The sequence below is a fragment of the Chryseobacterium sp. W4I1 genome, assembly GCF_030816115.1.
Lineage (GTDB): Bacteria > Bacteroidota > Bacteroidia > Flavobacteriales > Weeksellaceae > Chryseobacterium.
This window is the reverse complement of sequence record NZ_JAUSXQ010000001.1, coordinates 4,148,530-4,206,200: the sequence shown is the minus strand read 5'-3', so window position 1 is coordinate 4,206,200 and position 57,671 is coordinate 4,148,530. Positions and strand designations below refer to the sequence as shown.

The following is a 57,671-nucleotide window of genomic DNA, read 5'->3' as shown; positions in this document are numbered from 1 at the left end:
TAACGGGTTATTGTCTAAAAAAAGTCTACGCAATACTACGCATGAGTAGTAAAGCGTACAGTCGATCAACATTTTATGTGAAAAATAATCAAAATATATGGGCGTATGATTATTGGAATTATTTAGAAAAATAAAAGATAAATAAGAAGACTATCTCTTATAAATGGACTTCCATTTAGCAATAGTATTCCGGCTGGTTTTGAAATGATTGGCTGTTTCCTGGTTGGTCAGCTTATTTTTATTTTGATAATTTAGAATCTCACGGATGGAAGATTCATCATAAGAACGTAATCTTTGGCTCTTAAACTCAACCGCATATTCTGCCTGACCAAAGATCAATCTGTTGAATTTCAGAATATCTATAGCGGTATTTAGGGAATCCAGTTTATTGATTATCAACGGATCGTTTATTTTATCAGGGAATTTCTCAGTGATAATATCAGTATATATTTGTTTGAAATCCGGCATGTCTATACTTTTTTCACCCACTTGTAAAGAGTAGTCTTAGGAATCTTGTACTTTATTATAATTTCTTTTATCGTCATTTCACCAGTCATTATCTTATTCAATATAAATACCTTAACCTCTTCTGTATAAACACTTTTCCTGAATTCAAGGGTAGAATTTCCCACCTTAACTGTTTTATTTATTTTCGTTGGTGGTGCATAAAGAATGAGATGGCCTGTAAATATCCTGAAGAAATCAAAATCCAAAAGTTTGCACCATCTTAGCAACTTATGGGTATCTATACTCTCCTGCAGATACATATCTTCTATTTCAGTTTCGGTACAGTTTAAAAATTTCATGATTCTTTCGGAAGGTATACGGAGCTCTTCTACTTTTGTTTTCACTAAACTTCCGATATGTATCTGTTTTAAATTCATCTTACAGCAAAAATATCAACAACAAAATGAATTAAAAGCCTATCCTTCTACGTAATACTACTCAGTCAAGTAAAAAAATTATATTTTGAGAATAAAACTGTTGATGTTCATTTCAGAAGGAATATCCAGCTTTTTCCTGATTCTGTATTTTTTACTTTCCACTGCTCTGATACTGCTGTTCGTACACTTTGCGATTTTCTTGGTATCAAAGTCAATCTTCATTAATGCACAGAAATAAAGTTCGGAATGAATAAGATTCGGATTTTTTGATAAAACAGCAGGAATAAAATGTGGGAAAAAGATCTGGAATTTATCAAAGAACAGCGGCGAGTTACTTTCTGCCAGGCTACAGATTTCACGGATATTTTCTTCTGTAAGATGATTGATGATCATTTGCTGCTTCAGGAGCCCGGTATTGGTTTTCTGCAAATCTTCTATAGTAGAGTCTTTTATTCTTGTATCTTTCATAAGCCCGAAGATCAGATCATCTTTCTGAGTAATAAAGGAGATATCCAGCAGAAATGAAGCTATGGAAAATAAAATATTAAGCAGTTTTATGGTTTTGAAATCCCCGGCCTCAAAAAAAATGCTTCTAGGAAGAAAATCAAAGTCAAAATATAAGCAGGCAACACAATTGGCACTGATTATAAAGGCAAGGATCAGGATTGAAATAAAGTTTTCCTTATAATTAAAAAAGAAAGGGATAGCAAATAAAAGTGAGAAATAGAAGTACTCTACTCCCGCATTTTTAAAAGTATAGATATGAAAGAAACTGATGATAAAAGCCAACAGGATAAAGACAAAAATGACACTTGTCTTTAATGTTTTTCTATAGCGGTTTGTCTTTCCTTTAACAGCCATTAAAAAAAGCCAGAAAAGTGTAGTGATCGTCAAAAACGTAGAGATAACTGCATCTCCGAAAAAGATAATGATGAATATTGAGTAAAATAAGAACAACAGAAAAAGGAATAGAAGATATTTATTAATGAGATTAAGATAATTACGCTCATCCTCATCATATAATTCCTCAGCTTCTCCACTGATCAATCGAAAGAATTTTTTAAAAATCATTGTGTCCTGTGTTTTTGTGTTATCATAAAGCTCAAGTTGCTTTTTGTACATGACAAACAACTTGAATTCATATTAATACTCATCAAATGCACAAAACAGCAGAACAATGAAATCTATCTGCAGTTTTTTGTTGAATGAAAGATTGTGAAGGTGTTTTTTTATTAATTATTAAGCCCATTACAAGCTTAGTAATTCGTATAATTTTTCAGCATATTTACGTAAAAAAATGGTATCCTACAGATTATAATCAATTAATACGCAAAAAATTAGTATGCTATAAATAAATTTAAATAAAAAAGAAATATTTTTTATTCTCACACCAGAAAAAGCACCGAATAAAATTTGATAAGAATAATATTCCTACAAAAATATTGATTTCAAGAAATATACTCCACAAAATGAGTACTCAATAGTACGCGTGCGTACAAAAACTAAGAAAATAGAATCCTGAAATTAAAACAGGTGAATCAGGTTGGAAATAGTTTAGTAAAATAGGCACAAAAAAAGGAGAAACTTAATTTCCCCTTTATATATATTTTGATGTTATTCTTTATTAATCTTTCATTTTGGCGATCACATCAAGCCCACCTTTGGTAATGTCTCCGATCTTACAAATAATTTCAGTGTCTAAAGGCAGAAAAACGTCCATTCTGGAACCGAATTTAATGAAACCGAACTCATGGCCGGCTTTTGCCTGATCTCCTTCATTACAATAGAAAACGATCCTTCTCGCCACATATCCTGCGATCTGTCTGAATACTACCTGATGATTGGTAGCTGTTTCTATGGCAACTGTAGTTCTTTCGTTCTCTGTAGAAGACTTTTCATGCCATGCAACAAGGTACTTTCCCGGATGATACTTTTTGTAGGTCACTTTTCCGGAAACCGGATATCGGCAGATATGAACATTCAGCGGCGACATGAAAATAGACACCTGAATGGCTTTTCCTTTCAGAAATTCAGTCTCATCCACTTCTTTGATCATTACTACCTTCCCGTCGACAGGAGCAATAACATTTTCCCTGTGTTCCAAAATATCACGTTCCGGAACTCTGAAGAACCAAAATACTAAACTGTAAACAACCAATAACGGCATAATGATCAGTAACGACCACATTTTAAGAAAATAAATAGCCAACACACTTATTATGATAAACAGTATCGTTGCTACGGTAATCGTTCCTTTCGATTCTCTGTGTAGTTTCATGAGATTAAATAAATTTTTCTAAAATAAAGTACAAATATACGACAGGAACGCAAATTAAAAAACTGTCCAGCCTGTCCAGCACTCCTCCATGCCCCGGAATGATGTTTCCGCTGTCTTTCACCCCAAAGTTTCTTTTAAGCTGGCTTTCTACAAGATCGCCTAACGGAGCAAATGCTGCCACCAGAAATCCTACGACCATCCAGTTTCCACGAAGTTCCGGCTGGTAGTGTTCTATAAAGTACGATAAAACCAAGGTTAATACCACTCCCCCGGCATATCCTTCCCACGTTTTCTTTGGAGAGATTTTAGGGGCCATTTTATGCTTTCCGAAAAATTTTCCGGTAAGGTAAGCAAAGGTATCACTGCTCCAGATAAGAATGAACAGAAACAGTACTTCCAGTGAAAACGTACCGTCATAGCTGGAAAATTTAGGCAATCCCAAGGCAAAGCTGAAAGGCAGTGCTACATAGATCACTGTAAAGATCAGCTTTCCGCTGTCGTAATATAATTCATTGGGATATTTGAACAGGGTAACCACTGCAATAGCGACCAGGGAAAGAGCAAGTATCTCATTCAGCCTGAAATCGAAAAAGAAATCGTGGTGGAAATATCGTTTGGAAAATACATAATAAATAAAGATAACCAACGGAAGCACAATCCATTTTTCATATCCTTTCCCAAACTTCATGATCTTGACACATTCCCAGCTCCCTACAAGAAGAAGAAGGGTCATGAGCCCGTGATACAGATATTCCTGTCTGATAAGACCCGGATGCATTTTGTTGATCAGCTGGGCACCCAGCGGTGTTGTGCAAAGAATGATAACGGCCACATAAACAAGTCCGGAAATGGTTCTTTGAATAAGGTTTTTGTCCAAAATGTAAAATTTATAAGTTGATGCTTAATCTTCAAGCAGCAATAAAAACAGTTTTGTATTGGTATGGGAAGAGGAATCTAAACTTGACTGCCCTCCACTGATGGAAGTAAGGTTTTTGATATTACCGTTTCTTTTTATTTTTCCCATCGCATCATTAAGGTTGTTTACAATCTGTGAAACATTGGCCATAATAATAATCTTACCGGGAAGTCTTGAAGAATGGTAATGCAGGATATTGTTATGAGAAAGCATTATTCTTCCGTCATAGGCAATAAGATACTCGCAGGTGATAAAGGCAGCGTCATTGGAATTCTCCATTTCTGAAGTATAAGGTACCTTTACTACATTTAAAAAGCTCTGAAGCTCTTTGTCCCAGCAGAAAAGATTTCCAATGCCTTCTATCTTGACAATTTGGTTCAAAGTCTGTAGAGCCTCCGCTTCATCTGCACAATAATTAAAAAATCCTCCCGAATGCGTAAATAATTGGGCAAACTTATAGTCAAGATCCGCATTTTTCAGCGAATCCCCGAGCTTCTCCAGACTCTGCTTTTCCTCTTCCTCAGGCTGGTTGGTAAGTTTGCTTACAATCCTCTTGAATAAATTCAACTTAATTTATTTTTAATCAACTTTATACAAAAATAGAAAATTATTACAATAGATTCTAAAAATGTGTCTTTAAATATGAAAAAACCTGACAATTCTTTAAGACTGTCAGGTTTTTTTTCAATATATTTTGGAAGTATTTTAAAGTTGAGTCGGGCTGTCGGGAGCCTGAATTTCACTTTCTTCTTCCTTGTCTTTAATTACGATCTGTTCATCGGGTCCTTTTGCTGTGGAAATAATGCTTGTAACAGGTCTTTCTGTCAATTCAGGGTCCCACGCTCTTTTACCGAATATATCTTCAAGATCTTCGCGGAATATCACTTCTTTTTCTAAAAGCTTATTCGCTAAAGCATCCAGTTTATCTTTATTTTCCGTAAGGATACGAACTGCTCTCTCGTATTGGTTTTCAATAATAGATTTGATCTCAACATCAATCTTGTTCGCAGTTTCTTCAGAATATGGTTTTCCGAAATTATATTCAGACTGTCCTGAGCTGTCATAGTATGAAATATTACCAATGGTAGGACTTAAACCATAAACAGTAACCATAGCCTGTGCTCTTTTCGTTACAGATTCCAGGTCAGACAGTGCACCGGTTGAAATATTGTTAAAAATCACCTGCTCTGCTGCTCTACCTCCTAACGTTGCACACAATTCGTCCAACATCTGTTCTGTAGTGGTCAGTTGTCTTTCTTCCGGAAGATACCATGCTGCTCCTAAAGAACGACCTCTCGGAACGATAGTCACTTTTAAAAGTGGCGCCGCATGTTCTACCAACCATGAAATGGTAGCGTGGCCTGCCTCATGATAAGCAACTCTTCTTTTTTCAGAAGGTTTAATGGCCATATTTTTCTTCTCAAGACCTCCGATAATTCTATCTACCGCATCAAGGAAATCCTGTTTAGTTACGGAAGTATGGCTGTTTCTAGCTGCAATTAATGCTGCTTCGTTACAAACATTAGCGATATCTGCTCCACTGAACCCCGGAGTTTGTTTCGCTAAAAAGTCTCTGTCAACCGTATCATCTAATTTGATTTTCAACAAATGAACATCAAAAATCTCTCTTCTTTCATGTAATTCCGGAAGGTCTACATAAATTGAACGGTCGAAACGTCCTGCTCTCATCAAGGCTTTATCAAGGATATCCGCTCTGTTGGTAGCAGCCATTACAATTACGTTAACGTCTGTTCCAAAACCATCCATCTCAGTAAGAAGCTGGTTAAGGGTATTTTCTCTTTCGTCGTTCCCTCCTGAGAAATTATTCTTTCCTCTGGCACGTCCGATAGCATCAATCTCATCGATGAAGATGATTGCCGGAGATTTAGCTTTTGCCTGGGCAAAAAGATCTCTTACTCTCGACGCACCTACTCCAACGAACATTTCTACGAAATCTGAACCTGAAAGGGAGAAGAATGGTACTTTGGCTTCACCTGCAACAGCTTTTGCCAATAATGTTTTACCGGTTCCCGGAGGTCCTACCAAAAGTACCCCTTTAGGGATTTTACCTCCCAGTCTGGTATATTTTTCGGAATTTTTCAAGAAGTCTACCACTTCCTGTACTTCTTCTTTAGCTCCTTCAAGACCTGCAACATCTTTGAATGTCACCTGAATTCTTTCTTTTTCGTCAAAAAGCTTTGCTTTTGATTTCCCGATTGAGAAGATCTGTCCGCCAGGACCTCCGCCACCGCCCATCTTTCTGAAAAGAAGGAAGTAGAAAAGTCCTAATATCGCGATCCATATCAATGCTGAAACCAGAATATCCATGAATGGATTTTTACCAGCTCCATAATCTTTAGTGGTTTTGATATTGGCATCTGCAGCTTTTATCTGATCAAATTTTTGAAGGAAAAGCTGAAGGTCTCCGTATTTTACAGAAAAATCTGCTTTTGGAGCCATTTCGAATGCAGAAAGAGGATTATTATTTGGACTGGCCGTTTTATTGACCATTGCCGTCTTTGCTGCTTTCGTTAGAAAAACATCAGCCTTCTCTGTGTCTTTGTATATGATAACGTTTTGGACCTTTCCTGCCTGCATTTCCCTAAAGAAAGCATCCTCATCAATAGATTTTGCACTGTCGCCCCCTAAAAAATTGGAGCCGAAAAATAACAAAAGAGCCACGATTGCAATTGGAAAAAACCAGTTGAATCCTTTATTGTTCATTTATACTTTTTAAAATTTAAAATTAATTTTCGATTTTGGTGATTGCTGCATCTCCCCAAAGTTCTTCAATATCGTAATATTCACGTATTTCTTTTTGGAAAATATGCACTACCACAGTTACGTAATCTACCAAAACCCACATTGAGTTTTCGGTACCTTCTACATGCCAGGGTCTATCTTTAAGATCATTTCTCACTTTTTTCTCAACACTTCCTGCTAATGCAGAAACCTGTGTATTGGAGTTTCCGCTACAAATTATAAAAGTTTCCGCTACAGAATTTTCAATTTTCGAAAGATCAAAAATCATAATATCTTCACCCTTTACGTCCTGAATGGCTTCAACAATTTTATCTATTAGTGCCTGCTTTTCTGCTGTTTTATTCATTAAAATATCTATAATCTGCAAATTTATTGTTTTTCTTTTACTTTAGCCTTACTTTTAGCCCTTTAAAGTCTTAAAGTTTTCTTAAATGAGTCAATTATTCCACTTAAAAGAATGCTCTTCTACTAATGACGAAGTTTCAAGGTTTTTACTTTATGAAAATTCAGATTTTATAGGACTCTCTACATTCAATCAAACCAAAGGCCGCGGACAATATGGAAATACATGGGCAGCTGCCGCCGGAAAAAACATTGCCTACACGCTTGCTGTGAAGGCGGAAAGCTTTCTGCTCTCAGATTTTATATTCAATTATTATACCGCTGTTGTCATTCGGGATTTACTTGCCAATATGACTGACAATGCAGTGAAAATAAAGTGGCCGAATGATATTATCCTTAAAAATAAAAAAATCGTTGGAATTCTGATTGAAAAGAAAAAAATTAATCAAAATAATTATTTCATCATCGGAGCAGGACTCAATGTTCTTCAGGATAATTTTGACGAGATATCTCATGCAGGATCACTACTGACGCAGACAGGAAAGGTTTTTGATCTTGATGAATTCACCATGAAGCTTCATGAATATTTGACAGAAAGACTGAAAAATATTCCGACTAAAAAAGAGATCATTGAACTTTTTAATCATCATTTATTCCGAAAGGATGAGATATCGGTCTTTGAAATTGAAAAAGAGCGACAAAATGGCATTATCCGCCAGGCTGACGAAAAAGGTGAGCTTTGGATTGAGCTGGAGAAAGACGGATTAAAATCTTTTTATCATAAAGAGGTTAAACTTCTTTACTGATTGGCTCTTTTCAGGTAAAGGTATAGGGTAAGCGGAAGAAAAACCATATTAGGAAGCCACATAGCGACAGCCGGTGACAGGCTTTTATTCTCTGAAACTACTTTCAATGCCTCAAATGAGAACACGAATACAAACGCCAGAGAGATCCCTATTGCAAGATTTACTCCAAGTCCTCCTCTTTTTTTCTGGGAAGCCAGGGAAAGGGCTAAAAACGTTAATATAATAATAGAAACAGGCATTGAGGTTCTCTGGTGAAACTCATTAAGATAAGAATTCAGGTTGCTGTTTCCTCTTTCTTTTTCCCTGTCGATGAATTTGATAAGTTCGGGGGTGGTTTTATTCTGGCCAAGAAGTTCATTCGGGAAGAGTTCTTCGGGGGAATGCCCATAGTTTTTCCTTAGTTCTACACCATTACCCAGTTTTTCAGTATTATCTTTATTAATGGTTTTTTCAAGATAATTGGTAATTGTAAACTGTTTTTTAGCTTTATCCCAGTAGACCTCCGATGCCTTCAGTTCGTAGGTCATCTTCCTGGTTTTATCAAATTTCTGATACACAAATCCTGAACCCCTGTTTTCTCTTTTGTTCCAGGAGTTGACGAAGATGTATTCTGTTTTGCTGAGCTGCGCAGATGCAGGAGCGGTTCCCAAAATCTTTTCTTTGTTTGCCGCATTATAGGTATAAGCCTCCAGTTGATTCTTCTTTATATTAGCCCATGGCAGCACCATATGGTTTACCAGCAGCGATATCATCGCAATCAAAATAGAAGTATATAAATAAGGCTTTGCAAATCTGTGAAAACTGGCCCCACTACTGATAACAGCAACAATTTCCGTATTATTAGCCATTCTGGACGTAAAATAAATCACAGAAATAAATACAAGAATAGAAAGAAAGGTCACTATAAGGTTGATGATCCAGAACGGATAAAAATGGATCAAAAAGTACATCAGATCCAGTTTGGGATCGATTGCTTTTGCGTTTTCTATCCTGGGAATTTTCTGCTGAACATCGATCACAAGTACAACTACAGACAGCAATATCAGCATGAAACTGAATGTTCCAAGGTACTTTTTGATGATATATTTGTCTATAATTTTGATCATGATCTTTCTGTTTTTAAAGTCTCTGTCTCAGAACCGGGACTATAGATTTCTTCCATTCGTAGAAATCGCCTGCAATAATATGTTCTCTTGCTACTTTTACAAGGTCCAAATAAAATGCAAGGTTATGAATTGATGCGATCTGTTTTGCAAGATATTCTTTTGACACAAACAAATGGCGCAAATAGGCTTTTGAATATTCTCTATCTACGAAACTTGTTCCGAATTCGTCTAAAGGTGAAAAATCCTGCTTCCATTTTTCATTTTTAAGATTCATAACACCCTGCCAGGTGAAAAGCATTGCATTTCTTGCATTTCTTGTAGGCATTACACAATCCATCATATCAATTCCTAAACCAATTGACTCAAGAATATTCCAAGGAGTTCCTACACCCATTAGATATCTTGGTTTGTCTTTTGGAAGAATGTCCGTCACTTCATCAGTGATTCTGTATAGTTCTTCTTCAGGCTCACCAACGGAAAGACCTCCGATAGCATTCCCTTCTGCACCGGCTTCAGAAATCACTTCGGCAGAAATTTTTCTTAAATCTGAATAGGTAGATCCCTGAACAATGGGGAAAAACCGTTGTTTATGACCATACAATTCAGGATTTTTTTCATTCCAGTCAATACATCTTTTTAACCAGCGATGCGTCATTTCCATCGAAGCTTTTACCTGATTATATTCGGAAGGATAAGCAACACATTCATCAAAAGCCATGAAAATATCAGCTCCGATCTGTCTTTGGATTTCCATTGATTTTTCAGGAGTAAATAGGTGATAGCTTCCATCGATATGAGATTTAAATTTCACTCCTTCTTCGGACATTTTTCTGCTTTTGGAAAGTGAAAAAACCTGAAAGCCTCCTGAATCGGTCAGAATAGGAAGATCCCAGTTCATGAATTTATGCAGTCCTCCTGCCGCTTCCATGGTTTCCATTCCCGGACGAAGGTACAGGTGGTAAGTATTGCCCAAAATAATCTGGGCTTTAATGTCTTCTTTTAATTCTCTCTGATGAACTGTTTTTACACTTGCTACAGTTCCTACAGGCATAAAGATAGGCGTCTGAATCTTACCATGATCTGTGGTGATCTCTCCTGCTCTTGCTTTTCCTTCAGAGGTTTTTTCTATATTAAAAAATTTCATTCGTATATTTTCTTTGTTTAACCATTATTATTCTGTTTTGTAACAGAATATGGTTTCTGCATCATTATTATCTGTTTAAGAAGGGTAAATTCCCGTTGCTTTTCTGCTTATCCTTGATGTATTTATCTGCTTTTGGGTCTTTCTTCAATATAATTTGTTGAGCCTCTTCTGCAATATCTTTCATTTTGTCTTTGATGACATAATATTTAAAGCTTTCTACAAAATCTTCAGATTTTACTTTATGGGCTTTAAGAACAAATCTTGTTCCTGCTTCCAGATTTTTATTCGGGTAGAGGTTGATAGCCTGATCATTTATAGTAAGATCAGCCAGAATCTCAGCCATCACTTCTTTATCGAGCAGGTTTTTAGGCTTATCGATATAGTCACCGCATGAAAACATGCCAAGCATTACGAAAATGAAGATCAGTTTTTTCATAATCTGTTGATTATAGATTTCCATTTTAAGTTTAGAACACCAAATACGGCTTCATGAATAATACCACCGTTCATTTTACTTTCTCCTAAAATTCTGTTTGTAAATATAATAGGAACTTCTACAATTCTGAAACCTTTTTTAAATGCTCTGAATTTCATTTCGATCTGAAATCCATATCCTTTTAGCTTTACGTTATCCAGTCCTATATCTTCCAGCACTTTTCTTGAGAAGCACACAAATCCTGCCGTAGTATCATGGATAGGAAGTCCGAGAATAAATCTTACATATTTGGAGGCAAAATAGGAAAGAAGAACTCTTCCCATGGGCCAGTTTACCACATTTACTCCTTTTGAATAACGGGAACCTATCGCCATATCAGCATTCAGACAGGCTTCAAAAAGTTTGGGCAAATCATTGGGATTGTGTGAAAAATCGGCATCCATTTCAAAAATATAGTCATATTTATTTTCAAGTGCCCATTTAAATCCGTGGATATAAGCCTTTCCTAAACCGTCTTTTATGTGTCTTACAGACAGGTGAAGATAGTGTGGAAATCTTTTCTGAAGCTCTTTAACGAGTTCTGCTGTTCCATCCGGAGAAGAATCATCTACAACCAAAACATGAAAGTCATCTTCCAACGCAAAAACCGCGGAAATAATATTTTCAATATTTTCCTTTTCGTTATAGGTAGGGATGATGACGAGCTTTTTCATTTCAGTTTGCAAAGATAGTTTATTTAACCTTTTTATTTTATACAAAATAATCTATAATTTTGCAAAAAATATTCCGTTGCCTTTATCACAAAACTTTATAAACCACGTAAGAATACCTGAGAACAATGACTGGGTAATCTTTATACTTATAGGATGTATATTCCTGTATGTTTTCATGATGAACATCATAGAAAGGGATGCCAGCCTGAAAGACTTCCTGCTTCAGAAGTATTTTGATGCAAGCAATAACCTTCCCAGCTGGATTATCACGTCCTGTGTAACAGCACTTACACTTGCTGTTTTGATTTCTCAATACATCCCTATCGTACCGAAATATATTGCCGATCTGCAACTTTTTGGTTATCAACTGAATAAATTCGGTTACACATTTCTGGTCGTTTTATTTTTTTATCTGACAAAATGCGCACTTGGCTTTTTATTTTATCAAAGCATAGGTGATGGCAAAAAATGGACTATTTTTTATTTTACCTCCACAAAATTCTACTTCATTCTTTCATTTTTGCTGATAATTCTGTGTGTAACCCACTATTATTTCCCCGTAGACAGAAATAAAATATTTTCATACTACTTCTACTTCTTTGCATTTGTCGCAGTTTTCAAGATTTCCTTCTATTTGTTTCACAAAAACAATATACTTCCCGAAAAATGGTATTATAAATTTTTGTATATTTGCACCCTCCAAATAGCACCTTTATTGTTGCTTTGGAAGTTGTTATTTTTTTAATAAAAGTCAATGATGAGAATAAAGTCTATATTGGTTTCTCAACCAGCGCCTAGTGAGTCTTCTCCATATCTGGATATAGCAAAGAAGGAAAAAATAAAGATTGATTTCCGTCCTTTCATCCATGTCGAAGGAGTTGACAACAAAGAACTCAGAACACAAAAGATAGATCTGACGCAATATACTGGGATCATTTTTACCAGCAAAAATGCGATAGACCATTACTTCAGACTTGCCGAAGAACTGCGTTTTGCGGTTCCGGATACTATGAGATATATCTGCCAGTCTGAGGCGATTGCCAACTATCTTCAGAAGCACATTGTATACAGAAAGAGAAAGATCAGCTTTGGGGAAAAAAACTTCGCAGATCTCTTGCCTCTGTTCAAAAAATTTCCAACTGAAAAATATCTTCTCCCTTCTTCAGACATGATGAGCCCGGATATTGTGAAAACAATGGAAACAGCTAACGTTGACTGGACAAGAGCGATTATGTACAGAACGGTATGCAGTGATTTGACAGATATCAATGCCAAGGATTATGATATGCTGATCTTTTTCAGTCCGCAAGGAATTAAATCTCTGCAGCAGAATTTCCCAGACTTCAAACAGGAAGAAACGAAGATTGGTGTTTTCGGAAACACGACTTTGGCAGCGGCTGAAGATGCAGGCCTAACAGTAGATCTTATGGCTCCCACAAAGGAAACTCCATCTATGACAATGGCACTTGAAAAGTATATTAAAGCTCTTCATAAATAGTCTTTAATACCAACATAAAAATAGCCGTCTTTTCAATACAGGAAAGATGGTTTTTTTTTAACTAAATTTGAACAAGAATTAATATTGAATGTAACGTTCCCAATAAACTTTCAAAGTGAAAATGTAAAAGAACGTTCCATCCGGCCCAATAAACTTAAAATATTCGGATGAAAGCTCCACAGGCAAAAAAAATAGAAAAAATACTAGAAATACACGGCGACAGAAGAACTGATAATTACTTCTGGCTTAATGAAAGGGAAAATCCCGAAGTCACCCAATACCTTGAAGAAGAAAATGCCTACGCAGAGCTGATGATGAAAGATACAGAAGCTTTTCAGGAAGAGCTCTTTGAAGAAATGAAAGCTCGTTATAAAAAAGACGATGAATCTCTTCCCTATTTCTTTAATGGGTATTGGTACATTGTACGTTATGAAGAAGGAAAAGAATATCCTATTTTCTGCAGAAAGCACAAAAGCCTGGATAATGCAGAAGAGATCCTCATTGACGTTAATATCTTAGCAGAGGGCGAAACTTATTTTGAAGTGGGCAGCGTTGCCGTTTCTCCCAATAATGAGTTGGTTTCTTTTTCGTCAGATAATGTAAGCCGCAGAATTTATACCATCAATTTCAAAAATCTTATCACAGGAGAAGTTTTCTCTGATCAGATATTGAACACAACAGGAAAAGCAGTTTGGGCAAATGACAATGAGCATGTTTTCTATATCAGAAAAGATGACAGCTTGCGTGCTTTTCAGGTTTACAGACATAAACTGGGTACAGATTCTTCTGAAGACATTCTGATCTTTCACGAAGAAGATGATACGTTTGATGTGAATGTTTTCAAGACAAAATCAATGGAATATATTTTCATTGCAAGCTCAAGTACAATTTCTGACGAACACCGATTTATTCCTTCTGACAATGTCTTTGCAGACTGGAAAATTATCCAGCCAAGAATAGAGGATCTGGAATATTCTGTAGAACATTATGAAGATGAATTTTACATCATCACCAATGCAGACGATGCCATCAATTTTAAGATCGTAAAAACTAAAATTGATAATTGCGGTATGGAAAACTGGGTAGATGTAATTCCACACCGTGCCGAAGTATTGCTGGAAGGTTTTGAAATTTTCAGAGATTATCTGGTTCTTGAAGAAAGAGAAGAAGGACTTCTTCAGATCAAAATCATTGATGAGAAAACCCAGGAAGCCTATTATCTTCCTTTCTCTGATCCTACGTATACAGCATATATCGGAATCAACATGGAATTTGACACCGAGGTTCTTCGTTACGGGTACACTTCACTGACTCAACCTAGTTCAACCTACGAGTATAATATGAAGGAGAAAACTACTCAGCTCCTAAAACAGCAGGAAGTTCTGGGTGGAAAATTCATTCCTGAAAATTATATCTCAGAAAGAATCTGGGCAGAATCCAGAGATGGAGAAACGAGAATCCCGATTTCACTGGTTTACCATAAAGACACTAAAAAAACAGCAGATACCCCACTTCTTTTATATGGCTACGGAAGCTACGGACATACTGTGGATGCCAGTTTCTCGAATGTGAGGCTTTCTATTTTAGACAGAGGATTTATTTATGCTATTGCACACATCCGCGGTGGAGAATACCTTGGAAGAGAATGGTATGAAGACGGGAAAATGCTTTATAAGAAAAATACATTTTTCGATTTTATTGATGCAGGAAAGCATTTAATTAAGGAAAATTATACATCATCAAACCACATGTATGCGATGGGTGGAAGCGCCGGCGGACTTCTTGTAGGAGCTGTGGTGAATTACGAACCAAAGCTTTTTAACGGGATTGTAGCACAGGTACCTTTCGTGGACGTGGTTACTACCATGCTGGATGAAACCATTCCTTTGACAACCGGGGAATATGACGAATGGGGAAATCCAAATGACAAAGAATATTATCAGTACATGAAAGAATACTCGCCTTACGATAATGTTGAAGCAAAAGATTATCCTCATATGCTGATTACAACAGGTCTTCATGATTCTCAGGTGCAGTACTGGGAGCCAGCTAAATGGACAGCAAAATTGAGAGAACTGAAGACAGATAATAATCTCTTGCTTTTCAAAACAGATATGAGCTCCGGACATGGTGGTGCAAGCGGAAGATTTGAATCATTGAAAGAAGATGCGTTAGAATTTGCGTTCTTATTAAAATTAGAAAATACAAAAAAATGATTAACGAAGGGGAATATTGGAAAAAGATAGAACAGTTTTTTGAAGATAATTTCGAAACTGAAAAAAATCCACCGATTGAAACACTGTTGTTTCTGATCGGATTGCAGGAGCTTGGAAGTGGCCAGCAAAAATATACAAAAGAAGACAAGGTTAATTTGATCCACATTGCGGTATGCAGATTATTGGAACCTTTCGGGTACTATAAATTCACCCATTATGAAGATGGATGGCCACAATATGACAAACTGGAAGATCTTCCTGAGCTGCGTCCAAATGAACAGTCTCTTCTAATGAAAAAGGCGATTATACAGTATTTTCAAGAAGAAGAACTAATTTAATTTGTTGATGTAAGATCAGAAATTAAAAGAAGGAATATTATAAAATCCAATAGGGACGGGCTTTAGCCCGTCTTTTCTTTAATACATACCCAAAGGCTTTAGCCAAAATATAATAAGAACAATTTTGATATTCAGCAAATGTTCCCATTATTTGAGGACTCCTTCCAGCTGGCTTAGCCCCATTTTAAACCCCTCTTCAAAACCCATTTCCAGCATTTGTTTCATGGTTTCCGTAGATGAAAAATGAATATTTACCGTCACCTTGACACCTTCTTCTGTCCCTGTAAATCCGAACAACCATTTTGATTGGGCAAAATCTTCATTAATATTTCCTTTTTCATCACAGAAAGAATCCGTTCCGTCAAAACTTCGGTGTTTCATAATCTCTCCATATTGCACCTGCGCATACATTTTTTCACCATCAGGACCTACCATGGCATAATGCCAGATTCCGCCTTCATTAAAATCTTGCTTTACCGTTTCACATTTCCAGGGTTTTGGAGCCCACCACTGATCTAATAATTTGGATTGGGTAAAATAATCCCACACTTTTGACACATCAGCATCATAAATTTTCATAACGTAGATACTATGCGATTCAAAATCTTTGTTGAAAACAATATTAGATTTCATAAGTAATTATTTTAAACAAAGCTAGTTATTTTATCTGTTGACAGGACTTTTCATAGGACAAGTAATTTTAAATTCATAAATAAATGTTAAAAAACTCACTTTTAAGAGAAATTAAACAATTATTTGGCTCGTTTTTTGTTTATGAAGTCTTAAAATAATTAATTTTAACATTCATTTTTTCATATACATAAATCAACTAAATGAATAATAAATTCATCCCAATAATTTCGGTGTTTATGACGATCTCACTGATTGTTTTTGTTACGCTTCAATTTTATTGGTTGAAAGGCTATTATGGCGCTCTGGAACAGGAATTTTCAAACAAGGTGTATTCTGCATTAGAAAACACAGCGAAAAATATTGAAGAAATTGAAGCTGATAAATATTTGAATAAAGATTACAGTAATCTAAGAAACAATATTCTTGCCAATAAGGATCAGCCTTCCTTAACGACCATTCAGCAAGTGGAAGACTCCGGTACACAACGCCAAATCATCTATTCCAAAAATATTATCTCAAAAACGGATCTTCCCATCTCTTTAAAAGGAGACTCTTTGAAGATGACCACTTTATATACTGATAATGCTGCTTATAAAGTAAAAAAAGATACAACAAACCGTGAGATCCTTACTTCTGATATTAATAATGATATTGAAAACGGAGATTATGCCGTAAAAGAATTTGTAAAAGTGCTTGGTGCCAATCTTCCTATTGCAAAAAGGGTTGATCCCACTATTCTTGATTCTGTGATCGCCAAAGAGCTGAAAATAAGAGGAATCTCATCAAAATTCGGATTTGGAGTTGTTGACAAAAACAACAAACTTACAAGTGTCGTCAATAAGGCATATAAAGAGAAAAAGGATAGCAATACTTACAGTTATCCTCTGTTCACAGATAAAAACCAGACTTTATACAGTCTGGCTTTAGTATTTCCCAAAAAAGAATATTCACTGGCAATGAATAACTGGCCGATGCTTCTTGGAACTTTCCTTTCATTGCTGACCATTCTGGGAATTTATATTATTTCCATTAATTATATGATGAGGCAGAAAAAGCTGGCAGAAGTGAAGACCGATTTCATCAACAATATGTCTCACGAGTTTAAAACTCCACTCGCAACAATTTCTGTGGCAACAGATTCATTAGCCAATGACAAGATCGCTACAAATCCTGATAAGGTAAAATATTATTCGGAACTGATTAAACAGGAAAACCTGAGAATGAAGAAACAGGTAGAAAATGTTCTGAATATGTCTAAACTTGAGAGAAATGAGGTTGAGCTGTTCTTAAGGGAAGCCAATGTACGGGAACTGATCAAAAGAACGACAGAATCATTCAATCTTATTGTAAAACAGAGAAACGGGACATTGACGCAGGAATTCAACGCTACAAATTATAATTTTAAAATCGACGAATTCCATATTTCAAATATGCTGGTGAATTTATTGGACAATGCCAATAAGTATTCTCCGGAAACTCCTGAAATACTTGTAAGGACAAGAAACGAAGGAAACTGGTACGTTATTGAAATTTCCGATAAAGGAATGGGAATGGAAACCGAAAATAAGACCAAAATTTTCGAAAAATTCTTTAGGGAAGAAACCGGAAACATCCACAATGTAAAAGGACAGGGACTGGGACTTTCTTATGTAAAGAAAATTGTAGAACTGCACAAAGGACAGATCATCGTAGACTCTCATAAAGAAAAAGGAAGCACGTTTACGATAAAACTGCCGATGAGCTAAATCATAAATGATGAAATCATAGATAAGAGTCATTTATAAAAAAATAGAACCAAATAACAAAATATAGAAGATAGAGTGAGAACGTTCATTCTTAATTTTTAATCATTAATTTTAATTATTAAAATCATGAGCAACAGAATATTATTAGTAGAAGACGATCAGAGTTTCGGAGCAGTGCTGAAGGATTATTTAACGATCAATAACTTTGAGGTAACCCTTGCAACAGACGGAGAACAGGGTTTGAAAGAATTTACAGAAAATGAATTTGACATCTGTATTTTTGATGTAATGATGCCTAAAAAAGATGGGTTTTCATTAGCTGAAGACGTAAAAAAAATTGACAAAAACACACCTATCATATTCCTTACGGCAAGAAATATGAGAGAAGATATCCTGAAAGGATATCAGTTGGGTGCAGACGACTATATTACAAAGCCGTTTGATACAGAACTTCTTTTATACAAGATCAAAGCCATCCTGCAGAGAAGCTCTACTTTAGAGAATGAAGAGCAGGAGCAGTTTAAGATCAGCAATATTTTCTTTGATTCTATGCTGAGACAGCTGAAAGTAGGTGATAAAGAATACAAATTGTCTCCAAAAGAAAATGAGCTATTGAAACTTCTTTGTATCCACAGAAATGATTTCATGCCAAGAGATCTTGCCTTGAGAAAGATCTGGAAAAAGGAAAACTACTTTACAGCAAGAAGTATGGACGTATATATCGCCAAGCTTCGTAAGCTGCTCAAAGATGACGAAGGATTGGAAATCATCAACGTTCACGGAGAAGGATTTAGACTTTTAGTTAAAAATTAAGTCTAAAATCACATTATAAATATAAAATTAGCAAAACAATTAAAAATGTTTTGCTAATTTTGTTTCATACCGATTGGATATGAAAAATACATTCTTAGGCATTATCACTATTTCCGTGTTAGCTGTTTCATGCAATAAAGATGAAAGACCTACTTATTTAAAAGAAGAAGCAGGTATTCAGCAACCTAACTTGGCTGTTAATTCAACTTCTAAAACCGCTCTTATGGATCAGGCAGGCGTACAGTCCAATCCAAATCCTGCTCCCATTACAGCAGCACCAGGAATAAAGAATCCTCCACACGGACAGCCGGGTCACCGATGTGATATTCCCGTAGGACAGCCTCTTAATGTAAGCCCTACAGCCATACAGACTGCTCCGGGTCAAAATCCAAACAATGCTATTAAGATCGATGCCACTACAATGTCAGCAGGAAAAGTAGCCGTTGACAATAGCGGGAAACAGGTTAAAACTGCTCCGGGTATGAACCCTCCCCACGGACAGCCAGGCCACCGATGTGATATTCCCGTAGGGCAACCTTTAAACAGTAAACCAGCACCAGCTCCACAACCTGTTCAAAGTTCAGCACAAAATACCCCTGCTCCTGTAGCAGCGCCGGCACCAACCGGTGAAAAACCAAAACTGAATCCCGCTCATGGAGAACCATGGCACAACTGCGCCTTAAAAGTTGGTGATCCTTTGTCATAAATTTTGTATTTTTGCAGAGATGAAGCTGTTTCATATACTTGCAGTTATTTTTTGTCTAGGAGTTTTTTTAGTTCCTAAAGGCAGCTTCTATTCTCAATCCATGCAGGAAACCTGTTGTAAAACCAAGTCGGAAAAGAGTGACTGCTGCAAAAGCCACACTTCAAAAAACGGCAAAGACCACGATACAAAGTCTTCATGTAATGATGACTGCTGTTCAACTTGTGTGGCATGCTATACGTATATAGAGACCCCTTTTTCTAAAAATTTACATTTCGAACTGTCTTATTACAAGGCTAATAAGAATCCTCAGTTCCGATATTCACCACCTCATTTATCAGACCGTTTAAAAGAGATCTGGCAACCGCCTAAACTGGGTTAATTACTGCACAGTGAGTCCGTTAAATATTTTAATGGATCGTTTTAATTAATCTAAACTTTTAAACAAAATGAAATTATATATTTCCAAGTTCATTCTTGGTCTAATGATCCTGTCTGTACAATTTATTTCTGCACAAAACCTTTTAAAAAGCCAGCACAAAGTCAAAGGAAACTGCGAAATGTGCCAATCGAGAATAGAAACCGCCGCCAAAAAGGCAGGTGCTAAAACGGCTGTTTATTCTATTGATCTGCAGACTTTAACCCTGGAAACCGACAATAAGGTTTCCACAGATGAGATTTTAAAGAAAGTAGCCGACGCCGGTCACGACAATGAAAAATTCAAATCACCTGATAATATTTACCAAGGTCTTCCGGGATGCTGTCACTATGAAAGAGATCTTCAGCCGGCTGCAACAGAAGCTCATCAGCATCATGCTAATCAGGATAACGAGTTTTATGTAAAAGGAAACTGCGCTTCCTGTAAAGCAAGAATCGAAAAGGCAGCAAAAGCGGCTGGCGCAGATTCGGCGGAATGGAGTGCAGAAAAACAGACGGTAACTTTAAAGTATGATCCTTCAAAAACCTCATCGGATAAAGTTTTAAAAGCCATTGCGGATGCAGGTCATGACAACGAAAAGTATAAAACATCTGATGCTGTTTATAAAAATTTGCCGGGATGCTGTTTGTACGATAGGGATATTCCTTTCGGGGAAGCTAATCCAAACGTTCATTTTGAGGAGGGAACGAAGCATGAAGACCATGAAACTTCTACCCACACTGAAAATCATGAATCTTCTGAAAAAAACATTGAAGGGGTAATGATTACAGGTTCAAAAGCAGCAACTGCATTAAGTAAAAAGGAAGCAGGTCTTGTCTTTAATATTGATAAAAAGGAATTACTGAAAGCTGCCTGTTGTAATCTGTCAGAAAGTTTTGAAACCAATGCGACAGTAGATGTTTCCTTCAGTAATGCCGTTACAGGAACGAAGCAACTTAAAATGCTGGGGTTAGATCAAAAATATACCAGTTTAACGAAGGAGCTTCTACCGGAGATCAGAGGTCTTGCATCAGCGTACGGACTGAATTTCATTCCCGGAAGATGGATCGAAAGTATTCAGCTGACAAAAGGTGGAAGTACGGTAACAAACGGTTATGAAAGCATTACAGGACAGATCAATACTGAACTTTTAAAGAATGCCAAAGAGCCTGAAACTTCTTTAAATATTTTCGCTGATTTCAATGGAAGAGCGGAAGCCAATATCACGAACGTCTCCCCTATTAACGATAAATGGTCCCAGACTTTTTTGCTACACGGAAACGGAACTTTCGGGGATACGGATATGAATCACGATACTTTCCTAGACAGACCTAAAGGAACCCAAATCAACGCCGCTTATCTCCTTAATTACAATGACCTTGAAAAATCGGGATTTGGATCTCATTTCGGGATTAATTTTATCCGGGATGAGCGAACAGCCGGACAGGTTGGTTTTGATAAGAAACTGGGCCAGGACAAGCAAGGTGCTTATGGTGTGGGAATTGATATTTCAAGATTTCAGGTCTGGAATAAAACAGGATATGTCTTCAAAGGAAAGCCTTACCAAAGCTTAGGATGGATGAATCAATATGTCTATCATCAGCAGGACAGCTTTTTTGGGCTTAGAAATTACGCCGGAAAACAGCACACGTATTATTCAAATTTGATCTTTGAAAGTATTATAGGGAATACGAATCATAAGTATAAGGCCGGGGCCAGCTTTTTGTATGACGGCTATGAAGAAACGTATTTAACGGACGACATGAAAAGAAATGAGATTGTTCCGGGAATTTTCGCAGAATATACATTGACTGGCCTAAAATATACCTTAGTAGCAGGAGCCAGAGCCGATTTTCATAATCTTGCGGGAACCCAGTTTACCCCGAGAATTAATTTTAAATATGATTTCACACCTCAGACGATCTTAAGGCTTTCGGCAGGAAGAGGTTTCAGAACGGCTAATGTTTTTGCGGAAAACCAGCAGTATTTTGCTTCAAACAGAAGTATTCAGATCCTGCAGAACGGTGGAAACATTTACGGATTAAGACCTGAAATCGCATGGAACTACGGAGCAAGCTTACAACAGGAATTCAAACTTTTCGGAAGAAAATCTTCCATTGTCGCTGATTTTTTTAGAACAGATTTCCAGGATCAGGTGCTTGTTGATCTTGACCGTTCTCCACAGCAGCTGACATTCTATAATTTGGAAGGAAAATCTTTTGCAAATTCTTTTCAGACGCAGTGGGATTTTACGCCTTTTAAGAATTTTGATGTAAGGTTAGCTTATAAATATTATGATGTTCAGGCAGATTATATCGATGGCAGAAGGGAGGTTCCTTTTATGGCCAAACACCGGGGTTTTGTGAATCTTGCTTATGCAACGAATAAAAATGATAAAGGCGGCTTCTGGAGTTTTGACACCACCCTGAATTGGGTTGGGAAACAGAGACTTCCTGATACTTCCAGCAATCCATCTGAATTCCAGCTACCAGTATATTCTGATTCTTATGCTGTACTAAATGCACAGATCTCCAGAAATTTCAATAAGAAGATCAGAGCTTATGTAGGCGGTGAAAACCTTACGTCTTACTACCAGAAAAATGCAATTGTTGATTTCAGAAATCCTTTTGGAAATTATTTTGACGGCGGAATGGTGTATGCGCCTATTATGAAGGCTAATTTTTATGTGGGATTGGATGTGACTTTCTAATCATTAAAACGTCTTATACCTCTCAACACAAGGAGGCTGCCTCAAAAACAGCCTCCTTTTTTAATGGTATTGCAGCAATATGCAATGAAAGAGCTTAATCACGGTCACAAAAGCATTTCTATCGATAAACATCTATGATTCATCGACATATATCGATGCTGTTTACAGGGAATTTTATTTTAGAATATTGTTACTTTGTACCAGTAAAATGATCCAAATAAGAGTGGTGATGATTTATTTTAAAATGGAAGTTTTACAAGAGACACAAATGATGAAACAAAATATCGATGTACAAATAACTTCAAGAACTTCTTAAAAAACACAAAAACACAAAGAAATTAAATTGGTTTTATTCGGTTATTTGACACAAAAAAAGAGACTGTTTTTTATAAACAGTCTCTTTTTGTATAGAGAATTATCTTCCGAAGTCGTCCTGTACCCTCACAATATCATCTTCATCAGAAGGATTTGATGCATCTGTATGCTGCCAGATCTCAGCGACTACACCCCAGCCTTCAAGTCCTATCAGTCTGTGTCGTTCGCCCTGCTGAAGTTTGATCTGATCTGTTGGATGGTATTCTTTCAACTCGCCTTCTTCATCGGTATTGCTTGTTTTGATCCCAACTATTCCTTCCACTACCTGCCAGATTTCAGCTCTGCGGTGATGGTACTGCCAGCTTAAACGGGCATGCGGGGCAACAAGAAGGATTTTAGGACTCAGCTTTCCGCCTATTTTAAGGCTTTCTACATTGATTCTGTCAAAATACTGATTGGCAAAATCCTGCGCCTGGTTTTCATCGATCACGAAAAAACCACCCCAAGGTCTTGTGTCATCTTTTGCCGCAATAATAAAACCCTGAGTTTCCAGCATCTTTGCTACCTTATCAAATATTTCTTTTTTTTCTGCACTCATAATGTATTCGTGTTCTATAATTATTTTCAAATATAAAGTTTATTGATCATTCCTTCGACATTGAATAAGGAAAGTCCTTTTCATTCGAGCCCCTTTCTTTATTGGGCTTATTATCCATCTGGAATTCCAAAACGGCGCCATTCATTAGTTCTTTATGACTGAGCCAGTTTTTTGAGTATGACCGAAGGTTTACGTTTAATGATTTAACGTATAGATTTTCAGCACTGTTTTCCGGTGCTTTTATTTCAATTTTCCTGCCATTTTCCAGATGGATCACTGCTTCTTTAAAAAGTGGTGCGCCTAAAACATACTGATCTGTGGCTGGTGTTACGGGGTAAAATCCTAATGCCGAAAATACATACCAGGCAGAAGTCTGTCCGTTATCTTCATCTCCACAATAGCCGTCTGGTGTTGCATAATATAACTTATCCATCACCTGTCTTGCCCAGTACTGCGTTTTGTAGGGCGCTCCGGCATAGTTGTACAAATAGATCATATGCTGGATCGGCTGGTTTCCGTGGGCATACTGTCCCATATTCATGATCTGCATTTCACGGATCTCGTGGATCACACTTCCATAATAACTGTCATCAAAGACTGGTGGGAGCGAAAATACCTCATCCAGTTTAGCTTCAAATTTCTTTTTGCCACCCATCAATTTAGATAAGCCGTCAATATCCTGGAAAACCGACCAGGTGTAATGCCAGCTATTTCCTTCTGTAAAGGCATCGCCCCATTTAAATGGATTGAATGGCGACTGGAATTTCCCGTCTTTATTTTTACCACGCATCAGGCCTGTTTCCGGATCAAAGACGTTTTTATAGTTGTCTGCTCTTTTTTTATAAATATCAATTTCTGAAGCGGGTTTTCCCAATGCTTTTCCTAGCTGGTAAATGGCAAAATCATCGTAAGCATATTCCAAGGTTCTGGCTGCATTTTCATTGATCTTAACATCATAAGGAACGTAGCCTAAAGTATTGTAATATTGAACACCTTTACGGCCGACTGCATCAATCGGGCCCTCGTTATTGGCTCCGTGTTTTACCGCCTGCCAAAGGGTTTCCACATCGTATCCGCGAAGTCCTTTGATGTAAGCATCTGCCACTACGGAAGCTGAATTGTTACCGATCATAATGTCAGAATATCCGGGACTGCTCCACTCCGGAAGAAATCCTCCTTCTTTGAAGGTATTGGCCAGACCTTCCTGCATTTCCACATTAATGCTTGGATAGACGAGATTAAGAAAAGGATACAGGGCACGAAAAGTATCCCAGAAACCTGTTCCTGCAAACATTTTTCCATCCAGAATTTTTCCGTTGTAAGGACTCCAGTGTTTTACTTTGTTTTGGGCATCGATCTCATATAATTTTTGAGGGAAAAACAATGTTCTGTATAAGGAGGAATAAAAAGTTCTCATCTGCTGATCTGTTCCGCCTTTTACTTCAATCCTTCCTAACGTTTTGTTCCAGATATTTTTAGCATCTGTTTTTACCTGTTCAAAATTTCTTCCGCCAATTTCTCTTGTGAGATTTAATTCTGCCTGCTCAAAACTGATGAATGAGGAAGCTGTTCTTGCATAAACGCTTTCTTTATTTTTTAATTTGAATCCAACAATTGCCCCAGCATGATCACTGGTAATCTCCAACTGATTCTTCACAAAAACGCTGTCCTTCCAGGTTGTTGTCAAGTCAAAATCTTTATCAAACTGAATAACAAAATAGTTTTTAAAATTATTATATTTTCCTCTGGAATACTTCGTTGTATAGCCCAGAATTTTTCTTTCTTTGGGAAGGATCTTGATGTAAGAGCCTTTATTTAAAGCATCAATCACAACATAAGCGCTATCTGTTTTAGGAAAATCGAATTTGAAAAAAGCAGCTCTTTCCGTTGGGGTAAGTTCTGTTGTTACATTGATATCTGCGAGATAAACGCTGTAGCTGTAAGGTTTTGCATTCTCTGCTTTATGGCTGAACCAACTGGCTCTTTCTTCTTCCTTAAATTTTAGTTTGCCTACTCCGGGCATAATGGCGAAAGCCCCGTAATCATTCATCCAGGGGGATGGCTGGTGTGTCTGTTTAAAGCCTTTGATCTTGTCTGCATCATAAGTATACGCCCATCCGTCACCCATTTTTCCGGTTTGAGGCGTCCAGAGATTCATTCCCCATGGAAGTCCTATAGCCGGATACGTATTTCCATTGGATAAAGATGGTTTGGACTGGGTTCCCATTAAAGGATTTACGTAATCAGCAGGTGATATTTCCTGGCTAAACGCAAAGATATTAAGTAGAATAAAAAAAGTTGAAAATAAAAACTTCATGATATCATTTTGTTTAATTGATTCGGGCTTTCTTCAGGGCATAGCCAGCAGCGCCGAGAATGGCAGCATCTTCAAAAATAGCGGAAATTTTAATAGGAAGATTGATTTTATGGTCTTGCAGATGTTGATTTAACCTATTTTTAAAGTGAGGGTATACTTTTGCAATATTTCCACCTATAACCAGAACTTCAGGATCATAGTTTCTGACATATTTCAGAATAAATTCGGCAAAGGAATCCGCATAATCATCGAATATTTGGGACTGAATTTCTTCGGGCTTATCTAGTAAGTCTTTGGTTCCTGATATTTCTCCGCCGGTTAAAGTTTTATAATGGTTCACGAACCAGCGGGTTGCCAGGTAGTCTTCACAAATAGAGTCTTTGAAAGGTGAATCCCAAAGGTCTTCATCCGATGCTATTTCCCCATCATAAAAAGCTGTCCCTAATCCTGTTCCCAGGGTAACTCCAAAAATTCTGCTATAATTCTGTACACAGCCTCCAAAAACTTCTCCTTCCAGAAAAGCTCCGGCATCGTTCACAAAATGGATCTGATCGGTTGAAATTGAAAGTCTTTTGGCCAATTCTTCTTTAATATTCACCTGATAGATATCGATAAATTTTCCCTGCTGCATGAGTGAGATCCCGTTTTCATAATCAAAGGGTCCGGGCATAGCAATACCGATCAAAAGATCTTCCTTAACTAAATCCCTGGTCCCTTTTTCAATGGCGGAGATCCAGTCTGAAAAAATGGTTTCTCTGGTTCCAAAGGAATCTACATGTTCTCTTACATAAGTGGAGGTTATGATTTCACGCTTTTCAGGATCAACCTGCGCCATGGTTATATGCGAACCGCCAATATCTATTCCTACTATATTCTGCATTATATTTTTTTTGTTAGATAATAGATTTCGGACATCAGCCATTAGACATCAGAAATATTAATATACTTTATCTAAAATTATACTTTTTTACTGTTAAACAGACAGGCCGGGAAGCTATTCACTTCCCGACTGTCCATATTAAAATCCCCTAATTTATTTTTACTTTTTATATGTCCAGTGAGGATTATTCTTATTCTACAATCACTTTTCCAGATGATTTAATCTGGCTGTCTTTTGAATTTATTTTATAGATATAGCTTCCTGCAGATAAATTCTGGGTGCTGATCACCATATCGTTTTTATCAATTTTTTTACTTAGTATTAATTTTCCTGTCATATCAAACAGTATTATTTCACTGGCAGCACTGTCTTTGATAGAAAAATGAATATTATTTCCTTTTTTAACAGGATTTGGATAGGCAGAATTCATGTTGCCTTTTTCAGAAGAAATATCTTTTGTAGATAATACCGAAGTACAGGCTACATCTGTTTTCCAGTTCGTTGCCGACATATTAATCAGGGTCGCAAAGTGAGTATTTGCGGTAGCATCCAAGGCCCCGTTTCCGCTTCCTTCATCCATTTTCCAGTTGGCTTCCAGACCAGCAGCGTTGGCTGGAACATTACAGTTGTTGGCAAGGATTTCTGTGGCTGTCAATGCTCTTTTCCATACTCTGAATTCGTCTAAAAATCCGTTAAGGGAACGGGAATTGTCATAGTTTCTGCCCAGATACAAAATCCCGTTGGCCGTAAAGTTTCCTGAAGCCGGAGCGCTTGCATCAAGAACTCCATTGATATAGATTTTCATCTCTGAACCGTCATAAGTAGCGGCTACATGGTACCATGTATTTGTGGTAAATGCTGTCGTAGTATTCAGTTTTACCTGAGCAGATCCAAAACTTAAGATAAACTGCAGTTTGTTGTTGGCAAGATTCCCATCGCCAAACCTTAGCATAGCAGAGTTGCTATCTCCCACTTCTATACCCATGACGGATGAAATGTAAGGAAAGCCTGTCTTGAATGCATTTACTTTTACCCATCCTTCAAATGTCATGGCATTTCCGCTAAGGTTAAACTGCCCGGCATTCAGATAGTGGGTGCTTCCATTGAACGAAAGTGATCTTGCACCAGGACTCTGCACAGGAGCAAATCCACTGTTAAAAGCGGTCTCTCCTGAATAGGCACTTGTACTTGTTCCTCCGCATACAGCCTGTACTTTCCATACATAGTTTGTATTTTCCGTTAAAGCCGGTAAAGTGTACGTTGTCGTGGTTATATTTGGAACATCAATCCATGTGGTTGCAGCAGCAGTTTTATACTGTAAATTATATAAAGACGCACTTCCTACCGCATCCCAGGATACTTTGGTTGTTGTTCCAAGGAAAGTTTCAGATTTCATACCTGAGGGAGTTCCGCATCCGGTTCCGGAATTAAATCTCGGAGCAAACAGATAAGTGCTTTTTATGGTTGCTGAGCAGTTGGATTGTATTCTCCAGTCGTATTCGGTATTTAAATTCAAGCTATTAACGATAATATTGCTTCCTGAATAGTTAGTGGCAAGGTTGACCCATGTGGTTGAGCTGGCTGGCTTGTAATCTATGTTATAGGTCTGGGAACCATTGGCTGTCCAGTTTAATTTAGCTGAAGTTCCGGTGATATTTGTTACTTCAAGTCCCAACGGAGGATCGCAGGCCGTTCCCTGAGCCCAGGAATAAAGCTGTCCGCTAAGCACTGTGCTTTCGTTATAGAGAATGTTGGATCCGGTACTCAGGTAGCTTGCATTGTTAGATCCATTAAGATCATACCACATAAACACTCCATACCCGTCATTTTGTGAGCTGTTTGCTAAATTGGTAAGTATAGGAGTGGTTGTATTGCCAATCCAAGTGGCAGCAGCAGAAAGCTTGGTATTGTTAAGTGGCGGTACTACAGGAGCATTATAAGTTCCATAGTATGCATTCCAGCTGTAATTGATATAATTCCCAGCTGCATCTCCATTGTAGCTTTGTCTTGTGGTCGCCGGGCCTATATAATAAAATGTGATCAGTTTATCCGGCATAGCTAATTTGAGCTCCTGTAAAAGCATGACAAAAGAACTATTATTAGGCTGTCCCGTTCCGTTATTTCCGTAGCCTGCATATTCATCATCCAGATCTACTCCATCTAAACCGTAAGTGTATACCGTGTGGGCAACCTGCAACGCAAAATCACGAGCGGCTTCCCGGTTTGGAAAATTAGAAATTCCAGCTCCCTGGTGATTTCCCAAAAGATCGAGTAATACTTTTATTCCTTTCTGCTGTAAAGGTTTAATGTAGGTATTTACATCGTTCAGAACTTTAGTTACATTGTTATTGTTGGAGATATAGGCTCTGTTTTTGGAAACATCATAATTGATATTGGCTGCAAAAATGATGGCAACATCAAAAAGCTGTCGGTTTGTATTTTGAAGCGTGTAAGACCCTACGTTCAGCATATTGTTATTATTCACTTCCACGTAGCATATTCCTAAAGGGTTCAGCTGCTGTGCGCTGAGCACAGATGTTGCCTGGATGACCAGCAAGGTCAGGGCAGTGAGAATAGATTTTTTTTTCATAGATATTAATTTTAGTTTTCCGGTAAAATCACCGGGCCGAAGCCCAATGATTGATTTATTATTTTACAATTAGTTTTTCCGTCTGTTTCAAACCGCCGTCCTGAGATTCAAACTGAATAATATAGTTACCCATCGAAAGTTTCGACAGATTATATGAATGATCTCCGGCTTCTAACATTTTTGTATCTACCAGACCTCCATTGAAATTATAAACCGATAATTTCCCTCTGCTGTATTCTTCAGGAACAGAAACCGTAAGTGCTGAAGATGTGCTTACAGGATTTGGATAGAGTCTAATCTGCTTTTTAGCTGATACCTGTTCTGAACCTGCTATCCTTTGATTTTTTGCATTAGACGAAAGTTTTTGAGTTCCTGCCGGGCAAGGTATATCTGTTCCCCAGTTAGAAGCATCAACGCCTGTCAATGTTAATGACACCCCATTTCCCGAGCTATCCTGAACAGATGAACCGCTTCCTTCGTTAAATTTCCAGTATGCAGCGAGAGACGTAGCCGGAAGTACTGCATTACACATATTCTGACTGATTTCTGTCTGGCTTAAAGCTCTTTTCCAAACTCTAACCTCATCTACCTTACCATTGAAATTTCTGGAGGTGTTATATAAATATCCTACGTTGAAAGCTCCGCTGGAAGCAACAGGTCCGGTTTGGGATCTGCTGGCATCAAGGGTTCCGTTGATATAAAGTTTCATCGTAGAACCGTCATACGTTGCAGCAATATGATACCAGGTATTGGCATTCAACGCTGTATTGGAAGCCAGTTTTTGTTGTACATTATTAATACTTAACACAAACTGAAGCTTATTATTAGCCAGGCTGGCATCTCCCAACCGCAAAAAAGCTGAATTGCTGTCACTGATTTCCGTTCCCATCAAAGACGAAATATAAGGAGATGCTGACTTAAAAGACGACGGCTTGAACCATCCTTCAAAAGATAATGCCGAACCGTTTAAATTTAAACTTCCTGCTGATCCGGATTCACTGGTGCCGTCTAATAAAAGAGCTGCTGATCCTGAAGGAATTGTTCCGCCCACACTTTTGAATCTCGGAGCGAAAATATAAGTACTTTTAACGCTGCAATTGGTTCTGATCCTCCAGTCGTATTCCGTATTGGCTGTTAATCCTGATATGGTAACTGAAGTACTCGCAGTAGCGGTTGCCGCATTCGTCCATGTGGTAGCAGAAGCTGTTTTATAATCTACATCATAGGTATTGGTTCCTACAGCTGACCAGTTAAGTTTTGCACTTGTTCCGGTAAGGTTGCTGGTAAATAATCCGATAGGAGCATCACAATTGGTGCCCTGTGTCCATGACTGTAAAGGTGTGCTTAGTATGGTCTGTTCACCATATAATGTTTGTGTTCCTGCCGAAAGCTGTGATGTTTCATTGGTTCCGTGGAGATCATACCACATAAATACACCGTATCCGCCATTTTTTGTTTGGGTAGCCAAATTGGTAGTGGTAGAATTGGAAGTATTTCCCATCCATATTGCCGCAGGTGAGATCTGAGCATTGGTAAGAGGTGGAACATTGGGCGCAGAAAACGTTCCATAGTTGGCATTCCAGCTGTAGTTCACGTAATCGCCTACCCTAAGCCCATTCCAGGAAAGTCTTGAAGCAGCAGGCCCGTAATAATAAAAAGTGATCATTTTGTTCGGAAGCAAAGCCTTCAATTCCTGTACCAGCATCACAAATGAACTGGTGTTGGGCTGACCTGTCCCGTTCTGTCCATAATCTGAATACTCATCATCAAAATCGATTCCGTCTAAACCGTACGTATTTACTGTATGGGCAAGCTGCTGTGCAAAATCTTTGGCTGCTTCACGGGTAGGAAAATTACAAATACCTGCTCCCTGGTGGTTCCCGAGGATAGTCAAAACCACTTTCATTCCCTTAGCCTGAAGCGGTTTTATGTAGGTATCTGCGTTGGTAAGGACTTTTGTAACGTTATTATTACAGTATAGATAAGGTCTGCTTTTGGCTGTATCATAATTGATGTTAGCCGCAAAAATATTAACCACATTAAACAGATATCTGTCCGTGGTCTGCAGTTTGTACGATCCCGCATTCAGGAGATTGTTGTTATTCACTTCCACATAGCATATTCCCGTAGGATTAAGCTGTTGTGCATTCAACGCAGGTATTGCATGAATGATCATTAAGATCAATGTAGTAATGGCTTTTTTCATAATGTTTTTTGTAAGTTATTTTGATGTATTTATATCTATTCATTTTCTCCGGAATAGAAGAAAATGATCAGCTACGGACCGGGGATTTCACAAGATCTGGTCTTAATAAAATCTCAGTAAAATACGGCAACTAAAAAAACAGGAATAAAGGGCGTGCTGCCACCTGCTGCAAATATCATTTCTAGGTCAATAAATCCTGGTTCTCGTTAAAAGTTTTCCATAACAGTTCTCCGAATAATGTATTGGCCCACGCAAACCATTCCCTGGTAAATTTTTTGTCGTTATCCTTATGGAAAGATTCATGCATAAAGCCTGTTCCTCCATGGGTTTTCTGTAAAGTGTCTATGCACCATTTGATCTCGTTGCGGTCTTTGGTGGTAAGGGCTTTCATAATGATACTCATGGGCCAGATCATATCAAGACCAATGTGCGGCCCGCCGATTCCTTCTGCCAGTTTTCCTTTGAAAAAGAATGGATTATCCTTTGACCAAACATAATTTCTGGTATTCATATAAACAGGATCATCCGCTTTTACGGCTCCAAGATATGGCAGTCCCAAAAGGCTTGGACAGTTCGCGTCATCCATTAAATTATAGCTTCCAAAACCATTTGTTTCAAATGCATAAATCTTTCCGTACTGAGGGTGATTATAGATTCCGTACTTTTTGATGGCTGCATCAACCTCATCGGCAAGGCTGTTTAACTGCTGAGCCAGCGTTTTTTCATTTTTAATCTGTGAAACCATTTCTGCTGCCTGACGCAAGCTTACGACTGCAAATAAATTGGAAGGAATAAGAAATCCATAAATCGTTGCATCATCACTCGGGCGGAACATTGAGCTGATCAAACCCACCGGATTTGTTGGATATCCGTAACCTCCCATTGCAACGCCATCCGTTGCCCAAGCTGTTGTACGCTCGAATTTATAAGGCCCTAAATCTGTTTTTCTCTGCTGTTCTGTGAAAGTCTGCAAAGTAAGCTTGATTCCCTGAAGCCAGCTGTTATCAAAAGGCTTTGTATCTCCTGTTGACTTCCAGAAATGGTAAGCAAGACGGATAGGATAACACAATGAATCGATCTCCCATTTTCTTTCGTGGATCCCGGGTTTCATATCGGTATGATCGTATTCTTTCCACTTGCTTATTTTATTCTCATCGTTATAAAAAGCATTGGCATAAGGATCTTTCAGAATAAATTCCGTCTGCTTGTGGATCACTCCGGAGATCAGTTTGTGAAGTTTTTCATCTTTTTTTGAAAACTGCAGATATGGGAAAACCTGTGCAGAACTATCTCTGAGCCACATGGCATCAATATCTCCTGTAATAACGTAAGTATCCGGATTTCCGTTAATCTCTTTATAAAAAACAGTAGTATCTAAAGTATTTGGAAAACAGTTTTCAAAAAGCCATGAAAGCTCTTTATTCTTCACTTTCTTTTTAAAGGCTGCAATCGCATTGTCTACCGCTTCACTGGTAAAATGTCTTTTATCTTTAGGAACACGTACCACGGGAAACTCTTCTACGCTCAATGTTTTCGCAAAAACATTCTGAGTAAACAGCAATCCCGCTCCTGCAATTGCACTGGTCTTTATAAACTTTCTCCTTTCCATTATACTTTTATTTCGTTGTTTTTATTGATCTATTTTACAGGTTTACTTCCCATTACAAATTTTAGTTCACCACCATTCATAATATCACTGTGGCTGATTTCCCAGCTTTTGAATTCTTTTCCGTTCAAGAACATTTTCTGAACGTAGATGTTTTTGTCTGATATTTTATCTGCGGTTACAGTAAAGGTTTTTCCGTTTTCCAACTTTAAGGCTACTTTCGGAAACTGGGGTGCTCCAATAGCATATACAGGTTTTCCGGGAGTCACCGGATAAAATCCTAATGATGAGAAAATATACCATGCTGACATTTGCCCGCAGTCTTCATTATTGACAATTCCGTCCGGTTTTGCTGCATACATATTGTCACGGATGAATTTGACCATTTTCTGGGTTTTGTAAGGAGCTCCTGCATAATTGTACAGGTAAGGAACATGATGTCCCGGCTCGTCACCGAATCCCAGAGAACCGATAAATCCTGAAATATCTACATGCTGCTCACCGATCATTTTAAGTTCTTCGGTAAAGGTTTTGTCCAGTTTTTCTTCAAAACCTTTCTTACCTCCGTATAAATTCATCATTTCATCGATCATATGTGGAACAAAGAAATCATACGCCCAGATATTTCCTGAAACCCAATGCGGCTGTAGTTTTTTCCAGTCATTGAGTGTAAAATCAGTAAGGAATTCTCCGTTTTTCTGTCTTGGCCAGAAATGTTTATTTTCTTTGTTGAAGGTGTTAAGGAAGCTCATAGAACGTTTTTTATAGACTTCCGCCTCTTCTTTTTTACCCAGTTTCTCAGCAAGCTGCTGAATGCACCAGTCGTCATAAGCATACTCTAAGGTTGCGGAAACCGAAGCTCCGTTTTCTGATGGGGTGTAGCCTAATTTAATATAATCATTAAGACCTCCGCCTCCATCACTGCTGCTCATTTTATCCGTTAAGGAAGCATCTTTCATTGCTGCAAATGCTTTCTCCTGATCGATTCCCGGCACACCTTTGGAAATAGCATCCCAGATCACCGAAACACTGTGGTAACCGAGCATACAGAAGTTATCGTACCCACAGAGTTCCCAGATCGGCATGTGATCTTTACGGTCTGTATATCTGCTGATCAGAGAGTTGGCGAATTCTTTTGTATGTTTCTGATCCATAATGGTCAGCAAAGGATGTGTTGCTCTGAAACCGTCCCAATAGGAATAGGTACTGTAGTTGGTAAACCATTTGGCATTCATATTTTCCTGGGCGGCTACATAATCTCCGTTGGTATCCATATAAAGATTAGGCGCAATGAATGTATGATACACTCCGGTATAGAAGATTTTTCTCTGGTCATCCGTACCGCCGGTCACCTGGAATCTGTTGATAAGATCTCTCCAGGTGTTCTGAGCTGTTTCTTTAGCCTGTGCAAAATTCACATGCTTAGCTTCGGTATCAAAGTTTTCCTGGGCGCCTTCCGTACTTACAGGAGATAAAGAAACTTTTACCTCAATGCTTTCATTTTCTTCAGTTGAAAATCTCACGAAAGCTTTGGCATCTTTAGCAAGTGCTATTTTTTCGTTTTCCTTTATTTTTCCTTCAGAATAAGTTCCGTAAGATTTAAAAGGTTTTGAAAATTCCATCACGAAATAAGCAAAACGTTTTCCGCCCCAGCCGTTGCTGTAGCAGTATCCTTTAATTTTATTGTTTCCTTCTATACTTACCAGGGTATGATAAATATTTCCGAAAATTTTATTGGTAGGATCAATAATGACATTGGATTCTTCGCTTTTTGGAAAAGTATATTTATGAAAACCTACTCTTGGAGAAGCAGTTAGTTCCGCTTTAATTCCATAACTGTCCAGCATCACAGAATAATATCCCGGTGAGGCGGTTTCTCTTTCATGACTGAATGTTGAACGGTAGCCACTTTCCGGTTTGTCTTCTGATCCCGGAAGCATTTTTATTTTTCCAACGGTTGGCATCACTAAAATATCTCCAAGATCTGCCCAGCCTGTTCCGCTGAGGTGATTATGGCTGAATCCCATGATGGTCTTACTGCTGTAATGATATCCCGAACACCAGTCCCAGTCGCCGCTTTTGGTATTCTGATCCGGACTGAGCTGGATCATCCCAAACGGGGTTGTCGCTCCGGGGAATGTATGACCGTGGCCTCCTGTTCCAATAAACGGGTCTACCCATGAAAGAACATCATCTTTTTTGTGTTGGGCATTTCCGGATTGGGAAACTAAAGTAATTAATAAAAATATCAGCAGTTCTTTTTTCATAATCATAATACGAAAATCTTAAAAATTCTTCAAGATAGGAGTTTATTCAACAATATAAAAACCTCAACAATGATTTCAACAAGCAGGAAAATAAAGTTGACTGGCATATTCTTTACATTTTTAATTCAGTTTAAAGCGAATTCTTTTTCATGAAATCAATAATTTCTGAAATATATCCAAACGCAATGGCCACAACGGTATCCGCTGCTCCATAGTATACGGTTACCTTATCTCCTTCTGAAAGGGCAGCACACGGGAAAACCACATTGGGAATATCTCCTGTAAGCTCATACAGTTCTGCCGGAGCTACTAAATAAGGTTTAGTTCTGTACAATACTTTTGACGGGTCTTCAAGATCAAGCAGTGATGCCCCCATAGAATAACGGAAACCTCTGCAGGTATTGATTACCCCATGATAAAAGAGTAGCCATCCTTCGTCCGTTTTAATTGGAACAGGCCCTGCTCCTATCTTTGTGCATTGCCAAGCACTGTCTTCAAACGGCGCTACTTTCATCACGCATCTATGCTCACCCCAGTATTTCATATCCGGACTGTAGCTGATATATATGTCTCCAAAAGGAGTATGTCCATTATCACTTGGTCTGCTCAGCATCGCATATTTGCCGTTGATTTTCTCAGGGAAAAGAACTCCGTTTCTGTTAAAAGGCAGAAATGCATTTTCACACTGGAAGAATTCTTCAAAATCGAAAGTGTAGGCAATCCCGATGGTTGGTCCGTGATATCCGTTACACCAAGTGATCCAGTAGCGGTCTTCTATAAAGGCAACACGAGGGTCGTATTTATAGTCGGATTCTATCATTTCAGTATTTCCTGCCTGCATATCGATAGGATCATGATTGATCTCCCAATTGATTCCATCTTTACTGAAGCCTGCAAAAATATTCATCTGCACGGCTTTGTTGTCGCAACGGAAAACGCCTGCGAAACCGTCTTCAAAAGGGACCACCGCACTGTTGAAAATGCTGTTGGATGTTGGGATCGCATATCTGTTGATAATCGGGTTTTCAGAGAAACGCCACATGATATCATGGCTGTTTTCCGGACGATCCTGCCAAGGGATCTTTGCTGGTTGAAATGTCATAAAGTATTTTTACTTTTTTATTTAATTATTTAATAAATGATTAGTGTTCTTTTAATTTTTCAGGATAGGAGAACGGAACAAACAGGGTGGCAATAAAAGCCGGTATAGTAGCGATAAGAACCCAGATAAAGAACATTTTGTACCCTATCCAGTCGCTGATCATCCCGCTAAACATTCCGGGGATCATGACTCCAAGGTTCATAATACCGGTTGCAAAAGCATAATGAGCTGTTTTGTGTTCTCCAGGTGCAATCTGCTGCATGATGTAAAGCATTAACCCTACAAAACCGAATCCGTAGCCAAAATATTCAACCACGACGGCAATTCCTACCGGAAGCAGTTCTGTTGGCTGGAAGTAAGCTAATAATGCATAGACTACAAACGGAATATTAAAGGGCCGAACAAAGCCAGATCAAAGATTTTTTAAGTCCTCTGGCAGCAATGAAGTAACCAGCCAGTACAGACCCTAAAATAAATGCTGCCGAACCGTAAGTCCCGTAAATAAGTCCAATATCTGATGTAGACAATCCCAATCCTCCTGAAGTTCTTGGAGCTTTGAAAAATAAAGGGGCAATTTTTATGGCAAATCCTTCCGCAAAACGGTACAGAATAATAAACAATACGGCCCACATGATGTTTTTCTTTTTGAAGAAAGAAGTGATTACTTCCAATAGTTCCTTGCGGACATTTCCTGCTTTTCTAAGCTTTTTTTCCTGTTTATTTTCCTTCGGCAGAACAGCGTAATGGTAGATCGCTAAGGCTAAAAACAGAAGACCGTAAATTCCCATGATAATCATCCAGGCATTGACAACTCCTTTTGTTTTTTCCAGAACTCCTGCAAAATAGACCAGAACCCCACTGCTGATGATCTTGGCCAAATTATAGAAAGCTCCCTGCCATCCAATATATTTTGCCTGTTCCTTGTTCGTTAAAAAATTGATATAGGTACCATCTGCTGCTATATCGTGTGTTGCTCCACAAAATGCTACGACTGCAAAAAGAGCAATGCTGTATTTGAAAAAATCCGGCAGAGGTAATGTTAATGCAACTAAAGCAAATAGAATTCCTATGGCAAACTGGGTAGCGACAACAAAGAACTTTTTTGTTTTGTAAATCTCCAGAAAAGGGCTCCAGAGAGGTTTTAATGTCCAGGAAAACATAATCAAAGCGGTCCAGAAGGTGATCTTGGAATCTGAAACTCCCATATCCTTATACATAATTCCGGAAACCGCATTAATGGTCACAAAAGGTATTCCCATTGCAAAATATAATGTGGAGATCCAAAGGATCGGTTTTACTGAACGAGTTTCAGAGCTGTTGTTTCCCATATTGAAATTAAATAGTAAAGAAAAAGAGAGCCTCCCAAAAGAATCATTCCAGTTTGAAACGAAACTAAAATTGAAGAATCCTGAAACATACGTGTATCAGAAATTTCTTCTGCCGGAATGAAAACACAAATTAAATCTAACTTTCAGGAGGTCTCTTTGTCTTTATAATTGATCTGCTAAAATTATTACTTTTTATCCCACCAGAGTTTGGTTCCTCCTGTATCAGGACCTCCGATATACTGCAAAGCCTGGGCATAATTCAGAGTATTGTTTCTATATTTGGTCGGAATAGGAATTCTTCTGATCATCGCATCGGTACTAATGGTTCCCTGGCTGTCATTCAGAACATTTTTGAAAATAACAGGATATCCGGTTCTTCTCTGTTCTGCCCAAGCTTCAGAGCCGTCAGGATAAATAGCAATCCATTTCTGAGTCATAATTCTTTCTAATTTTCTTTCGAAAGTATCAGCATCATTCCATTTAATGGTGATTGTACTCAACATCGGGCTTCCTGCCACAATACTGTTTGATGGGTTTTTAGGATCAATATAGGGAGCTTCCTTAGAAGTAGCATCTGCCACATAAGTTGCATACGCAGAACTCTTTCCCCATTCTGCAAATGACATTTCAACACCTTTGTTGTAATTTGTTCCTGCATCTCCTGCCCCAACATACCCTCTGATGGCAGCTTCCGCTTTCAGGAACCATGCTTCCGCAGCCGTAAATAATTTATTCTTACCATTACTTACAGAAAAGTAGTCTCCGTTAGCAGATGCAGCTATAGGCTGGGAGAAGTCTCCATAACGGTCTTTGCTTCCACCCATATCAACCCCCTGTCTTACTCCTATATACTGTCCGGCCACAGTAGGGTCGGTAGCAGGTTTAGCATAAGCAGGCCTTCTGGGATCATTAAAACCATTCATAAATGCCATTAACGGCGCCCCTATCTTACAATCGCCCCAGGAATAAATAATATCGCTGAGAGGAGAAGCTGCCCCATAATTTACTAAAGCATTTTCCATATTATCACTTATAAGGCCTGCCGAAGATGACAAAGACTGCTCTGCATATAATTTAGCCTTTCCAGGATCTGCATAGCTGATACGCAAAGCATAACGTAATTTCAGTGAGTTCGCTAATTTCGTCCAATTAGAAGAATTTCCTCCAAAAACCAGATCCGATTTTTTTAGTACTGCATTATCTTCTATTCCGATACTTGTCTGAAGTGCAGTTATAGCTGCATCCAAATCTGCAACAAAATAATTAAAAGCGTCCTGTTGGGAATCAAAATCTGTGATTCCTGTAGTCGTATTCGGATGCTCGAATTTACTGTAAATAACTGGTCCATGAGCATCTGACACTTTTTGAGCAGCCATAATTCTCAATATTGAAAGCACTGCCAAAGAATGCGAGAAATTAACACCAGCATAATTTTTTGCAGCTATGGTTTTAAAGTTTTTATACTGTTGGTTCACATCTTCAAGCTGATTCATCATTACCCTTTCGTTCCAGCCATCCATCATAAAGTAGGTAGTATTATTTCTTCCTCCATTGTAAGGAGTTGCGGTACTGAATAATCCACTGTACATATCAGCATTAAGGTTCGTCTGCAGCTGATAAATCCAGTTGGTCTGGCTTTGAAGATTCCTTTGCATTTGCTTCATCGGGTTCGTAAGCAATAAGAAATCAGCATTTAACTGCTCTGTTCCCAAGCCTTCAGAACTCTTAGAATCTATTTCCGAAAAGTCGTCGGTGCAGCTTGCTACAGAAAGAAATAAAGCAGATGCTGCGAATAATATTTTAATATTCATTTTTCTACGTTTTTAAAAGTTAGCTTTTAATGAAAAACCAAATGACCGTGTAATAGGCATTCCGAACATATCCACACCAACACCTCCCGGATTTACACCAGATACCTGCTCCGGATCGAATGGTGCTTTCTTATAAAAAAAGAAAAGATTGGTTCCGATTACACTCAGCGTGACATCTTTAAAATATTTTGCATTAACATTGAATGTATAAGAAGCAGATGCCTGTCTTAACCTGATTGTTGTAGCTTTGTAAATATAGGCTTCATTGATTCCATCACTTCCTCCTACAAGATTGTAGTAAGCATGGGCATCTGTACGTCCTGTATATGCTTCTCCGTTTGCATATACCGCATTAGGAATGACTACGCCTCCTGCATCTCTCGCATCTGCTGTAGCCTGACTTACTCCGAATTTATCATTCAATGCCTGAGTCATACCCAATACTTTTCCTCCGAATTTACCGTCAATCAGGAAATTTAAATTAAACTTTCCAATGTTGAATGAATTACTTAAACCAAGCATAAACTTAGGATTTGGATTTCCTAAATACTGTTTCTGATTCGGGTCTTTTGATGGCAATCCGTTCTCGTCAACAATGATTCTTCCCTGCCCGTCTCTTAAGAATACCGTTCCGTAAAGATCCCCGAAAGAACCTCCTTTCTTTATGACATTAAACCCTCCTCCGTTAAGGGTAAATAATTTTTCAGAATCAGGATAAAATCCTGAAGGAAAAACCTCTTTGATTCTGTTTTTATTGGCAGAGGCATTCAATGTAGTTGTCCATCCGAATTTTTCACTATTAAATACTTTATAAGACAGACTGGATTCGAAACCTGTATTTTGAATTCTACCAGCATTGATATCCCATTTCCCTATCGTAGTGGTATAATACCCGGTAGCATCTACTCCTTTCAGATATTGGTCAGTCGTTAACGTATTATAATAGGTAATATCAAAACTTAACTTATTATTAAATAATCTGAACTCTGTCCCTGCTTCATAACTCTTCGTTTTTTCAGGTCTTGGGAAAAGAGCGGCAAGTTCAGGATAAAGACTGATATCAACAGGAGATGATGTATAAGATCCTGTAACAACACCTCCGTTAAAGATAGGCTGAGGTAATGTAGAATTGGGATCTAATGCATTTCCCACCGTTGCATATGAAGTTCTCAGTTTCCAGAAATTAATGAAGCTTGGAAGCTTGAATATTTCATTCATAATTCCATTGATCCCAATTGATTCATAATCAAAAGATCTGTTAGGTGCTCCGGCTAATGTTGATGACCAGTCATTTCTGAAGGTTAAGTCCAGATAAAGCATTTTCTTATACCCGAAATTGGCACTGGCAAAGAAAGACTGATCTCTTCTGTTATAATTGGTAATGGTATAATTCAATCCATTTCCAACAGTTCCCTCTCCTGAACTGTTTCCCCAGTCTAAATTATTCAAGGCAAAAAGATTGGCAATAAAAAGTTTATTGTTTTCTATATTGGTAACTGTTGTTTTAGAATCGGAAACACTTCCTCCCACCGTAAAATCCAAACTTAGATTCTCATTGATCTTAGGATTACCCACCAGGATAAAGTCACCATAAGATGAGGTTCTTTCAATTGTATTTTTATAGATTTTACCATTGTTATTTCCTCCAAGAACAATAGGTAAAGAGAAAACAGCAACGTTACGCTGACTGTCAGAGTTAAAATAGTTATAGTTCCCTCTTGCTTTAGCTACAAGCCAGTCGTTGATCGTATAACTAAGTGCTGCAGATCCGTAAAAGGTTTTGTTTTTTGTATTAACCGTATTTTTATTAAGTATCCAGTATGGGTTTTGAGAATTCTCACCATTGAAACCTCCATCAGGCTTTATTGCCCACCAATTCTGAGCAGGAAGGTACCGGGTCTGATCAAAATAAGTATAATTATCACCACTGTAATTATCAAAATTAATTCCCCTTGGCAACCAATAGAGGTTGTTAAGAGGTGAAAAATAAGTTCCTGGAGTAAGTCTATTTCTGGACTCCTGAAGGGACGCCATTACGTTCGCATCCAGCACCAATCTGTCTTCTAAGAATTTACTGGTATTTCTGAAATTGAGATTGTACTGGTCAAATGTCGAAGTCGGAATTACTCCTTTATTAGTGGTATTTCCCAGAGAAAAGAAACTTGAAGATTTATCATTTCCCGCCTGGAAAGTTAATCCGTTGGTCCAGGTTATACCTGTATCAAAAAAATCTTTTACATGATCTTTAGAAGTTCCTTTTGCACCCCAGCTGTCTTGTGAACCGGTATTTCCGGTAGACGCATCATATGGGGTGGTCTGAAGATAGCTGTATTGAAGCTTCGGCAAATTATATACTTTATCAAAAGTAAGACTTGACGTAAAGGAAAGAAGACCTTTTCCTTTAGCTCCGGTCTTGGTAACGATCAATACCGCTCCGTTTCCTCCGGCAGCTCCATATAAAGCTGCTGCAGAAGCCCCTTTTAAGAAATTAATGCTTTCAATATCTTCGGGATTTATTGTACTCAATACATCACCTGTATCAGGCATAGATGCAAAATAATCAACATTCGGGCCTGTAGTTCCCTGGGTTCCGGTATTGTTAATAATAGGAATACCATCAATCACATACAATGGCTGGCTGTTCCGTGTAGATTTGTCTCCCCTCATGATAACCCTGACCGATCCACCGGCTCCACCATTGGTCTTATTAATCTGCACATTGGAAACCTTCCCGTTGATTGAATTCAAAAGGTTGGGTGTTTTTACTTCTGTAAGCTCATCTCCTCCAATCTGCTGGCTAGAGTACGTTAAGGACCGTACCTGCCTTTTTATCCCCAAAGAAGTAACAACCACCTCTTCTATTTTGGTTGTTTTAGCAGTATCTGCCTTTTTTGTTTCCTGTGCGTAGGCAGATAAAGAAATAGCTAATAAAACCGGTATAACAGTTTTTCTCATAAGGTTAGTTTTATTAAGATTTATTTGAGAATCAATTACATCGCTTTAAATATGGTATACATTTTAAAATGAGGTTTATCTTCATTTTTCAACAATATTTGTATTAAATAATTAAAGTTTTGTTAAGATTTAATTCATATTAGCAAATCTAAATTTTGTAACCAGTCAGATGTAATGCTATTTTATCATAAAACGATATTATTATTTCAGTCTATTTTTAAAACTCTCTTTTAACTACTGATATACAGCAACATAGATGATTTAAAATTTTTTGTTTTTTGATCAATTTATATAACATTTTTAGCATTTATCATTAATAAATCAGATTTTTCAACAAAAAATCCGGATGAATAGATCCGGATTCTTAGAATATAAAATGTATTTCCTTTATTTAAAATAGATTATTCAATTTTTTTTACTCCTTTAAACAGTTCTTTAAACTCAGTGGGTGTTGTCTTTTTAATGGATTTAAAAACTTTGTTGAAATTGGCTATATTATTGAAGCCTGCCTCAAAAGCAGTCTCAAAAACTGTCAGATTCTTCTCCATTAACCATCGTGCGGCATAGCTGATCCTTATTTCGTTCAGATAATTCACAAACGTTTTACCTGTTCTTTTCTTAATAAACCTGTTGAAGGTCACACTACTCATGTTAATCAGTGAAGCAGCATCGTGGAGAGTTATTTTATTTTCGAAATTCTTATGGACAAAATCATGAACTACCTTCATTCTGTCGTTATCCGCAAAGGTTTCAAGTTCTATGCTATAGGATGATAAAAGGGTTTTATCTTCTGCGATTGCCAGCTCGTTCAGGATCTTCATGATCTCAATAAAAGACTCAAAACTGTTCATTTTTGATAAATTGAGAAAAGAATCTTTTAGCTTTTCAGCAGTTTCCTGTGAAAACAGAATCCCTTTAATCGAATCCTTCATCAGATTGCTGATGGGTTTCAAAATATTTTTATCCATCATGGACTGATTAAAAAAATCCTGATTGAACTGAACGGTGATCTCGTGGGTTTTCCTGTTTTTACATTTATGATTGGCCCAGCAGTGCGGTAGATTAGGCCCTACAAGAACCAGCTCGATATCGCCGATCTCTCCTGTGTGGTCGCCAATCATCCGGCGGTAGCCTTTTCCTTTACTGATAAAATTGATCTCGATTTCCGGGTGGTAATGGTATGGAAAATCAAAAGATGCCTTTATCCGGTCGAACACAAGAAAACTGTCCTCTGGAGATAATGGCGTTATTTCTCTCAAAATATTTTCTAGCTTGCTCATTTAGTTTTTGAAGAAATTAAAGTTATCATTCAATACAGTACTTTTTTGCAAATTTGACAAAAAACTAATTAACTATAATATAATTTTTATTTTTTATGTCATTTTTAATCAAAAAATGAAATTTAAATTGCGAATCGTTAATTTAATAAAAATCATATTAAAAATTCGATTTGGACAACAAATAAATCTTATAAAATGAGGAATCAGTAATTAAATTCTTTAAAAAACCTTCTTTTTTGTACCTTTAAGCTAAAGTAATTGTATGCAGGAACTTATTTTCGAAGATCACTACAAAAAACTCGGACTTGAAATGTTCTCCGATGAAAACCTGGAAACGATTAATGGAAATAAATTCAAATATGATATAAAAATTCTTTTTGTTACTCAAGGTTACGAACTTAGTGTAGATTTTAATCATTATAAAATATCAACACCTTCGCTTTTTTTCCTCACCAGCCAGCATTTGAAAATAGAGAAAGGAAAAGAAACATCCACACTTCTTTATTACAACCGCGACTTTTACTGCATCCAGATCCACGACAAAGAGGTAGCCTGCGACGGACTTCTGTTTCACAATGTATTCGAAATTCCTTTTGTAGAGCTTACCGAAACGGAAACATCTGTTATCAGGGGGCTATTTCAAAATATAAAAGATGAGCTTCAATGGAAAGATTCTTCTGCTGAAGAAATGATCAGAACGTATGTAAAGCAAATGATCATCCGGGCCACCAGAAACTGGAAGAAACAGCATCTTAATAATGATGCCGTTAAAATCCCAGGTAGCGAACTGGATATTTTCAGGGATTTCAGCAGGTATCTTGAAATTCATTTCAAGGAAAAACATAACGTAGCTGATTATGCAGAGCTACTTCACATCTTTCCAAAAACTCTAACTCATAAATTTAAAAACCTGAATCTGGATTCGCCTAATCAGTTTATTATCAACAGAATTTTACTGGAAGCTAAAAGACTGCTCTTTTATACAGATAAGCACGTCAAAGAGATCGCTTATGATCTAGGCTATGAAGATCCTGCTTATTTTAACAGGCTTTTCACGAACAAAACAGGAAGCACCCCTTCAAATTTCAAGAAAAATTACTCGTCGGGAAAAAAGTACAATATTTAAGTCTTTTTATCTATTGAATCCGGCCTGCAACCACTCTATCTTTGTATTATTAAATTAACATATTAAAAAACAATAAAAAGTAAACATTATGAGACGTAACGCAACTGCCGTTTGGAACGGTAACATCAAAGAAGGTAACGGACATTTAACTACTCAAAGCACGACTTTAAACGAAACTCAGTATTCTTTCAACAGCCGTTTTGCTGACGGAGTGGGAACAAATCCTGAAGAATTACTGGCTGCAGCACACGCAGGATGTTTCACTATGAAATTAAGCGCTGAACTTTCCCAAGCCGGTTTTACACCTGAAGAATTAAAAACAACATCTGTGATTACACTGGATCCAAGTGTTGGTAAGATCACAAAATCAGAACTGACTTTAACGGCAAAAGTTCCGGGACTTTCAGAAGAAGATTTCCAGAAATATGCTAAAATTGCTGAAGAAGGATGCCCGGTGAGCGCAGCTTTCAATTTTGAAATTACATTGAATGCTACTTTAGCTTAATTATATTTCAAATTTCTTATTTGGACCATTAAGGTTTCTTAATTTAGAGATCTTAATGGTTTCTATTTTAAAGCCTTGCTCTAAACATTGTATCATATTTTCCCGCAATTATACAGATTACATAGATTTTTGAAAATTTTAAACTTCCATATAACTAATGTGATCTTCTTAAACATTATAACCTTAACTGTCTAGAATTTTTGTGCCTCTTGCGTTCGAGAAAATAGATTTAAAATAAAATATACCAATCGGTATATTTTTGTATATTTGTATTGAAATTATAGTAAATGTCAAAAGCAGAAAAGACCAAACAGTTTATTATTGAAAAAACCGCCTCTTTATTTAATACAAAAGGCTATATGGCTACGTCCTTATCAGACATTACGGAAATTACCGGCCTCACCAAAGGAAGTATTTACGGAAACTTTGGTAATAAAGATGAAGTAGCACTTGAGGTTTATCAATACAATTCTGGTTTACTTTCTAAAAATATGGCCAGATCATTAGGAGAGGAATTCGCAACTACCATTGACAAACTCAATGCCTTTGTGAGCTTTTACCGGAAAAACTGGAAAGCAGTATTTGAAAACGGCGGCTGCCCATTAATGAATGCTGCTACCGAAGCTGATGATACTTTTCCCAGTCTGAAAAAGCAGGTGACCTTATCATTTGAAGGTTGGATAAAAAAAATAGCTTCCGTAATTGCTGAGGGCCAGGAAAATGGAGAGATCCATCAAACTGTAGACGCATTTGGTTATGGCTCTCTTTTCATTATGCTTATTGAAGGTGGAATATTGCTTTCCAAAACAACAGAAGATGAAAACTATTTACATCTGGCTTTGGACAGAATATCGTTGATGATCGATAAAGAACTCAAAATACTTCCCTCATAAATTTTTCAATATGGAAACAAAAAAAGTAGCGATTGTAGGATACAGCAGAATTCCTTTCGCCAGAGTCAATACAGCCTACGCAGATCTGGATAATCAGGAACTTCTGGAAGCAACCCTTAACGGTTTGATCAATAAATACAGTTTACAGGGAAAACTCCTGGGCGAAGTGGCTGGTGGTGCCGTTATCAAACACATTTCAGAAAGCAACCTCATCAGGGAATCTGTGATGAATACTTCGCTAGATCCTGCTACTCCTGCATGCGATCTACAACAGGCCTGTGATACGGGAATTGAAGCAGCAGTTTATATTGGGAATAAGATTGCATTAGGCCAGATAGAAAGCGGTATTGCCTGTGGTGTTGAAGCGATGAGCAACATTCCTTTTGAATCTGCTCCAAGATTAAGAAAAGCGCTTTTAAAAGCCAATAAAGAAAAATCAGTATTTGGAAAATTAAAACAGCTTCTAACTCCAAAACTGAAGGACTGGATGCCGATTCCCTACAAAGGACAGGAGCCTAAAACCGGTCTCGTAATGGGCGGACACACAGAAATCACAGCCAAATATTACAATATCTCTCGTGAGGATCAGGACGAATTAGCATTCAAAAGCCACCAAAACATGGCTAAAGCTTATGACGAAGGATTTTTTAAAGATATGATTGTTCCCGCTTTCGGTTTAGATAAAGATAATAATCTCCGTAGAGATACCAGCCTTGAAAAACTTTCCCAGCTAAAACCTGCTTTTGATAAAGAGCATGGAACCTTAACTGCAGGAAATTCAACTCCCTTCACTGATGGTGCATCCGCAGTCTTAATGGGAAGCGAAGAATGGGCGAATGCCAATGGCCTTCCAATTTTAGCGTATGTTACTTTTTCAGAAGTAGCAGGTATTGAATATGTTGATCATAAACAAAATTTACTTCTGGCTCCTGTTTTCGCTGCAGACAGAATGCTGAAAAAAGCAGGAATGAGTCTTGAAGATTTTGATTATTATGAAATCCACGAAGCCTTTGCAGCCCAGGTTCTCGCCACTATCAAGATTTGGGAGAATGATGACCTGGCTAAACAATTCGGTCTGGAAAAGGCTTTGGGAAAAATTGACAGGAATAAACTGAATGTAAAGGGCGGAAGTCTCGCAGTAGCGCATCCATTTGCAGCCACTGGTGGCAGAATTATCGGGACACTGGCAAAACTGCTCCATGAAAAAGGCAGTGGAAAAGGGTTCATCTCAATTTGTGCTGCAAGAGGACAAGGTGTAACGATGATTTTAGAAAAATAAAAACAGAAAATATGGACAGATTAACCCAACTTCAGCAATTCATCGGAAAAGAATTCGACCAGTCCCCATCCCCTTTTATGAAATGGCTCAATCCTATTGTTCTTTCTGTGGAAGAAGGACATCTGGAGTTCCAGTATAAAGTAAGACCGGAATGGTTGAACCCTATTGGAAATCTCCACGGCGGTGTCACGGCTGCGATTGTTGATGACCTCATTGGAGCCACAATGTTCTCCCTGAACGAAAATTCTTTCATAACGACCATCAATAATGTGATCGATTATTTTTCAACTGCAAAAGAAAATGATAATATTGTAGCCGAAACGAAAATTATAAAACGAGGCCGGCAATTTGTCCATGCGCAATGTGAAATATGGAACGCAGACAAAACAAGACTGATTGCCAGGGGAACCTCCAATCTATTCAAAATTAATAACTAAATATGAAGAGAGTTGTCATTACAGGATTGGGCGCAGTAACGCCTTTGGGGAATAATGTCGAAGATTTTTGGCAAAACAGCATTAACGGGGTCAGCGGAGCGGGTCTGATCACCCATTTTGATTCAGAAAAATTTAAAGTTCACTTCGCCTGTGAAGTGAAAAATTTTGATCCGAAAGTTTATCTTACCCACAACGAAATAAAAAGAAGCGACCTGTTTTCACAATATGCAATGTATGCCTCTGCTGAAGCTATTCAGGATTCGGGGCTGGAGTTTGATAAGATGGATCCTTTTGATACCGGAGTAATCTGGGGAACCGGGCAAGGTGGTATGTGGACCTTTGAAAGTGAAGTGATGAATTTTTCAGAAGGCGACGGAACACCGAGGTTCAATCCTTTTTTTGTTCCTAAATTCATCGCCAATATGGCTTCAGGAATGATTTCTATGAAATTTGGTCTCCAAGGGATCAACTACACTACGATTTCAGCCTGTGCAACGGGAAATACGGCATTGATGGATGCCTTCAATTATATCCGTCTCGGAAAAGCGAAAGTGATTATCAGCGGTGGTTCTGAAGCCGCAATTACGCCGGCTTCTGTAGGTGGTTTCTCTATTATGAAAGCAATGTCTACCCGAAATGATGACTTTACCACAGCAAGCCGTCCTTATGATACAGAAAGAGACGGTTTTGTCATGGGTGAAGGTGCAGGAGCTTTGGTTCTTGAAGAATATGAACATGCTGTAGCCAGAGGAGCTAAAATTTATGCCGAATTAGCCGGAGCAGCAATGACTGCAGATGCCTATCACATGACTGCACCTCATCCGGACGGTGTGAGTGCCATCAAAGCCATGCAGCTGGCTATGAAGGAGGCAGGAGCCAACGCAGAGGATATTGACTATCTTAATCCCCACGCAACTTCCACGCCGATTGGAGACGTGATCGAATTAAAAGCGATCAGTAAATTATTTGGAGGAAGCAAAAACCTCGATGTCAGTGCTACCAAGTCTATGACAGGACACTTATTGGGTGCTGCGGGTGCTGCGGAAGCCATTCTTTCCATAAAAGCAATAGAAAAAGGAATTATTCCTCCAACAATCAATCTTCATAGTTTAGATGAAAATATTCCAAAGGATGTGAATATCGTGTTTGGAGAAGCTAAAGAAAAGGATATTAATTTTGCATTGAGTAATGCTTTCGGATTCGGAGGTCATAATGCAACTGTAGTCTTTAAGAAATTTAAATAAGAAAAGCAGTCAAATAGACTGCTTTCTTTTTATCAATTAATTAAGAACGTTGAAATAGTATCCTATTTCGTGTCAGAAATAAAATAATCATCTGCACCTTCCTCTATCGGAATATAAAGTCTCTCCCATTTTTCACCTCCTATCATCTCCCAGCTATGCCCTTCTCCTTTTGTATCTTCAGCCAGAAGAATAATTCCCGGCTCAATAAGAAATGTGGAAGTATCACTTACTTTAAATCTGATTTTTCCTTTTAATGTGACTACATACTGCCTTCTTGGAGCTGGATGGGCCACCTTTTCCCATTCCTCAACGGTATTACTGATCCAAAAAGTGGTTGTATTCATAGGCTTCAGGGTCGGAATTTTACCTTTCTCGAACGTGCTTGTTCCATCGGGGTTATTCATCAGCCTGACAGCGGAAACAAATTCTGAAGTATCTTCCATTACAAATCTTTATGCCTTCAACCATTCCGAAGAAGAAAGATACTTCTGATCGGGATAATAAATAAAAAGACAGTTTCGTCCTTTTATGGTATTAATGATAGGCTGTGTCAATGCTTTCGGTACTGCGGGACATCCCCAGCTTCTTCCGATTCTTTTGTGCATGGAAGCGAAATCATCACTTACATAATCTGCTCCGTGCATTACGATAGCTCTTCTATAGGCAGCATCATTAAATCCTTTGTCCATTCCCAGAAGCTTTAAAGAATATCCGTTGTCTCCCTGGTAAGTGGCATCCGTGATATAAAATCCTAAGCTGCTCTGCAGCGAACTTTCCGTGTTAGAAAAATTCGTCGCAAATTCTTCGCCTGTATTTTTTCCGTGTGCTACCAGTGAATTGAATAATACTTTTTTCTCGTTGGTGTCAATTACCCAAAGTCTTTTGGTATTTGAAGACATAGAAAAATCGCAGATAGTCAATAAATGCGAGTCTTGGTTCAGCAATCCTGCTTTCTTTAAATTCTCAAATCCTGTCAATGCTTTTGAAAAAACTTCGTAATTCAGTTCATGTTCAGGGTCAAATGGAATTGATTTGTACAATTCTTCTGACGAAGACACAGCTGCTGCAGTCTTCTCAGATTTCGTGTCAGTTACTCTTTCCGTTTTTTCGGTCTTGACTTTTTCATTCTTCACCATTACTTTTGGCGAGATATAGAATGAAGTCGTCACCATATAAACAAGGCCTAATACGCTATAAATTCCTCTCATTCAATACTGTTAAATTCTAAATTAGTGAGGCAAAATTATAAAAACATAATTACCAGCCGGTTATAACTCTACAAAGTTTAACTCAATTTAAGAAACTTTAACTTCCTGATTTTGTGAATTAAAAGGTTTTATTTTTCTGAATCTGCAACAAACTCAAGGCTCACAGAATTCATACAGTAACGCAATCCTGTAGGTTTCGGACCATCATCAAAAACATGTCCCAGATGGGAATCGCAACGTTTGCAAAGTACTTCTACCCTTTCCATTCCATAAGCTGTATCTCTTTTGTAATAAACTCCTTCTTTATCTGCTTCAAAAAAACTCGGCCACCCGCAGCTGCTGGAAAATTTTGAAGTAGAACGGAAGAGGTGATTACCGCAGACTGCACAATAATAGTCTCCCACTTCATCAAATTCATTATACTTTCCGGTAAAAGCTCTTTCTGTAGCAGCTTCTCTTGAGATAGCATATAAGTCGGGAGCCAGGATCTTTTTCCATTCCTCATTGGAAATATCCAATTTTGACGTATCGGTTCTGGAGTAGTATGGATTGTTTTTTGCTTCTTTATTTTCCATAGAAATAGTTTTAAAAGGCTGAAACTTCTGCATCATACTTGCAGATAAGTAAATAAATTTTAATCTTGAATTTCATTCCTGTTTGGGAATGACGGTTTGATGACCAAATTTAGTAAATTTGAGAATATGAATGACGAAGCAAAAAGAAAACAGCTGAGAAAATATAAAATGTTTGCCACCGGATTGTTTGTCCTGATGGCTATTATTTTTATCGCTACCACGTTACTTGAAAAGTCCAATCCATCTCATTGGCTGGGTTATGTACGGGCTTTTTCTGAAGCAGCTATGGTGGGTGCTCTGGCAGACTGGTTTGCTGTAACCGCTTTGTTCCGGCATCCGCTTGGACTGCCGATTCCTCATACCAACCTTATTGAAAACAGCAAACAGCGGTTAGGGGATAATCTGGGAAGCTTTGTGGTGAGTAATTTTCTTTCGCCTCAGAATATACGCCCTTATATCCAGAAACTTAAAGTTTCAAATTTTGTCGGAGAGTGGCTTGCCAAAGAAAAAAGCCAGGAAATCCTGATCAGGAACCTGTCGGATATCGTTCTGGATATTCTGAATAAGCTTGATGATACTTCTGTAAGCCAGTTTATCAGCAAAAAAGTTTCTGAAATGACGGATGACATCAAGTTGAATAAAGTAGTTGGGAACGGGATCGGTTATATTCTGGAAAAGAATGACCATCAGAGGATAGTAACTAATCTGTCCAAACAAATTAAAGAATATATTATTGAAAATGATGAAATGATCAAAGAGCGGGTAGAGAAAGGAAGTTATTCATTCATTCCATCTTTTGTTGATCATAAAATTGCTGATAAAATTGCCAGCGGGCTTGCTGATTTTTTCAAAGAAATTGAAGAAGACCCGGAACATCAGATCCGAAACCTCATTACTCAGAAAATTTATGAATTTTCTACTGATCTAAAGGAAGATCCCAAATGGGATGATGAGTTTAAAACCATCAAAAACGGTCTTCTGAAAAGTAATAAGCTTGACGAATATTCCAGTGATATCTGGATCTCCATTAAGAAAACATTAATGAAAGAACTTCTGGACGATCAATCTTCTTTAAAAGGATATCTCACAAAAAACCTGAATGAATTTTCACAAAATTTAAAAACAGATGAGAATCTCCAGAATAAGATTGATCATTGGGTAAGAGTGACTGCTTATAAATATATCCTTAAAAATACCCATCAGTTCGGAAACCTCATCAGCTCTACGGTAGGCAACTGGCAGGGGAAAGAACTCAGCGAGAAGATGGAGCTGGAAGTGGGCAAAGACCTTCAGTTTATCCGGGTAAACGGAACGCTAGTTGGCGGATTGGTCGGGCTGATTATCTACACCATTGCCAATTTCTTCCTCTAAAACTATTCACAACCATGAAAAAACTTTTTATTACCCTATTCCTATACCTTTTTGTCTGTTATTTTGGGCAGAAAGTCGAATTTAAGGCTATAACAGATTCCTCGCAGGTTTTTAAAGGGGAAATTGCAGGAGTCCCTGTTACCTTGCACCTCAGCTACACCGGAATTGCAGATTGCAGCCTATATCAGTATTTTATAGACGGATGGTATTATTATGATAAATACCAGAAAAAAATACCGCTGACTGGCATTTATGATTCTGGAAAATTGTATTTATACAATTTTGGGAACAGACAAAAGCAAAATTCCAAGTTATTAAAAGATCAGATCACCTCACCTCAAAAAGTGGAAAAAACTGACGAGATCGCAGCAACACTATCTCCCAAAGAATATATGATTTTTGAATCGGATGATATCAAGGAAAATACTATTTCCGGAAATTTTTATTTGAAAGATAAAGTTCAATCTGCAAAACTGTTTACCGGAAATGATATGATTTATCGTTTTAATAATTATCTGACATTACCCAACAACAAGAAGATCAACACCTTTGACTTCATTAATAAGCACGGTGGAAATCAATTAATTTCTTATGCTTCCGGAGACAATGGAAACCGTGTTTTACTGTATTTTGAACACTCTTCCAACTTCAATGCGTGCGGAAGATGTGGAGCAAGTGAAGGTGAAAAGGGCTACAGGGTTTTATATTTTACCAAAGACTGGAATTATAAAAGTTATGAAGAATTCCTTACTGAAAGCTGTCTGGAAAATATCTATGACACCCTGGAAACAAAATCTAAAGACCGGAAAACCTTACAGTTTAAAGTCAGTAAAACATCATCTTCACCAGCATATGCTTTTACGGTTGATATAAAAAATGCATCGGTTGTGAAGTCAAAATAAAAAAGAGAGCCATACAACTCTCTTCTTATTTTATCTTGGAAGCCTGCTGGCTCTTTTTAAAAGTTCTTTATTGATCTCATTGATCAGTTCCGGGCCTTCATAAATAAATCCAGTATACAGCTGTATCAGGCTTGCTCCTGCATCCAGTTTTTCAATGGCATCTTTAGCAGAATGTATTCCTCCTACTCCAATGATTGGGAAAGCTCTGTTACTTTTCTCAGAAAGATATTTGATCATTTTTGTACTTCTTTCACGAATAGGCTTTCCACTTAACCCGCCATTTCCTATTTGCTTTAAAGTTTCGGAAGAGGTTTTCAGACCTTCCCGATTAACAGAGGTATTGGAAACAATCGCTCCATCAAGTTTTGTCTCTGCAATCAGTTCAATAATTTCATCCAACTGATTGTCATTAAGATCCGGAGCTATTTTCAGTAATATGGGTTTCTTTACAGATTTTGTCTGATTGATTTTTTTTACTGCGGTAATCAGTTCACGCAGATATTCTACATCTTCCAGTTTGGCATGGCTCCCTACATTCGGACAGCTTACATTCAGTACAAAATAATCTACATGAGGATGAAGGCCATCAAAACAATCCAGATAATCCTGTGTATAGTTTTCTGGACTTGTATTGGTATTCTTGCCGATGTTTCCTCCGATAATGATTTTTCCTTTGTTGGATTTCAGTTTTTCGATTGCAGCTTCAAGACCATCGTTATTGAAGCCCATCCTGTTGATAATTCCTCCATCTTCAATTAAGCGGAACAATCTTTTCTTAGGATTTCCTGTCTGAGCTTTGGGTGTCACAGTTCCGATTTCTACAAATCCAAAACCAAGGTCTCCCAACTCGTTGAATAAAACCGCATTTTTATCAAAACCTGCAGCCAATCCAACTGGATTTTTAAATTTCAAACCGAAAACTTCTCTTTCCAGACGTTTGTCTTCAATAGGTTTTGGGAAAAATAATTTAGTAAGAAATCCAAAATTTTTAAGCATTGAAAATGTAAAATGATGAACTTCCTCGGGATCAAATTTGAAGAGAATGGGTCTGATGATACTTTTGTACATTGAAAAAAAGTTTTACAAAAATACTCAATTTAAAATTAATGTCCGGTTACCTTATGATATTTTATCAAAATATTTTATAAATATCATCTATCAGATACTACCTGCAAATCAATGCAATTTTAACGTAAAAAAAATATAAACTGCTTTTATCCTTGTCAAGGTTTGAAACCTTGACAAGGATGTTTAGACTTTGTGCTTAAATTAAGAATAAGAACTCAAATCGAAATTCAAAATATTCCCTACTCTTTTAAACTCGTCATCTATAGTGGCATTTACCGTAATTCTTTCGTTAGAAACAGGATGATTAAAAATCAATTGATGGGCGTGAAGTGTCATTTTGTTAATGCCAAATTTTTGAAGCCACAATTTATTCTGTTTATTGCAGCCGTGTTTACGGCAGCCTAAAATAGGATGCAGAATATGTTTAAAATGCTTTCTCAACTGATGAAATCTGCCGGTTTCCGGAATGGCTTCTACCAAACAATATCTTGAAGTCTGATGTTTTAAAAATGGTAAGTCTATTTCTGATGTCTGCAAACGATGATAATAAGTAATGGCATTTTGCTTTATTTCGTTTTCGTTAATCAAATCATAATCAATCGTTTCTTCTTCTTTAGTCCAACCACGAAGAATTGCCAGATATTTCTTCTCCACTTCGCGTGATGCAAACTGTTCGCTCATAATTCTAAGCGTTTCTTTATCCAAAGTGAATAACAAGACCCCTGAGGTTTTTCGATCTAACCGATGTACAGGAAACACTTTTTGCCCAATCTGGTTTCTTAATTCCTGAATAGCATAGGTATCGGCCTCCCCGGAATAAAAAGATTTATGTACCAATAATCCGCTTGGTTTATTGATGGCGATAAGATGCTCGTCGCGATAAAGAATTTCTAACATGGGACAAAAGTAGAATTTTTTGACTGATCTCCAGCCCTGATTGAGCGGCATGTTTAAGCTCTTTTCAGGATTTATTTTGCGGCGGCGGAGCCGCCGCAAAATAAATCCTGAAAAAGCGAGTAGTGAAAGCAGGTTCCCGGCTCCTAATTTCTATCTATACAAAAACTTCCATCTTCCATCTTCTAACTTCCCGCTTTTTCACTATTTTTGCACCTTAGACGATTAAAAAATTATGGCAAAGCAAGAAGATGTTTTCAAGAAAGTGATTTCTCACGCGAAAGAATATGGTTTTATTTTCCCTTCGAGTGAGATCTATGACGGTTTATCGGCTGTTTATGATTATGGACAAAACGGTGCTGAATTAAAAAACAATATCAAGCAATATTGGTGGAAAGCGATGGTACAGCTTAACGAAAATATTGTAGGTATAGATTCGGCTATCCTTATGCATCCTACAACTTGGAAAGCTTCAGGCCACGTTGACGCATTCAATGATCCTTTAATTGACAATAAAGATTCTAAAAAACGTTTCAGAGCAGACGTTTTGGTGGAAGATTACTGTTTGAAAATTGAAGATAAAGAAAATAAAGAAATTGAAAAAGCAGCGAAAAGATTCGGTGAGTCTTTTGATAAAGCTCAATTTGAAGCTACCAATCCAAAAATCCTTGAATACAGAACAAAAAGAGAAGCTATTCTTTCAAGATTGGCAAAATCTCTGGAAAATGAGGATCTTGCTGATGTAAAATCTTTAATTGAAGAATTGGAAATTGCTGATCCGGATACCGGTTCCAAAAACTGGACGGAGGTAAGACAATTCAACCTGATGTTCGGAACAAAATTAGGAGCTTCTGCAGATTCTGCGATGGATCTTTATTTAAGACCGGAAACGGCTCAGGGTATCTTCGTTAATTTTTTGAACGTACAGAAAACTTCACGTCACAGACTTCCTTTTGGTATTGCTCAAATCGGTAAAGCATTCAGAAACGAAATTGTTGCCAGACAGTTTATCTTCAGAATGCGAGAATTCGAACAGATGGAAATGCAGTTTTTTGTAGCTCCGGGAACTGAATTGGAATTCTACGAACAGTGGAAAACAAAACGTCTGAACTGGCACCTTGCTTTAGGTTTAGGTGATGACAATTACAGATTCCATGATCACGAAAAACTGGCTCATTATGCCAATGCTGCTGCGGATATTGAATTTAATTTCCCATTTGGCTTCAAAGAGCTGGAAGGAATTCACTCCAGAACAGATTTCGATTTAAAAGCGCATGAAAAACATTCAGGAAGAAAGCTTCAGTTCTTCGATCCGGAAAGAAATGAAAATTATGTTCCTTATGTAGTGGAAACTTCTGTAGGTCTAGACAGATTATTCCTTTCTATCTTCTCACACAGTCTTAAAGACGAAGTACTGGAAGATGGTTCGGAAAGAACAGTTTTATCTCTTCCACCGGCTTTAGCCCCTGTAAAAGCGGCTATCCTTCCTTTGATGAAGAAGGACGGTTTAGCAGAATATGCAGAGAACATCTTCAATGATCTGAAATATGATTTCAATCTGTTCTACGAGGAAAAAGATGCGATCGGAAAACGTTACAGAAGACAGGATGCGATCGGTACTCCTTACTGTATCACCATCGACCATGATTCTCTTACAGATCATACGGTAACGATAAGAGACAGAGATACAATGCAGCAGGAAAGAGTTCCTGTTTCCGATTTAAGAAGGATCATCGACGAGAAGACAAACTTCAGAAATTTACTTTCTAAACTATAGATCAAAAGCCTCCAAATATGGAGGCTTTTGATTTGCAGTTTACAATATAAACATTTGCATTATCCTAAATCTACAAGGGATTTTTTATACGCTCACAGATAATGGCATTAGGAACTTTTCTATATTCCATTAAACCCTTACAGGTCTTGAGGCTCAAAATTTTTAATCAATTACTGTAATAATAGTTTATTTACGGTGGCTTTGTCATTTTCTTATCAAAATTATTTTAAATTTGTTTAAGACTGATATTCATGATCATATGAGGGCATTAAAATACGTAATAGGCGGAGCAGCTGCAGGTGTAGCCGCAGTTTATCTTTTGGGATACGATTATTTATTCAGCGGAATTTCTAAAACGTACCTCAAAGGAAGATCAAGTGCCTACATTGATGACGGAAAACTTTTTCCGGGAAACCTCATCGATACTGAAGAACCTGTATTGTGGACAGAAGATCCCGAATACAATAAGAAAGAACTGCATGAGCATGTGCTTAAAGATTTAAAGCATTCCAAAACCGCTGCTTTTGTGGTTATAAAAAACGGAAAAATTCTTCATGAGCAGTATTGGGATGGCTACAATCAGCTTTCCCAGACCAATTCTTTCTCTATGGCCAAAGCTGTTACAGTAATGTTATTAGGAAAAGCTTTGGAAGAAGGTATTATCAAGAATATTCA

48 protein-coding genes and 1 pseudogene (1 of these 49 running past the window's edge) are annotated in these 57,671 nt (G+C 37.7%); 19 read left to right on the top strand and 30 right to left on the bottom strand.

Translation table 11 applies throughout. The annotated features are described in order from the left end of the window. Positions 1–150: 150 nt before the first annotated feature. The 8 genes from QF044_RS19575 to rsfS form a co-directional block, all read right to left on the bottom strand. The gene (locus tag QF044_RS19575) at positions 151–468 is read right to left on the bottom strand and encodes a helix-turn-helix domain-containing protein (protein WP_307270964.1); all 318 of its coding nucleotides are present in this window, start codon (positions 466–468) and stop codon (positions 151–153) included. A gap of 2 nt (positions 469–470) precedes the next feature. Further along, positions 471–884: a transposase gene (locus QF044_RS19570; RefSeq protein WP_307270961.1), complete on the bottom strand. Its 414-nt coding sequence runs from the start codon at positions 882–884 to the stop codon at positions 471–473. 78 nt (positions 885–962) lie between these two features. Next, positions 963–2,006, bottom strand: coding sequence for a Two component regulator three Y domain-containing protein (locus tag QF044_RS19565; protein ID WP_307270958.1), 1,044 nt, complete (start codon positions 2,004–2,006; stop codon positions 963–965). Between the two features lie 502 nt (positions 2,007–2,508). Beyond that, a complete protein-coding gene (locus QF044_RS19560; protein ID WP_307270955.1) occupies positions 2,509–3,162 on the bottom strand; it encodes a phosphatidylserine decarboxylase family protein in 654 nt (217 codons plus the stop codon). Positions 3,163–3,166: 4 nt separating this feature from the next. After that, positions 3,167–4,039: a phosphatidate cytidylyltransferase gene (locus QF044_RS19555; protein ID WP_307270952.1), complete on the bottom strand. Its 873-nt coding sequence runs from the start codon at positions 4,037–4,039 to the stop codon at positions 3,167–3,169. Positions 4,040–4,063: 24 nt separating this feature from the next. Continuing rightward, positions 4,064–4,645, bottom strand: a complete 582-nt coding sequence (locus tag QF044_RS19550) for an LUD domain-containing protein (RefSeq protein ID WP_307270949.1) — start codon at positions 4,643–4,645, stop codon at positions 4,064–4,066. 138 nt (positions 4,646–4,783) lie between these two features. Beyond that, entirely contained in the window at positions 4,784–6,802 is a 2,019-nt protein-coding gene (gene ftsH, locus QF044_RS19545) for an ATP-dependent zinc metalloprotease FtsH (protein WP_307270946.1), read from the bottom strand. Positions 6,803–6,824: 22 nt separating this feature from the next. Continuing rightward, positions 6,825–7,187, bottom strand: a complete 363-nt coding sequence (gene rsfS, locus QF044_RS19540; RefSeq protein ID WP_307272084.1) for a ribosome silencing factor — start codon at positions 7,185–7,187, stop codon at positions 6,825–6,827. An 85-nt stretch (positions 7,188–7,272) separates the two neighbouring features. Between rsfS and QF044_RS19535 the strand changes: the two genes are divergently transcribed. After that, complete coding sequence (locus QF044_RS19535) at positions 7,273–7,989, top strand: biotin--[acetyl-CoA-carboxylase] ligase (RefSeq protein ID WP_307270944.1); 717 nt, start codon at positions 7,273–7,275, stop codon at positions 7,987–7,989. Here the strand turns inward: QF044_RS19535 and QF044_RS19530 are convergent. From QF044_RS19530 to QF044_RS19515, 4 genes are all read right to left on the bottom strand, one after another. After that, positions 7,983–9,092, bottom strand: coding sequence for an LptF/LptG family permease (locus QF044_RS19530; RefSeq protein WP_307272082.1), 1,110 nt, complete (start codon positions 9,090–9,092; stop codon positions 7,983–7,985). The genes QF044_RS19535 and QF044_RS19530 overlap by 7 nt on opposite strands. Positions 9,093–9,108: 16 nt before the next feature. Next, a complete protein-coding gene (tgt, locus tag QF044_RS19525; protein WP_307270942.1) occupies positions 9,109–10,239 on the bottom strand; it encodes a tRNA guanosine(34) transglycosylase Tgt in 1,131 nt (376 codons plus the stop codon). A 67-nt stretch (positions 10,240–10,306) separates the two neighbouring features. Continuing rightward, a complete protein-coding gene (locus tag QF044_RS19520) occupies positions 10,307–10,675 on the bottom strand; it encodes a DUF4296 domain-containing protein (RefSeq protein ID WP_307270941.1) in 369 nt (122 codons plus the stop codon). Further along, positions 10,672–11,388: a polyprenol monophosphomannose synthase gene (locus QF044_RS19515; RefSeq protein ID WP_307270939.1), complete on the bottom strand. Its 717-nt coding sequence runs from the start codon at positions 11,386–11,388 to the stop codon at positions 10,672–10,674. The genes QF044_RS19520 and QF044_RS19515 overlap by 4 nt, the downstream gene beginning before the upstream one ends. Positions 11,389–11,464: 76 nt before the next feature. On the opposite strand from QF044_RS19515, the gene QF044_RS19510 reads away from it, so the two are divergent. From QF044_RS19510 to QF044_RS19495, 4 genes are all read left to right on the top strand, one after another. Next, entirely contained in the window at positions 11,465–12,133 is a 669-nt protein-coding gene (locus QF044_RS19510) for a DUF4271 domain-containing protein (protein ID WP_307270937.1), read from the top strand. Positions 12,134–12,145: 12 nt separating this feature from the next. Beyond that, positions 12,146–12,886, top strand: a complete 741-nt coding sequence (locus QF044_RS19505) for a uroporphyrinogen-III synthase (RefSeq protein ID WP_307272080.1) — start codon at positions 12,146–12,148, stop codon at positions 12,884–12,886. A 167-nt stretch (positions 12,887–13,053) separates the two neighbouring features. Next, positions 13,054–15,102, top strand: a complete 2,049-nt coding sequence (locus QF044_RS19500; protein WP_307270934.1) for a S9 family peptidase — start codon at positions 13,054–13,056, stop codon at positions 15,100–15,102. After that, the gene (locus QF044_RS19495) at positions 15,099–15,440 is read left to right on the top strand and encodes a hypothetical protein (RefSeq protein WP_307270931.1); all 342 of its coding nucleotides are present in this window, start codon (positions 15,099–15,101) and stop codon (positions 15,438–15,440) included. Before QF044_RS19500 ends, QF044_RS19495 begins: the two co-directional genes overlap by 4 nt. A 147-nt stretch (positions 15,441–15,587) precedes the next feature. On the opposite strand, the gene QF044_RS19490 is transcribed toward QF044_RS19495, so the two are convergent. Then, positions 15,588–16,073 carry an SRPBCC domain-containing protein gene (locus QF044_RS19490; RefSeq protein ID WP_307270929.1) on the bottom strand — a complete coding sequence of 162 codons (486 nt, stop codon included), beginning with the start codon at positions 16,071–16,073 and terminating at the stop codon, positions 15,588–15,590. Between the two features lie 200 nt (positions 16,074–16,273). On the opposite strand from QF044_RS19490, the gene QF044_RS19485 reads away from it, so the two are divergent. The 4 genes from QF044_RS19485 (at position 16,274) to QF044_RS19470 (ending at position 22,462) form a co-directional block, all read left to right on the top strand. Then, the gene (locus tag QF044_RS19485; RefSeq protein ID WP_307270927.1) at positions 16,274–17,818 is read left to right on the top strand and encodes a sensor histidine kinase KdpD; all 1,545 of its coding nucleotides are present in this window, start codon (positions 16,274–16,276) and stop codon (positions 17,816–17,818) included. A 126-nt stretch (positions 17,819–17,944) separates the two neighbouring features. After that, positions 17,945–18,631, top strand: a complete 687-nt coding sequence (locus tag QF044_RS19480) for a response regulator transcription factor (RefSeq protein ID WP_002982671.1) — start codon at positions 17,945–17,947, stop codon at positions 18,629–18,631. 79 nt (positions 18,632–18,710) lie between these two features. Beyond that, a complete protein-coding gene (locus tag QF044_RS19475) occupies positions 18,711–19,337 on the top strand; it encodes a hypothetical protein (RefSeq protein WP_307270924.1) in 627 nt (208 codons plus the stop codon). A 446-nt stretch (positions 19,338–19,783) separates the two neighbouring features. Beyond that, positions 19,784–22,462, top strand: coding sequence for a TonB-dependent receptor domain-containing protein (locus tag QF044_RS19470; RefSeq protein ID WP_307270923.1), 2,679 nt, complete (start codon positions 19,784–19,786; stop codon positions 22,460–22,462). 415 nt (positions 22,463–22,877) lie between these two features. Here QF044_RS19470 and QF044_RS19465 read toward each other — a convergent pair whose 3' ends face one another. From QF044_RS19465 to QF044_RS19410, 12 genes and pseudogenes are all read right to left on the bottom strand, one after another. Then, a complete protein-coding gene (locus QF044_RS19465) occupies positions 22,878–23,405 on the bottom strand; it encodes a phosphoheptose isomerase (RefSeq protein ID WP_307270920.1) in 528 nt (175 codons plus the stop codon). Positions 23,406–23,421: 16 nt separating this feature from the next. Continuing rightward, complete coding sequence (locus tag QF044_RS19460; protein ID WP_307270918.1) at positions 23,422–25,692, bottom strand: GH92 family glycosyl hydrolase; 2,271 nt, start codon at positions 25,690–25,692, stop codon at positions 23,422–23,424. 13 nt (positions 25,693–25,705) lie between these two features. Further along, positions 25,706–26,572, bottom strand: a complete 867-nt coding sequence (locus QF044_RS19455) for an ROK family protein (RefSeq protein ID WP_307270914.1) — start codon at positions 26,570–26,572, stop codon at positions 25,706–25,708. A 190-nt stretch (positions 26,573–26,762) separates the two neighbouring features. Next, positions 26,763–29,162, bottom strand: coding sequence for an endo-beta-N-acetylglucosaminidase H (locus QF044_RS19450; protein ID WP_307270911.1), 2,400 nt, complete (start codon positions 29,160–29,162; stop codon positions 26,763–26,765). 58 nt (positions 29,163–29,220) lie between these two features. After that, positions 29,221–31,368, bottom strand: coding sequence for an endo-beta-N-acetylglucosaminidase H (locus QF044_RS19445; protein WP_307270909.1), 2,148 nt, complete (start codon positions 31,366–31,368; stop codon positions 29,221–29,223). Positions 31,369–31,549: 181 nt separating this feature from the next. Then, positions 31,550–32,977 carry a glycoside hydrolase family 125 protein gene (locus QF044_RS19440; protein WP_307270908.1) on the bottom strand — a complete coding sequence of 476 codons (1,428 nt, stop codon included), beginning with the start codon at positions 32,975–32,977 and terminating at the stop codon, positions 31,550–31,552. A 29-nt stretch (positions 32,978–33,006) separates the two neighbouring features. Then, positions 33,007–35,241, bottom strand: coding sequence for a GH92 family glycosyl hydrolase (locus tag QF044_RS19435; RefSeq protein ID WP_307270906.1), 2,235 nt, complete (start codon positions 35,239–35,241; stop codon positions 33,007–33,009). A 130-nt stretch (positions 35,242–35,371) separates the two neighbouring features. Beyond that, positions 35,372–36,343 (bottom strand): glycoside hydrolase family 130 protein, encoded by a 972-nt coding sequence (locus QF044_RS19430; RefSeq protein ID WP_307270904.1) that lies wholly within the window; start codon positions 36,341–36,343, stop codon positions 35,372–35,374. 40 nt (positions 36,344–36,383) lie between these two features. Continuing rightward, positions 36,384–37,671: pseudogene (locus tag QF044_RS19425) on the bottom strand (MFS transporter). A gap of 185 nt (positions 37,672–37,856) precedes the next feature. Beyond that, entirely contained in the window at positions 37,857–39,482 is a 1,626-nt protein-coding gene (locus QF044_RS19420) for a SusD/RagB family nutrient-binding outer membrane lipoprotein (RefSeq protein ID WP_307270902.1), read from the bottom strand. Between the two features lie 12 nt (positions 39,483–39,494). Continuing rightward, positions 39,495–42,437, bottom strand: a complete 2,943-nt coding sequence (locus tag QF044_RS19415) for a SusC/RagA family TonB-linked outer membrane protein (RefSeq protein WP_307270900.1) — start codon at positions 42,435–42,437, stop codon at positions 39,495–39,497. Positions 42,438–42,838: 401 nt separating this feature from the next. After that, positions 42,839–43,717, bottom strand: a complete 879-nt coding sequence (locus QF044_RS19410) for an AraC family transcriptional regulator (RefSeq protein ID WP_307270898.1) — start codon at positions 43,715–43,717, stop codon at positions 42,839–42,841. 262 nt (positions 43,718–43,979) lie between these two features. On the opposite strand from QF044_RS19410, the gene QF044_RS19405 reads away from it, so the two are divergent. The 6 genes from QF044_RS19405 (at position 43,980) to fabF (ending at position 49,201) form a co-directional block, all read left to right on the top strand. Then, on the top strand, positions 43,980–44,843 hold the full coding sequence (locus tag QF044_RS19405) for an AraC family transcriptional regulator (RefSeq protein ID WP_307270897.1): 864 nt from the start codon (positions 43,980–43,982) through the stop codon (positions 44,841–44,843). 88 nt (positions 44,844–44,931) lie between these two features. Next, the gene (locus QF044_RS19400; RefSeq protein WP_034739219.1) at positions 44,932–45,348 is read left to right on the top strand and encodes an OsmC family protein; all 417 of its coding nucleotides are present in this window, start codon (positions 44,932–44,934) and stop codon (positions 45,346–45,348) included. Positions 45,349–45,635: 287 nt separating this feature from the next. Then, positions 45,636–46,241, top strand: coding sequence for a TetR/AcrR family transcriptional regulator (locus tag QF044_RS19395; RefSeq protein WP_307270894.1), 606 nt, complete (start codon positions 45,636–45,638; stop codon positions 46,239–46,241). Positions 46,242–46,251: 10 nt separating this feature from the next. Then, entirely contained in the window at positions 46,252–47,520 is a 1,269-nt protein-coding gene (locus QF044_RS19390; protein ID WP_307270892.1) for an acetyl-CoA C-acetyltransferase, read from the top strand. An 11-nt stretch (positions 47,521–47,531) separates the two neighbouring features. Continuing rightward, positions 47,532–47,957, top strand: a complete 426-nt coding sequence (locus QF044_RS19385; RefSeq protein WP_307270889.1) for a PaaI family thioesterase — start codon at positions 47,532–47,534, stop codon at positions 47,955–47,957. Positions 47,958–47,959: 2 nt separating this feature from the next. Next, the gene (fabF, locus tag QF044_RS19380) at positions 47,960–49,201 is read left to right on the top strand and encodes a beta-ketoacyl-ACP synthase II (RefSeq protein WP_307270887.1); all 1,242 of its coding nucleotides are present in this window, start codon (positions 47,960–47,962) and stop codon (positions 49,199–49,201) included. Between the two features lie 62 nt (positions 49,202–49,263). On the opposite strand, the gene QF044_RS19375 is transcribed toward fabF, so the two are convergent. The 3 genes from QF044_RS19375 to msrB all read right to left on the bottom strand — a co-directional run bounded on the left by QF044_RS19375 (position 49,264) and on the right by msrB (position 50,984). Continuing rightward, a complete protein-coding gene (locus QF044_RS19375) occupies positions 49,264–49,644 on the bottom strand; it encodes a hypothetical protein (RefSeq protein ID WP_307270884.1) in 381 nt (126 codons plus the stop codon). A gap of 9 nt (positions 49,645–49,653) precedes the next feature. Continuing rightward, positions 49,654–50,409 carry a murein L,D-transpeptidase catalytic domain family protein gene (locus QF044_RS19370; protein ID WP_307270881.1) on the bottom strand — a complete coding sequence of 252 codons (756 nt, stop codon included), beginning with the start codon at positions 50,407–50,409 and terminating at the stop codon, positions 49,654–49,656. 128 nt (positions 50,410–50,537) lie between these two features. Further along, the gene (gene msrB / locus QF044_RS19365; protein WP_307270879.1) at positions 50,538–50,984 is read right to left on the bottom strand and encodes a peptide-methionine (R)-S-oxide reductase MsrB; all 447 of its coding nucleotides are present in this window, start codon (positions 50,982–50,984) and stop codon (positions 50,538–50,540) included. Positions 50,985–51,110: 126 nt separating this feature from the next. On the opposite strand from msrB, the gene QF044_RS19360 reads away from it, so the two are divergent. Together QF044_RS19360 and QF044_RS19355 are read left to right on the top strand one after the other, a co-directional pair. Continuing rightward, positions 51,111–52,355 (top strand): DUF445 domain-containing protein, encoded by a 1,245-nt coding sequence (locus QF044_RS19360; protein ID WP_307270877.1) that lies wholly within the window; start codon positions 51,111–51,113, stop codon positions 52,353–52,355. A 14-nt stretch (positions 52,356–52,369) separates the two neighbouring features. Further along, complete coding sequence (locus tag QF044_RS19355) at positions 52,370–53,257, top strand: hypothetical protein (protein WP_307270873.1); 888 nt, start codon at positions 52,370–52,372, stop codon at positions 53,255–53,257. 30 nt (positions 53,258–53,287) lie between these two features. Here QF044_RS19355 and QF044_RS19350 read toward each other — a convergent pair whose 3' ends face one another. Both QF044_RS19350 and QF044_RS19345 read right to left on the bottom strand, forming a co-directional pair. Continuing rightward, entirely contained in the window at positions 53,288–54,325 is a 1,038-nt protein-coding gene (locus QF044_RS19350; protein WP_307270872.1) for a quinone-dependent dihydroorotate dehydrogenase, read from the bottom strand. A 201-nt stretch (positions 54,326–54,526) separates the two neighbouring features. Beyond that, a complete protein-coding gene (locus QF044_RS19345) occupies positions 54,527–55,222 on the bottom strand; it encodes a pseudouridine synthase (protein WP_307270870.1) in 696 nt (231 codons plus the stop codon). 232 nt (positions 55,223–55,454) lie between these two features. Here QF044_RS19345 and QF044_RS19340 point away from each other — a divergent pair, with 232 nt between their 5' ends. Together QF044_RS19340 and QF044_RS19335 are read left to right on the top strand one after the other, a co-directional pair. Next, entirely contained in the window at positions 55,455–56,996 is a 1,542-nt protein-coding gene (locus QF044_RS19340) for a glycine--tRNA ligase (RefSeq protein WP_307270867.1), read from the top strand. 232 nt (positions 56,997–57,228) lie between these two features. Continuing rightward, positions 57,229–57,671, top strand: the beginning of a protein-coding gene (locus QF044_RS19335; protein ID WP_307270865.1) for a serine hydrolase. Its footprint extends 718 nt past the window's final position; 443 of the gene's 1,161 nt are visible here — the first part of the coding sequence; its start codon is at positions 57,229–57,231; the stop codon falls past the right edge of the window.

What these genes read in the sequence shown, in the direction of transcription:
- QF044_RS19445 (WP_307270909.1), bottom strand. Translation starts at nt 31,368, where the DNA reads ATGAAAAAAGCCATTACTACATTGATCTTAATGATCATTCATGCAATA.
- QF044_RS19485 (WP_307270927.1), top strand. Translation starts at nt 16,274, where the DNA reads ATGAATAATAAATTCATCCCAATAATTTCGGTGTTTATGACGATCTCA.
- QF044_RS19345 (WP_307270870.1), bottom strand. Translation starts at nt 55,222, where the DNA reads ATGTTAGAAATTCTTTATCGCGACGAGCATCTTATCGCCATCAATAAA.
- QF044_RS19500 (WP_307270934.1), top strand. Translation starts at nt 13,054, where the DNA reads ATGAAAGCTCCACAGGCAAAAAAAATAGAAAAAATACTAGAAATACAC.
- QF044_RS19450 (WP_307270911.1), bottom strand. Translation starts at nt 29,162, where the DNA reads ATGAAAAAAAAATCTATTCTCACTGCCCTGACCTTGCTGGTCATCCAG.
- ftsH (WP_307270946.1), bottom strand. Translation starts at nt 6,802, where the DNA reads ATGAACAATAAAGGATTCAACTGGTTTTTTCCAATTGCAATCGTGGCT.
- QF044_RS19435 (WP_307270906.1), bottom strand. Translation starts at nt 35,241, where the DNA reads ATGAAAAAAGAACTGCTGATATTTTTATTAATTACTTTAGTTTCCCAA.
- QF044_RS19355 (WP_307270873.1), top strand. Translation starts at nt 52,370, where the DNA reads ATGAAAAAACTTTTTATTACCCTATTCCTATACCTTTTTGTCTGTTAT.
- QF044_RS19455 (WP_307270914.1), bottom strand. Translation starts at nt 26,572, where the DNA reads ATGCAGAATATAGTAGGAATAGATATTGGCGGTTCGCATATAACCATG.
- QF044_RS19415 (WP_307270900.1), bottom strand. Translation starts at nt 42,437, where the DNA reads ATGAGAAAAACTGTTATACCGGTTTTATTAGCTATTTCTTTATCTGCC.
- QF044_RS19495 (WP_307270931.1), top strand. Translation starts at nt 15,099, where the DNA reads ATGATTAACGAAGGGGAATATTGGAAAAAGATAGAACAGTTTTTTGAA.
- fabF (WP_307270887.1), top strand. Translation starts at nt 47,960, where the DNA reads ATGAAGAGAGTTGTCATTACAGGATTGGGCGCAGTAACGCCTTTGGGG.
- QF044_RS19400 (WP_034739219.1), top strand. Translation starts at nt 44,932, where the DNA reads ATGAGACGTAACGCAACTGCCGTTTGGAACGGTAACATCAAAGAAGGT.
- QF044_RS19440 (WP_307270908.1), bottom strand. Translation starts at nt 32,977, where the DNA reads ATGGAAAGGAGAAAGTTTATAAAGACCAGTGCAATTGCAGGAGCGGGA.
- QF044_RS19575 (WP_307270964.1), bottom strand. Translation starts at nt 468, where the DNA reads ATGCCGGATTTCAAACAAATATATACTGATATTATCACTGAGAAATTC.
- QF044_RS19350 (WP_307270872.1), bottom strand. Translation starts at nt 54,325, where the DNA reads ATGTACAAAAGTATCATCAGACCCATTCTCTTCAAATTTGATCCCGAG.
- QF044_RS19430 (WP_307270904.1), bottom strand. Translation starts at nt 36,343, where the DNA reads ATGACATTTCAACCAGCAAAGATCCCTTGGCAGGATCGTCCGGAAAAC.
- QF044_RS19460 (WP_307270918.1), bottom strand. Translation starts at nt 25,692, where the DNA reads ATGAAGTTTTTATTTTCAACTTTTTTTATTCTACTTAATATCTTTGCG.
- rsfS (WP_307272084.1), bottom strand. Translation starts at nt 7,187, where the DNA reads ATGAATAAAACAGCAGAAAAGCAGGCACTAATAGATAAAATTGTTGAA.
- QF044_RS19480 (WP_002982671.1), top strand. Translation starts at nt 17,945, where the DNA reads ATGAGCAACAGAATATTATTAGTAGAAGACGATCAGAGTTTCGGAGCA.
- QF044_RS19405 (WP_307270897.1), top strand. Translation starts at nt 43,980, where the DNA reads ATGCAGGAACTTATTTTCGAAGATCACTACAAAAAACTCGGACTTGAA.
- QF044_RS19515 (WP_307270939.1), bottom strand. Translation starts at nt 11,388, where the DNA reads ATGAAAAAGCTCGTCATCATCCCTACCTATAACGAAAAGGAAAATATT.
- QF044_RS19340 (WP_307270867.1), top strand. Translation starts at nt 55,455, where the DNA reads ATGGCAAAGCAAGAAGATGTTTTCAAGAAAGTGATTTCTCACGCGAAA.
- QF044_RS19560 (WP_307270955.1), bottom strand. Translation starts at nt 3,162, where the DNA reads ATGAAACTACACAGAGAATCGAAAGGAACGATTACCGTAGCAACGATA.
- QF044_RS19505 (WP_307272080.1), top strand. Translation starts at nt 12,146, where the DNA reads ATGAGAATAAAGTCTATATTGGTTTCTCAACCAGCGCCTAGTGAGTCT.
- QF044_RS19565 (WP_307270958.1), bottom strand. Translation starts at nt 2,006, where the DNA reads ATGTACAAAAAGCAACTTGAGCTTTATGATAACACAAAAACACAGGAC.
- QF044_RS19390 (WP_307270892.1), top strand. Translation starts at nt 46,252, where the DNA reads ATGGAAACAAAAAAAGTAGCGATTGTAGGATACAGCAGAATTCCTTTC.
- QF044_RS19360 (WP_307270877.1), top strand. Translation starts at nt 51,111, where the DNA reads ATGAATGACGAAGCAAAAAGAAAACAGCTGAGAAAATATAAAATGTTT.
- QF044_RS19375 (WP_307270884.1), bottom strand. Translation starts at nt 49,644, where the DNA reads ATGGAAGATACTTCAGAATTTGTTTCCGCTGTCAGGCTGATGAATAAC.
- QF044_RS19570 (WP_307270961.1), bottom strand. Translation starts at nt 884, where the DNA reads ATGAATTTAAAACAGATACATATCGGAAGTTTAGTGAAAACAAAAGTA.
- QF044_RS19370 (WP_307270881.1), bottom strand. Translation starts at nt 50,409, where the DNA reads ATGAGAGGAATTTATAGCGTATTAGGCCTTGTTTATATGGTGACGACT.
- msrB (WP_307270879.1), bottom strand. Translation starts at nt 50,984, where the DNA reads ATGGAAAATAAAGAAGCAAAAAACAATCCATACTACTCCAGAACCGAT.
- QF044_RS19490 (WP_307270929.1), bottom strand. Translation starts at nt 16,073, where the DNA reads ATGAAATCTAATATTGTTTTCAACAAAGATTTTGAATCGCATAGTATC.
- QF044_RS19420 (WP_307270902.1), bottom strand. Translation starts at nt 39,482, where the DNA reads ATGAATATTAAAATATTATTCGCAGCATCTGCTTTATTTCTTTCTGTA.
- QF044_RS19520 (WP_307270941.1), bottom strand. Translation starts at nt 10,675, where the DNA reads ATGAAAAAACTGATCTTCATTTTCGTAATGCTTGGCATGTTTTCATGC.
- QF044_RS19385 (WP_307270889.1), top strand. Translation starts at nt 47,532, where the DNA reads ATGGACAGATTAACCCAACTTCAGCAATTCATCGGAAAAGAATTCGAC.
- QF044_RS19470 (WP_307270923.1), top strand. Translation starts at nt 19,784, where the DNA reads ATGAAATTATATATTTCCAAGTTCATTCTTGGTCTAATGATCCTGTCT.
- tgt (WP_307270942.1), bottom strand. Translation starts at nt 10,239, where the DNA reads ATGAAATTTTTTAATATAGAAAAAACCTCTGAAGGAAAAGCAAGAGCA.
- QF044_RS19475 (WP_307270924.1), top strand. Translation starts at nt 18,711, where the DNA reads ATGAAAAATACATTCTTAGGCATTATCACTATTTCCGTGTTAGCTGTT.
- QF044_RS19395 (WP_307270894.1), top strand. Translation starts at nt 45,636, where the DNA reads ATGTCAAAAGCAGAAAAGACCAAACAGTTTATTATTGAAAAAACCGCC.
- QF044_RS19535 (WP_307270944.1), top strand. Translation starts at nt 7,273, where the DNA reads ATGAGTCAATTATTCCACTTAAAAGAATGCTCTTCTACTAATGACGAA.
- QF044_RS19410 (WP_307270898.1), bottom strand. Translation starts at nt 43,717, where the DNA reads ATGAGCAAGCTAGAAAATATTTTGAGAGAAATAACGCCATTATCTCCA.